The organism is Pseudomonas sp. FYR_5, from assembly GCF_043106315.1.
GTDB classification, from domain to species: Bacteria; Pseudomonadota; Gammaproteobacteria; order Pseudomonadales; family Pseudomonadaceae; genus Aquipseudomonas; species Aquipseudomonas putida_Y.
The window spans coordinates 275,256-327,657 of record NZ_JBICMK010000097.1 but is presented as its reverse complement, the minus strand read 5'-3'; the positions used below and the strand labels follow the sequence as shown (position 1 = coordinate 327,657).

67 protein-coding genes and 3 tRNA genes (2 of these 70 only partly in view) are annotated in these 52,402 nt (G+C 61.3%); 34 read left to right on the top strand and 36 right to left on the bottom strand.

Annotated elements, in window-relative coordinates:
- The 3 genes from ACF8RA_RS20245 to ACF8RA_RS20235 form a co-directional block, all read left to right on the top strand.
- Positions 1–581, top strand: the 3' portion of a protein-coding gene (locus ACF8RA_RS20245) for an oxygen-insensitive NAD(P)H-dependent nitroreductase NfsB (protein ID WP_021782797.1). It extends 73 nt beyond the left edge of the window; 581 of the gene's 654 nt are visible here — the last part of the coding sequence; the start codon falls outside the window, past its left edge; its stop codon occupies positions 579–581.
- Between the two features lie 142 nt (positions 582–723).
- A complete protein-coding gene (locus tag ACF8RA_RS20240) occupies positions 724–1,173 on the top strand; it encodes an antitoxin Xre/MbcA/ParS toxin-binding domain-containing protein (RefSeq protein WP_003250525.1) in 450 nt (149 codons plus the stop codon).
- Positions 1,170–1,607, top strand: coding sequence for an RES family NAD+ phosphorylase (locus ACF8RA_RS20235; protein ID WP_176683858.1), 438 nt, complete (start codon positions 1,170–1,172; stop codon positions 1,605–1,607). The genes ACF8RA_RS20240 and ACF8RA_RS20235 overlap by 4 nt, the downstream gene beginning before the upstream one ends.
- A 7-nt stretch (positions 1,608–1,614) precedes the next feature.
- On the opposite strand, the gene ACF8RA_RS20230 is transcribed toward ACF8RA_RS20235, so the two are convergent.
- Positions 1,615–2,769, bottom strand: coding sequence for a cysteine desulfurase family protein (locus ACF8RA_RS20230; RefSeq protein ID WP_392519518.1), 1,155 nt, complete (start codon positions 2,767–2,769; stop codon positions 1,615–1,617).
- A 192-nt stretch (positions 2,770–2,961) separates the two neighbouring features.
- Entirely contained in the window at positions 2,962–3,888 is a 927-nt protein-coding gene (locus ACF8RA_RS20225; RefSeq protein ID WP_176683856.1) for a LysR family transcriptional regulator, read from the bottom strand.
- 140 nt (positions 3,889–4,028) lie between these two features.
- Here ACF8RA_RS20225 and ACF8RA_RS20220 point away from each other — a divergent pair, with 140 nt between their 5' ends.
- A complete protein-coding gene (locus tag ACF8RA_RS20220) occupies positions 4,029–5,258 on the top strand; it encodes an acyl-CoA dehydrogenase (RefSeq protein WP_020192828.1) in 1,230 nt (409 codons plus the stop codon).
- Between the two features lie 92 nt (positions 5,259–5,350).
- Here the strand turns inward: ACF8RA_RS20220 and ACF8RA_RS20215 are convergent, their stop codons facing one another.
- Entirely contained in the window at positions 5,351–6,415 is a 1,065-nt protein-coding gene (locus tag ACF8RA_RS20215) for a TerC family protein (RefSeq protein WP_176683854.1), read from the bottom strand.
- 321 nt (positions 6,416–6,736) lie between these two features.
- Here ACF8RA_RS20215 and ahpC point away from each other — a divergent pair, with 321 nt between their 5' ends.
- From ahpC to ACF8RA_RS20200, 3 genes are all read left to right on the top strand, one after another.
- Complete coding sequence (ahpC, locus tag ACF8RA_RS20210; RefSeq protein ID WP_176683853.1) at positions 6,737–7,300, top strand: alkyl hydroperoxide reductase subunit C; 564 nt, start codon at positions 6,737–6,739, stop codon at positions 7,298–7,300.
- Between the two features lie 124 nt (positions 7,301–7,424).
- On the top strand, positions 7,425–8,987 hold the full coding sequence (gene ahpF, locus ACF8RA_RS20205) for an alkyl hydroperoxide reductase subunit F (protein WP_392519517.1): 1,563 nt from the start codon (positions 7,425–7,427) through the stop codon (positions 8,985–8,987).
- Between the two features lie 316 nt (positions 8,988–9,303).
- Positions 9,304–9,492, top strand: coding sequence for a hypothetical protein (locus ACF8RA_RS20200; RefSeq protein WP_021782791.1), 189 nt, complete (start codon positions 9,304–9,306; stop codon positions 9,490–9,492).
- Between the two features lie 4 nt (positions 9,493–9,496).
- Here ACF8RA_RS20200 and ACF8RA_RS20195 read toward each other — a convergent pair whose 3' ends face one another.
- The 3 genes from ACF8RA_RS20195 to nhaR all read right to left on the bottom strand — a co-directional run bounded on the left by ACF8RA_RS20195 (position 9,497) and on the right by nhaR (position 12,435).
- Positions 9,497–10,144, bottom strand: coding sequence for a YceH family protein (locus ACF8RA_RS20195; protein ID WP_021782790.1), 648 nt, complete (start codon positions 10,142–10,144; stop codon positions 9,497–9,499).
- Positions 10,145–10,232: 88 nt separating this feature from the next.
- Positions 10,233–11,444: a serine/threonine transporter SstT gene (sstT, locus tag ACF8RA_RS20190; RefSeq protein WP_176683851.1), complete on the bottom strand. Its 1,212-nt coding sequence runs from the start codon at positions 11,442–11,444 to the stop codon at positions 10,233–10,235.
- A gap of 97 nt (positions 11,445–11,541) precedes the next feature.
- Positions 11,542–12,435: a transcriptional activator NhaR gene (gene nhaR, locus ACF8RA_RS20185; RefSeq protein ID WP_176683850.1), complete on the bottom strand. Its 894-nt coding sequence runs from the start codon at positions 12,433–12,435 to the stop codon at positions 11,542–11,544.
- A 132-nt stretch (positions 12,436–12,567) separates the two neighbouring features.
- On the opposite strand from nhaR, the gene ACF8RA_RS20180 reads away from it, so the two are divergent.
- Both ACF8RA_RS20180 and ACF8RA_RS20175 read left to right on the top strand, forming a co-directional pair.
- Positions 12,568–12,807: a hypothetical protein gene (locus tag ACF8RA_RS20180; RefSeq protein WP_176683849.1), complete on the top strand. Its 240-nt coding sequence runs from the start codon at positions 12,568–12,570 to the stop codon at positions 12,805–12,807.
- A 28-nt stretch (positions 12,808–12,835) separates the two neighbouring features.
- Complete coding sequence (locus tag ACF8RA_RS20175; RefSeq protein ID WP_003250551.1) at positions 12,836–13,588, top strand: TerC family protein; 753 nt, start codon at positions 12,836–12,838, stop codon at positions 13,586–13,588.
- A 132-nt stretch (positions 13,589–13,720) separates the two neighbouring features.
- On the opposite strand, the gene ACF8RA_RS20170 is transcribed toward ACF8RA_RS20175, so the two are convergent.
- Entirely contained in the window at positions 13,721–13,900 is a 180-nt protein-coding gene (locus tag ACF8RA_RS20170; protein WP_176683848.1) for a hypothetical protein, read from the bottom strand.
- Positions 13,901–14,066: 166 nt separating this feature from the next.
- On the opposite strand from ACF8RA_RS20170, the gene ACF8RA_RS20165 reads away from it, so the two are divergent.
- Entirely contained in the window at positions 14,067–14,801 is a 735-nt protein-coding gene (locus ACF8RA_RS20165; protein WP_176683984.1) for a peptidase C39 family protein, read from the top strand.
- Between the two features lie 89 nt (positions 14,802–14,890).
- Here ACF8RA_RS20165 and ACF8RA_RS20160 read toward each other — a convergent pair whose 3' ends face one another.
- Positions 14,891–16,174: an FAD-binding oxidoreductase gene (locus ACF8RA_RS20160; RefSeq protein ID WP_003250557.1), complete on the bottom strand. Its 1,284-nt coding sequence runs from the start codon at positions 16,172–16,174 to the stop codon at positions 14,891–14,893.
- A gap of 203 nt (positions 16,175–16,377) precedes the next feature.
- Between ACF8RA_RS20160 and ACF8RA_RS20155 the strand changes: the two genes are divergently transcribed.
- From ACF8RA_RS20155 to ACF8RA_RS20140, 4 genes are all read left to right on the top strand, one after another.
- Positions 16,378–16,454: transfer RNA gene (locus tag ACF8RA_RS20155), tRNA-Val, on the top strand.
- A gap of 171 nt (positions 16,455–16,625) precedes the next feature.
- A tRNA-Val gene (locus ACF8RA_RS20150) sits at positions 16,626–16,702 on the top strand.
- A 131-nt stretch (positions 16,703–16,833) separates the two neighbouring features.
- Positions 16,834–17,403 carry an SPOR domain-containing protein gene (locus ACF8RA_RS20145; protein WP_392519516.1) on the top strand — a complete coding sequence of 190 codons (570 nt, stop codon included), beginning with the start codon at positions 16,834–16,836 and terminating at the stop codon, positions 17,401–17,403.
- Between the two features lie 152 nt (positions 17,404–17,555).
- Complete coding sequence (locus ACF8RA_RS20140; protein ID WP_209965023.1) at positions 17,556–17,981, top strand: GTP pyrophosphokinase; 426 nt, start codon at positions 17,556–17,558, stop codon at positions 17,979–17,981.
- A gap of 3 nt (positions 17,982–17,984) precedes the next feature.
- On the opposite strand, the gene ACF8RA_RS20135 is transcribed toward ACF8RA_RS20140, so the two are convergent.
- The 3 genes from ACF8RA_RS20135 to ACF8RA_RS20125 form a co-directional block, all read right to left on the bottom strand.
- Positions 17,985–18,677 carry an endonuclease gene (locus ACF8RA_RS20135; protein WP_392519515.1) on the bottom strand — a complete coding sequence of 231 codons (693 nt, stop codon included), beginning with the start codon at positions 18,675–18,677 and terminating at the stop codon, positions 17,985–17,987.
- A gap of 6 nt (positions 18,678–18,683) precedes the next feature.
- Positions 18,684–18,926, bottom strand: a complete 243-nt coding sequence (locus ACF8RA_RS20130; protein WP_004574330.1) for a DUF1654 domain-containing protein — start codon at positions 18,924–18,926, stop codon at positions 18,684–18,686.
- Between the two features lie 214 nt (positions 18,927–19,140).
- A complete protein-coding gene (locus ACF8RA_RS20125; RefSeq protein WP_339442857.1) occupies positions 19,141–20,229 on the bottom strand; it encodes an asparaginase in 1,089 nt (362 codons plus the stop codon).
- 401 nt (positions 20,230–20,630) lie between these two features.
- On the opposite strand from ACF8RA_RS20125, the gene ACF8RA_RS20120 reads away from it, so the two are divergent.
- The 7 genes from ACF8RA_RS20120 (at position 20,631) to ACF8RA_RS20090 (ending at position 27,568) form a co-directional block, all read left to right on the top strand.
- Entirely contained in the window at positions 20,631–21,590 is a 960-nt protein-coding gene (locus ACF8RA_RS20120) for a sugar ABC transporter substrate-binding protein (protein ID WP_176683843.1), read from the top strand.
- A gap of 20 nt (positions 21,591–21,610) precedes the next feature.
- Positions 21,611–23,164, top strand: coding sequence for a sugar ABC transporter ATP-binding protein (locus tag ACF8RA_RS20115; protein WP_209965029.1), 1,554 nt, complete (start codon positions 21,611–21,613; stop codon positions 23,162–23,164).
- Complete coding sequence (locus tag ACF8RA_RS20110) at positions 23,161–24,156, top strand: ABC transporter permease (RefSeq protein WP_176683841.1); 996 nt, start codon at positions 23,161–23,163, stop codon at positions 24,154–24,156. Before ACF8RA_RS20115 ends, ACF8RA_RS20110 begins: the two co-directional genes overlap by 4 nt.
- Positions 24,157–24,160: 4 nt before the next feature.
- Positions 24,161–25,183, top strand: a complete 1,023-nt coding sequence (locus ACF8RA_RS20105; RefSeq protein ID WP_104962064.1) for a LacI family DNA-binding transcriptional regulator — start codon at positions 24,161–24,163, stop codon at positions 25,181–25,183.
- A 15-nt stretch (positions 25,184–25,198) separates the two neighbouring features.
- Positions 25,199–26,107: a ribokinase gene (rbsK, locus tag ACF8RA_RS20100; protein ID WP_392488654.1), complete on the top strand. Its 909-nt coding sequence runs from the start codon at positions 25,199–25,201 to the stop codon at positions 26,105–26,107.
- A complete protein-coding gene (gene rbsD / locus ACF8RA_RS20095) occupies positions 26,104–26,502 on the top strand; it encodes a D-ribose pyranase (protein ID WP_176683839.1) in 399 nt (132 codons plus the stop codon). The genes rbsK and rbsD overlap by 4 nt, the downstream gene beginning before the upstream one ends.
- Positions 26,503–26,566: 64 nt before the next feature.
- Complete coding sequence (locus ACF8RA_RS20090; protein ID WP_392519514.1) at positions 26,567–27,568, top strand: nucleoside hydrolase; 1,002 nt, start codon at positions 26,567–26,569, stop codon at positions 27,566–27,568.
- Here the strand turns inward: ACF8RA_RS20090 and ACF8RA_RS20085 are convergent.
- Positions 27,540–27,752, bottom strand: coding sequence for a hypothetical protein (locus tag ACF8RA_RS20085; RefSeq protein WP_021782772.1), 213 nt, complete (start codon positions 27,750–27,752; stop codon positions 27,540–27,542). The genes ACF8RA_RS20090 and ACF8RA_RS20085 overlap by 29 nt on opposite strands.
- Before the next feature lie 274 nt (positions 27,753–28,026).
- Between ACF8RA_RS20085 and ACF8RA_RS20080 the strand changes: the two genes are divergently transcribed.
- Positions 28,027–28,347 (top strand): I78 family peptidase inhibitor, encoded by a 321-nt coding sequence (locus ACF8RA_RS20080; protein WP_176683837.1) that lies wholly within the window; start codon positions 28,027–28,029, stop codon positions 28,345–28,347.
- 201 nt (positions 28,348–28,548) lie between these two features.
- Here the strand turns inward: ACF8RA_RS20080 and ACF8RA_RS20075 are convergent, their stop codons facing one another.
- Positions 28,549–28,761, bottom strand: a complete 213-nt coding sequence (locus ACF8RA_RS20075; protein WP_003250656.1) for a cold-shock protein — start codon at positions 28,759–28,761, stop codon at positions 28,549–28,551.
- A 162-nt stretch (positions 28,762–28,923) separates the two neighbouring features.
- The gene (locus ACF8RA_RS20070; RefSeq protein ID WP_176683836.1) at positions 28,924–29,229 is read right to left on the bottom strand and encodes a hypothetical protein; all 306 of its coding nucleotides are present in this window, start codon (positions 29,227–29,229) and stop codon (positions 28,924–28,926) included.
- Between the two features lie 338 nt (positions 29,230–29,567).
- Here ACF8RA_RS20070 and thrS point away from each other — a divergent pair, with 338 nt between their 5' ends.
- From thrS to ACF8RA_RS20025, 9 genes are all read left to right on the top strand, one after another.
- Positions 29,568–31,490 (top strand): threonine--tRNA ligase, encoded by a 1,923-nt coding sequence (gene thrS / locus ACF8RA_RS20065; RefSeq protein ID WP_176683835.1) that lies wholly within the window; start codon positions 29,568–29,570, stop codon positions 31,488–31,490.
- A complete protein-coding gene (infC, locus tag ACF8RA_RS20060; protein WP_012052879.1) occupies positions 31,490–32,041 on the top strand; it encodes a translation initiation factor IF-3 in 552 nt (183 codons plus the stop codon). The genes thrS and infC overlap by 1 nt, the downstream gene beginning before the upstream one ends.
- Before the next feature lie 60 nt (positions 32,042–32,101).
- On the top strand, positions 32,102–32,296 hold the full coding sequence (rpmI, locus tag ACF8RA_RS20055) for a 50S ribosomal protein L35 (RefSeq protein WP_003250667.1): 195 nt from the start codon (positions 32,102–32,104) through the stop codon (positions 32,294–32,296).
- A 27-nt stretch (positions 32,297–32,323) separates the two neighbouring features.
- A complete protein-coding gene (gene rplT, locus ACF8RA_RS20050) occupies positions 32,324–32,680 on the top strand; it encodes a 50S ribosomal protein L20 (RefSeq protein ID WP_003250671.1) in 357 nt (118 codons plus the stop codon).
- A 109-nt stretch (positions 32,681–32,789) separates the two neighbouring features.
- Entirely contained in the window at positions 32,790–33,806 is a 1,017-nt protein-coding gene (pheS, locus tag ACF8RA_RS20045; protein WP_176683834.1) for a phenylalanine--tRNA ligase subunit alpha, read from the top strand.
- A 31-nt stretch (positions 33,807–33,837) separates the two neighbouring features.
- Entirely contained in the window at positions 33,838–36,219 is a 2,382-nt protein-coding gene (gene pheT / locus ACF8RA_RS20040; protein WP_392488652.1) for a phenylalanine--tRNA ligase subunit beta, read from the top strand.
- Positions 36,220–36,223: 4 nt separating this feature from the next.
- Positions 36,224–36,526 (top strand): integration host factor subunit alpha, encoded by a 303-nt coding sequence (gene ihfA / locus ACF8RA_RS20035; protein ID WP_003250679.1) that lies wholly within the window; start codon positions 36,224–36,226, stop codon positions 36,524–36,526.
- Complete coding sequence (locus tag ACF8RA_RS20030) at positions 36,507–36,863, top strand: MerR family transcriptional regulator (RefSeq protein WP_003250681.1); 357 nt, start codon at positions 36,507–36,509, stop codon at positions 36,861–36,863. Before ihfA ends, ACF8RA_RS20030 begins: the two co-directional genes overlap by 20 nt.
- 114 nt (positions 36,864–36,977) lie before the next feature.
- Positions 36,978–37,054: transfer RNA gene (locus tag ACF8RA_RS20025), tRNA-Pro, on the top strand.
- Between the two features lie 79 nt (positions 37,055–37,133).
- Here ACF8RA_RS20025 and ACF8RA_RS20020 read toward each other — a convergent pair.
- From ACF8RA_RS20020 to ACF8RA_RS19980, 9 genes are all read right to left on the bottom strand, one after another.
- Positions 37,134–38,297 carry a tyrosine-type recombinase/integrase gene (locus tag ACF8RA_RS20020; protein WP_392519533.1) on the bottom strand — a complete coding sequence of 388 codons (1,164 nt, stop codon included), beginning with the start codon at positions 38,295–38,297 and terminating at the stop codon, positions 37,134–37,136.
- The gene (locus ACF8RA_RS20015) at positions 38,183–38,587 is read right to left on the bottom strand and encodes a helix-turn-helix transcriptional regulator (RefSeq protein ID WP_392519513.1); all 405 of its coding nucleotides are present in this window, start codon (positions 38,585–38,587) and stop codon (positions 38,183–38,185) included. The genes ACF8RA_RS20020 and ACF8RA_RS20015 overlap by 115 nt, the downstream gene beginning before the upstream one ends.
- Positions 38,588–38,838: 251 nt before the next feature.
- Positions 38,839–39,198, bottom strand: coding sequence for a hypothetical protein (locus ACF8RA_RS20010; protein ID WP_392519512.1), 360 nt, complete (start codon positions 39,196–39,198; stop codon positions 38,839–38,841).
- A gap of 43 nt (positions 39,199–39,241) precedes the next feature.
- Complete coding sequence (locus ACF8RA_RS20005; RefSeq protein ID WP_392519511.1) at positions 39,242–39,799, bottom strand: hypothetical protein; 558 nt, start codon at positions 39,797–39,799, stop codon at positions 39,242–39,244.
- On the bottom strand, positions 39,796–40,065 hold the full coding sequence (locus ACF8RA_RS20000) for a hypothetical protein (protein ID WP_392519510.1): 270 nt from the start codon (positions 40,063–40,065) through the stop codon (positions 39,796–39,798). Before ACF8RA_RS20000 ends, ACF8RA_RS20005 begins: the two co-directional genes overlap by 4 nt.
- Positions 40,062–40,445: a hypothetical protein gene (locus ACF8RA_RS19995; RefSeq protein ID WP_274101706.1), complete on the bottom strand. Its 384-nt coding sequence runs from the start codon at positions 40,443–40,445 to the stop codon at positions 40,062–40,064. Before ACF8RA_RS19995 ends, ACF8RA_RS20000 begins: the two co-directional genes overlap by 4 nt.
- Before the next feature lie 65 nt (positions 40,446–40,510).
- Positions 40,511–41,158, bottom strand: coding sequence for a Lar family restriction alleviation protein (locus tag ACF8RA_RS19990; protein ID WP_392519509.1), 648 nt, complete (start codon positions 41,156–41,158; stop codon positions 40,511–40,513).
- 112 nt (positions 41,159–41,270) lie between these two features.
- Complete coding sequence (locus ACF8RA_RS19985) at positions 41,271–41,507, bottom strand: hypothetical protein (RefSeq protein WP_135198447.1); 237 nt, start codon at positions 41,505–41,507, stop codon at positions 41,271–41,273.
- A gap of 116 nt (positions 41,508–41,623) precedes the next feature.
- Complete coding sequence (locus ACF8RA_RS19980; protein ID WP_392519508.1) at positions 41,624–43,567, bottom strand: DNA cytosine methyltransferase; 1,944 nt, start codon at positions 43,565–43,567, stop codon at positions 41,624–41,626.
- A gap of 83 nt (positions 43,568–43,650) precedes the next feature.
- Here ACF8RA_RS19980 and ACF8RA_RS19975 point away from each other — a divergent pair, with 83 nt between their 5' ends.
- The gene (locus tag ACF8RA_RS19975) at positions 43,651–43,875 is read left to right on the top strand and encodes a hypothetical protein (RefSeq protein ID WP_110160040.1); all 225 of its coding nucleotides are present in this window, start codon (positions 43,651–43,653) and stop codon (positions 43,873–43,875) included.
- Positions 43,876–43,924: 49 nt separating this feature from the next.
- Here ACF8RA_RS19975 and ACF8RA_RS19970 read toward each other — a convergent pair whose 3' ends face one another.
- On the bottom strand, positions 43,925–44,650 hold the full coding sequence (locus tag ACF8RA_RS19970; protein ID WP_392519507.1) for a hypothetical protein: 726 nt from the start codon (positions 44,648–44,650) through the stop codon (positions 43,925–43,927).
- The gene (locus tag ACF8RA_RS19965) at positions 44,647–44,892 is read right to left on the bottom strand and encodes a hypothetical protein (protein ID WP_392519506.1); all 246 of its coding nucleotides are present in this window, start codon (positions 44,890–44,892) and stop codon (positions 44,647–44,649) included. Before ACF8RA_RS19965 ends, ACF8RA_RS19970 begins: the two co-directional genes overlap by 4 nt.
- 119 nt (positions 44,893–45,011) lie before the next feature.
- On the opposite strand from ACF8RA_RS19965, the gene ACF8RA_RS19960 reads away from it, so the two are divergent.
- Both ACF8RA_RS19960 and ACF8RA_RS19955 read left to right on the top strand, forming a co-directional pair.
- Entirely contained in the window at positions 45,012–45,503 is a 492-nt protein-coding gene (locus ACF8RA_RS19960) for a hypothetical protein (protein ID WP_392519505.1), read from the top strand.
- 347 nt (positions 45,504–45,850) lie between these two features.
- The gene (locus ACF8RA_RS19955) at positions 45,851–46,096 is read left to right on the top strand and encodes a hypothetical protein (protein ID WP_392519504.1); all 246 of its coding nucleotides are present in this window, start codon (positions 45,851–45,853) and stop codon (positions 46,094–46,096) included.
- Here the strand turns inward: ACF8RA_RS19955 and ACF8RA_RS19950 are convergent.
- The 11 genes from ACF8RA_RS19950 to ACF8RA_RS19900 form a co-directional block, all read right to left on the bottom strand.
- Positions 46,053–46,595 carry a hypothetical protein gene (locus ACF8RA_RS19950; RefSeq protein WP_392519503.1) on the bottom strand — a complete coding sequence of 181 codons (543 nt, stop codon included), beginning with the start codon at positions 46,593–46,595 and terminating at the stop codon, positions 46,053–46,055. The two genes, ACF8RA_RS19955 and ACF8RA_RS19950, sit on opposite strands and share 44 nt — an antisense overlap.
- Before the next feature lie 249 nt (positions 46,596–46,844).
- Positions 46,845–47,357 carry a hypothetical protein gene (locus ACF8RA_RS19945; RefSeq protein ID WP_392519502.1) on the bottom strand — a complete coding sequence of 171 codons (513 nt, stop codon included), beginning with the start codon at positions 47,355–47,357 and terminating at the stop codon, positions 46,845–46,847.
- A 7-nt stretch (positions 47,358–47,364) separates the two neighbouring features.
- Positions 47,365–47,982, bottom strand: a complete 618-nt coding sequence (locus tag ACF8RA_RS19940; protein ID WP_392519501.1) for a lambda exonuclease family protein — start codon at positions 47,980–47,982, stop codon at positions 47,365–47,367.
- A gap of 3 nt (positions 47,983–47,985) precedes the next feature.
- Positions 47,986–48,744, bottom strand: coding sequence for an ERF family protein (locus tag ACF8RA_RS19935; RefSeq protein ID WP_392519500.1), 759 nt, complete (start codon positions 48,742–48,744; stop codon positions 47,986–47,988).
- A 7-nt stretch (positions 48,745–48,751) separates the two neighbouring features.
- Positions 48,752–49,876, bottom strand: a complete 1,125-nt coding sequence (locus ACF8RA_RS19930; protein WP_392519499.1) for a hypothetical protein — start codon at positions 49,874–49,876, stop codon at positions 48,752–48,754.
- A 490-nt stretch (positions 49,877–50,366) separates the two neighbouring features.
- Entirely contained in the window at positions 50,367–50,537 is a 171-nt protein-coding gene (locus ACF8RA_RS19925; protein ID WP_392519498.1) for a hypothetical protein, read from the bottom strand.
- Complete coding sequence (locus tag ACF8RA_RS19920; protein WP_014859727.1) at positions 50,534–50,728, bottom strand: hypothetical protein; 195 nt, start codon at positions 50,726–50,728, stop codon at positions 50,534–50,536. Before ACF8RA_RS19920 ends, ACF8RA_RS19925 begins: the two co-directional genes overlap by 4 nt.
- Positions 50,725–51,141 (bottom strand): hypothetical protein, encoded by a 417-nt coding sequence (locus ACF8RA_RS19915; RefSeq protein ID WP_392519497.1) that lies wholly within the window; start codon positions 51,139–51,141, stop codon positions 50,725–50,727. The genes ACF8RA_RS19920 and ACF8RA_RS19915 overlap by 4 nt, the downstream gene beginning before the upstream one ends.
- A gap of 21 nt (positions 51,142–51,162) precedes the next feature.
- Positions 51,163–51,606, bottom strand: coding sequence for a hypothetical protein (locus tag ACF8RA_RS19910; protein ID WP_392519496.1), 444 nt, complete (start codon positions 51,604–51,606; stop codon positions 51,163–51,165).
- Complete coding sequence (locus ACF8RA_RS19905) at positions 51,603–51,899, bottom strand: hypothetical protein (RefSeq protein ID WP_392519495.1); 297 nt, start codon at positions 51,897–51,899, stop codon at positions 51,603–51,605. Before ACF8RA_RS19905 ends, ACF8RA_RS19910 begins: the two co-directional genes overlap by 4 nt.
- Positions 51,900–52,294: 395 nt before the next feature.
- A protein-coding gene (locus ACF8RA_RS19900) for a hypothetical protein (protein ID WP_392519494.1) crosses the window boundary here: on the bottom strand, positions 52,295–52,402 show its final stretch. It continues 114 nt past the right edge of the window; the window shows 108 of its 222 coding nt (coding positions 115–222); its start codon lies beyond the right edge, outside the window — the gene reads right to left on this strand; its stop codon occupies positions 52,295–52,297.

Here is a 52,402-nt window from a genome sequence, read left to right as displayed (position 1 = left end):
CCACTGTCGACGCCCTGCTCGAACAACTGCGCCACAGCCCGTCGTCGGTCAATTCCCAGCCCTGGCATTTCATCGTCGCCGACACGGCCGAAGGCAAGGCCCGCCTGGCCAAGAGCACGGCGGAGGGTTATGCCTACAACACGCAGAAGCTTCTCGATGCCTCGCATGTGATCGTGTTCTGCACCCGTACCGAAATGACTGAAGAACACCTGAACACCGTGCTCGATCAAGAGGCTGCCGATGGCCGTTTCCGTGATGAGCAAGCGCGCGCCGGGCAAAACCAGAGCCGCCGTCACTACGTCAACCTGCACCGCTTCGACCAGAAGGATGTGCAGCACTGGATGGAAAAGCAGACCTACCTGGCGTTGGGTACTGCCTTGCTGGGTGCGGCAGCGCATGGGCTGGATGCCACGCCGATCGAGGGCTTCGACAGCAAGGTCCTCGATGCCGAACTGGGCTTGCGTGAGCGTGGGTTCACCAGTGTGGTGATCCTGAGCCTGGGTTACCGCAGCGAGGCGGACTTCAATGCCGGGCTGAACAAGTCGCGGTTGCCGGCATCGCAAGTGTTCACCTTCCTGTGAGGTTTCCGGGGCCGCTTTGCGGTCCTGGCAATGCTGGCGGTCAATCTGGCAAAGCCCTGGCTTCGATTGCCCGCCCCGGCAAACTGGCAATGACCCGGCATATACCGCATACTTATCGGCAAATACCGAAAAGGAGCGTGCCATGCTTGCCGAAGTGCTTCGCGACAACGGTTACCACGAGTACCGGGCGCGCCTGCAGGCGCTGCTGGACATTCCCGAGCTTGCCAGCGACTTCGAAATTCACACCCGCATCACCGATGGTTTTGCCGCCACCTGGTTGGTGAAACTGACCGAACGCGGTGTGCTCACGCCGGTGGAGCGCGACCAGATCATCCCGCTGCGCACGCTCAAATCCCGTATCGAGCGTGACCAACCGCTGACCGTGGATGAGAGCGACCGGCTGTTCCGCTCGGCCCACATCACCGCCATGGCCGAGGCCGTGTTCGGTGAAGCGGGCAAGGCCAAGCGCTGGCTGTCCAAGCCCAAGGAACGCTTCTCGGGGCTGACGCCGATGCAGATGCTCACCACCCAGCAAGGCACCACTCAGGTCGAAGAAATGCTGCTGCAGATTGCCGAGGGCTATGGCCTGTGATTTTGTGGCGAATCAGCGCCTATGCAGACTTGAGCGGTACGGGGGGCTTGCGTGTGAGTGGCCGCTGGCACCAGGCGGGTCGACCGGTGGTGTATGCCGCCACCAGCCCTCCCGGGGCGATGCTGGAAGTGTTGGTGCATCTGGAGATCGACCCCGAGGATTTCCCTACCACCATGCGCTTGCTTCGCATCGAACTGCCCGACACGGTTTCCCAGGCGCAGTTGCCCGCTTTGCAGCCCGGCTGGTCTGCCCACCCTGAGTTGACCCGTACGCTGGGCAATCGCTTTCTGGATGACTGTTCGGCATTGCTGCTGCCGGTGCCAAGCGCGATCATGCCCAGCACCACCAATTACCTGTTCAACCCACGGCACCCGCAGGCGCAGAGCGCGAAAATCCTGGTTGAGGATTTCACGCCGGACAGCCGCCTGTTCTAGGGCGTGGTCACCACAGTGCTGCCGATGCTGACGCCAGCACCCGGCCAAACACCTCGAGCGCCTTGTCCACGTCAGCCTCGGTGCTGAAACGGCCGATGCTCAAGCGCACACTGTTGCGTGCCTGGCGTTCATCCAGCCCCAGTGCCAGCAGTACATGCGAGGCAGCGTTGCTCGCCGAGTTGCAGGCCGAGGTGGTCGACAACGCCAGTTCGCTGGCCAGCGCCGTGCTGTTGAAGCCTTTGCTGTCGATGCACAGGTTCAAGGTATGGGGAATGCGTTGCTTGGCGCAGCCGTTCAGGGTAACGCCGGGCATGGCCAGCAGGCCTGTGCGCAGACGTCTTGCCAGTTGCTCGAGGCGCTGGTACTCGCTGTCGCCAGGTTGGCCGGCCAAGGCAAAGGCGCTGCCCATGCCAGCGATCTGATGGGTCGCCAGGGTGCCGGAACGCAAGCCTTGCTCATGGCCGCCGCCGTGCATCTGGGCACGCATCAGCGCGCGGGCGCGTGGCCCTACATACAGCGCACCGATGCCTTTGGGCCCGTAGACCTTGTGCGCCGAAAAAGACATCAGGTCCACGGCCATCGTATGCAGGTCGATCACCAGCTTGCCTACGGCCTGCGCGGCATCCACGTGCAGCAGGGCACCGTGGGCACGCACCTGCTCGCCGATCGCGGCAAAGTCGGTGACCGTACCCAGTTCGTTGTTGACCGCCATCAGCGATACCAGGCGGGTGTCAGCGCGCAACGCTGCCTGTACGCTTGTAGGCTGGATCAGGCCGTCGGCATCCGCTGCCAGGCGCGTAACGGCCCAGCCCTGGCGTTCCAGTTCGGCCACGGTGTCAAGCACGGCCTTGTGTTCCAGCTGGCTGGTGATCAGGTGTCCGGGCTGGCCGATGCCTTGGGCAATACCCTTGAGCGCCAGGTTGTTGGACTCGGTTGCGCCCGAGGTCCACACCAGTTGCTCGGATTGCGCACCGACGCACTCGGCTACTTGCTGACGGGCCTGTTCCACGGTGTGACGTGCAGCTTGGCCGTAGGCGTGGCCGCTGGACGCCGGATTGCCGAAGTTGGCCTGGTTTCCCAGGCAGGCGAGCATGGTTTCGATGACCCGGTCGTCGACCGGGGTTGTGGCGGCGTAATCGAAGTAGAGTGGGGCGCTAGGCATTGGGGCGGGTCCGTGTCAGTGGCCGTGAAATCGTTAATCATTGACGTAAGCGTACCCGCCAGCAGCGAGATATTTTTCCCTTCCCTTGTTCGATTCTCGATTCTTGTAGAAAAAAAATCTCTACTGAATAAATTTATGGGAATTTTCTACTTTCTTTGGTGAGGAGCCATGAATGGCTCCGCACCAGCCTTTTCAGGCGGGCTCCAGCGCCTTCTCTTCCTCGGCCACCACGCGCTCGCACAATTCGGTGATCTGCTCGCGCATCCAGCGGTTGGCCGGGTCCTGGTCGGTGCTTTCATGCCAGTACAGGTGCGTTTCCAGTGCAGGCACCTCCACCGGCAGCGCCTGATAACGCAACTGATGGCGACGTGCGAAGCGCTCGGGAACCGTCATCGCCATGTCGGTCTGCTGCAACACCTGGGATGCCATGAGGTAGTGTTGCGAACGCAGAGCGACCTTGCGTTGAACCCCCATCTTGCCCAGCGCCAGGTCGACGTAACCCAGGCCGTTGCGCCGGCTGGAGATATGGATATGGGTCATGCCCAGGTAGCTGTCGAGGGTCAGCTTGCTGTCGGCCAGCGGGTGGCCCTGGCGCAGGGCGCAGACATAGCGGTCCTGCATCAGTTTGATGTGGCGCACCTGCGGATCGGTGTTCAGTGGCGCGTCGATGGCAAAGTCCAGGCGGCCGGCGGCGAGTTCCTTGGTGGTCTCGCGGCGCTTGCACAGGAAGCTCTCGATCATTACCGCCGGTGCCAGGCGGCGCAGGCGCTGGAACAGCGGCGGCAAGATGACCGCCTCGGTCAGGTCGGTCATGCTGATGCGGAAGGTCTTGTTGGCCTGCTGCGGGTTGAACGTGCGGCTTTCCTGCACCGAGGTCCGCAGCAGCGCCAGGGCGTTGCGCACCGGACCGATGATGTTCTGCGCCATGGGTGTGGGCACCATGCCTTGCGCGGTGCGCACGAACAGCGGGTCATTGAAGGTTTCGCGCAGGCGCGACAGGGCATTGGATACTGCCGGCTGGGTAATGCCGACGATCTGCCCGGCGCGGGTCAGGTTGGCTTCGGTGTAGATCGCATCGAACACGATGAACAGGTTGAGGTCGACCTTGGTGAGGTTCATGGGCGCCGCTCTTTGTTGGAATTATCGGTCGATCATATATCGGTTATGAATGTTTATACACGCGGAAAATAGACTAGGTGGATGGAGCAATGCTGCTCTAGGCTCTGCCCCAAGTACTCCGAACTGTGAAGGTAGCCCTGATGGATTTCGCCTATTCACCCAAGGTCCAGGCACTGCGTGAGCGTGTCACTGCGTTCATGGACGCCCATGTCTACCCTGCCGAAGCCGTGTTCGAGCGCCAGGTCGCCGAAGGTGACCGCTGGCAGCCCACTGCAATCATGGAGGAGCTCAAGGCCAAGGCCCGCGCCGAAGGGCTGTGGAACCTGTTCTTGCCAGAGTCGGAATACGGCGCCGGCCTGAGCAACCTGGAGTACGCACCGCTGGCAGAAATCATGGGCCGCTCGTTGCTCGGGCCGGAGCCGTTCAACTGCTCGGCGCCGGACACCGGCAACATGGAAGTGCTGGTGCGCTATGGCAGCGAGGCGCAGAAACGCCAGTGGCTGGAGCCGCTGCTGCGTGGCGAGATCCGCTCGGCGTTTGCCATGACCGAACCGGACGTGGCCTCCTCGGACGCCACCAACATGGCTGCTACCGCCATACGTGACGGTGACGAGTGGGTGATCAACGGCCGCAAGTGGTGGACTTCCGGCGCCTGCGACCCGCGCTGCAAGGTCATGATCTTCATGGGCCTGTCTGACCCTGAAGGGCCACGCCACCAGCAGCATTCCATGGTGCTGGTGCCGACCGACACGCCGGGCGTGAAGATCGTCCGCCCGCTGCCGGTGTTCGGTTATGACGATGCGCCCCATGGTCATGCCGAAGTCCTTTTCGAGAATGTGCGGGTGCCGTACGAAAACGTGATCCTTGGCGAAGGCCGCGGCTTCGAAATTGCCCAGGGCCGACTGGGCCCAGGCCGTATCCACCACTGCATGCGCTCGATCGGCATGGCCGAGCGCGCGCTGGAGCTGATGTGCAAGCGCTCGGTGGAGCGTACTGCCTTTGGTCGGCCACTGGCACGCTTGGGCGGCAACGTCGACAAGATCGCCGACTCGCGCATGGAAATCGACATGGCCCGGCTGCTGACGCTCAAAGCGGCCTACATGATGGACACCGTCGGCAACAAGGTGGCCCGTAGCGAGATCGCCCAGATCAAGGTGGTGGCGCCGAACGTGGCATTGAACGTGATCGACCGGGCTATCCAGATACATGGCGGGGCAGGGGTAAGCGGCGATTTCCCGCTGGCCTACATGTATGCCATGCAGCGCACCCTGCGCCTGGCTGACGGGCCGGATGAAGTGCACCGGGCGGCGATTGGCAAATACGAAATTGGCAAGTATGTGCCGGTGGAGATGTTGCGTAGCGGGCGGTGAACGCGTCAGCCTGCGCCGGCCCATTCGCGGGTGAACCCGCTCCTACACGGGCACCCAGCTTGCCCGCGACGTGGCCAGTGCAAGTGATTCACTCAGGCACCTAGTTGCGTGTCTTTTTCCCTCTTGGACGCGGGTTCTTGTCCAATGGCGTGGGGCTGGTGCCCATCCATACTGTCATCCTTTTTTTGCCCCCGCGTCTTGATCAACGAAATCACCACCCCACCCAGCAACAACCCGAATGTCACGCCCAACGACAGCAGCGCCGGCACCTTGCCCACCATGCCGTGATAGAAAATCTTGCAGCCAATGAAGATCAACACCAGCGCCAGGGCGTACTTGAGGTAAACGAACCGGTGCATCAGCGCCGCCAGCGCGAAATACAGCGAGCGCAGGCCGAGGATGGCGAAGATGTTGGAGGTGTAGACGATGAACGGGTCCTGGGTGATGGCGAAGATCGCCGGCACGCTGTCGACGGCAAACACCAGGTCGGCCAGTTCGATCAGTACCAGCGCCAGAAACAGCGGGGTGGCATAACGCAGCGCCTTGCTGTGCCCGGGCGGGGTCTGGCGTACGAAGAAGTGCGAGCCATGGATCTGGTCGGTAACCCGCATGTGCCGCCGCACGAACTTGAGGATCGGGTTGTTGGCCAGGTCCGGGCGGCTGTCTTCCTTCGACAGCGCCATTTTTACCCCGGTAAACAGCAAGAAGGCACCGAAGATGTACAGCACCCAGGCAAAGTTCTGTACCAGCGCCGCGCCCACGCCGATCATGATGGCCCGCAGGAACACCACGCCCAGGATGCCCCAGAACAGCACGCGGTGCTGGTAGCGACGGGGGATGGCGAAGTAGCTGAAGATCATCGCCATGACGAACACGTTGTCCATCGACAGCGACTGTTCGACCAGGAAGCCGGTGTAGAACTCCAGCGCAGACTGCGCACCCAACTGGTACCAGACCCCCGCGCCGAACAGCACACCGACACTGAAATAGCCCGAATACAGCAGCAGGCTCTCGCGCATTTCAATTTCCCGGTCGTGGCGGTGCAGCACGCCCAGGTCGAGCACCAGCAAACCGATGACGATGGCCATGAACACCAGCCACAACCAGGCGCTGGTACCGAGGACAGGTGTTGTGAGGAATGCTTGCAGAGCTGTCATGAGCCCCTCCTTGAATGTCGACGTTGCATGGCAACAGTGATCCGACATGGCGGCTTGGCAGCCGTCAGAGGGGCCCGGTATCACATGAGCTTGAGCCTAGACCCGTTTGCCAGTGGTGCCGAATGGGTAGCTGTTACATTTCTTTGCCAGTGCAGCGCTCAAGCCCGCAATCCTTTGCTCAGCCCTTTCCCTTCTATTAAATAACTCCGGTTATAGCCAAAACCAATCGAAAGCATGAGCTTTGCCAATGAGCCTTCAGCGGGATGATTAGTTAGGATTCTATCCATCAACTGATTCCAACCCCATGAAGGAGCGTCTCTCATGCCAATCATCAACAGCCAGGTCAAACCCTTCAACGCCACCGCCTACCACAAAGGCGAGTTCGTTCAGGTCAGCGAAGCCGATCTGAAAGGCAAGTGGTCTGTCGTGTTCTTCTACCCGGCCGACTTCACCTTCGTTTGCCCGACCGAGCTGGGTGACCTTGCTGACAACTACGCCGAGTTCCAGAAGCTGGGCGTGGAAATTTACGGTGTTTCCACCGATACCCACTTCACTCACAAAGCCTGGCACGACACTTCCGACACCATCGGCAAGATCCAATACCCGCTGATCGGTGACCCGACTCACGTCATTTCGCGCAACTTCGACGTGCTGATCGAAGAAGCCGGCCTGGCCGACCGCGGTACCTTCGTGATCAACCCGGACGGCCAGATCAAGATCGTCGAGCTGAACGACGGTGGCGTAGGCCGTGATGCTGCCGAACTGCTGCGCAAGGTCAAGGCTGCCCAGTACGTTGCCGCTCACCCAGGCGAAGTGTGCCCGGCCAAGTGGAAAGAAGGCGAAGCCACTCTGGCGCCGTCGCTGGACCTCGTAGGCAAGATCTAAGGTCATGCCCACAGCGCGGGCGGTAAGCAGCCGCCAAAGCTGAAATACCTACCGCCCCGTCAAACGCCCGGGCGACCTTGCCTGGGCGTTTTTGTATCCGAGTTTTGAAAAAGGAATCGCCCGTATGTTGGACGCCACGCTTAAATCGCAACTGAAAACCTACCTGGAGCGGGTCACCCAGCCGATCGAGATCGTTGCCTCCCTCGACGACGGCGCGAAGTCCCGCGAATTGCACGACCTGCTGGTGGAAATTGCCGGCCTGTCGAACCTCATTACCTTCAGCGCGGACGGTACCGATGCCCGTCGCCCTTCGTTCTCGCTGAACCGCCCGGGTGCCGATATCAGCCTGCGCTTCGCCGGCATACCCATGGGCCACGAGTTCACCTCGTTGGTGCTGGCGCTGCTGCAAGTCGGCGGCCATCCGTCAAAGGCCAGTGCCGAAGTGATCGAGCAGATCCAGGCCCTGGAAGGCGAATTCAGCTTCGAAACCTACTTCTCGCTGTCGTGCCAGAACTGCCCGGACGTGGTCCAGGCGTTGAACCTGATGGCGGTACTCAACCCCAACGTGCGTCATGTGGCTATCGACGGTGCGCTGTTCCAGGACGAAGTGGAATCGCGCAAGATCATGGCGGTACCGAGTATCTACCTGAACGGTGAAGTGTTTGGTCAGGGCCGTATGGGCCTGGAAGAAATCATTGGCAAGATCGACACCAACGCCGGCGCCCGCCAGGCCGAGAAGATCAACGCCAAGGATGCCTTTGACGTGCTGGTTGTCGGCGGTGGCCCCGCTGGCGCCGCTGCTGCCATCTACGCTGCCCGCAAGGGCATCCGTACCGGTGTTGCTGCCGAGCGCTTCGGCGGCCAGGTGCTCGATACACTGGCCATCGAGAACTTCATCTCGGTGCAGGAAACCGAAGGACCGAAGCTGGCCACGGCGCTGGAAGAGCACGTCAAGCAGTACGACGTCGACATCATGAACCTGCAGCGCGGTGAAGCGCTGATTCCCGCTGCCGAGGGCGGTCTGCACGAAGTGCGTCTGGCGGGGGGCGCTTCGCTGAAGGCCAAGACTGTAATCCTGGCCACCGGCGCCCGCTGGCGCGAAATGAACGTGCCAGGTGAGCAGGAGTACCGCGGCCGCGGCGTGGCCTACTGCCCGCACTGTGACGGCCCGCTGTTCAAGGGTAAACGCGTGGCGGTGATTGGCGGCGGCAACTCGGGTGTGGAGGCGGCTATCGACCTGGCCGGTATCGTCGCCCAGGTGACGCTGATCGAGTTCGACAGCCAGCTGCGTGCCGATGCGGTGTTGCAACGCAAGCTGCACAGTCTGCCGAACGTTAACGTGATCACCAGCGCGCTGACCACCGAGGTGCTGGGCAATGGCGAGAAGGTGACCGGCCTGCGCTACAAGGACCGTACCACGGATGAACAGCACGAAGTGGCACTGGAAGGCATCTTCGTACAGATTGGCTTGCTGCCCAATACTGACTGGCTGAAGGGCACCGTCGAGCTGTCGCCGCGTGGCGAAATCATTGTCGACGCCAAGGGCCAGACCAGCATCCCGGGAGTGTTTGCCGCAGGTGACGTGACTACCGTGTCGTACAAGCAGATCGTCATTGCGGTGGGTGAGGGGGCCAAGGCATCGCTGGCGGCCTTTGACCACCTGATTCGGACTTCGGCACCGGCGTAAGCCTGTACCGGCCGCTTCGCCGCTAAAGCCGCTCTTGCAGGACTGCGCAGTGGTTGAAACTGTGAAGATCCCCGTAGGAGCGGTTTACCCGCGAAGAGGCCGGCCCTGCTGGCCAATTTCCACCCGCCGTTCACCGTTGCCGCCGCGACCGTATTCGCGGGTAAACCCGCTCCTACACAGATTGGTGGTGGACACACATCGGGAGTTGGACACAGACCGCTGTAGGAGCGGGTTCACCCGCGAAAGGGCCGGTACAAGCAAAGCATCAACCTGAAGGTGTCTATGCTTACACGTAAACCCCTCAGGAATCCCCCGCATGACCCTGATCAGCCGCGAACCCTGGTGGCTAGTCCCCCCGAAGCCCGGGGAGCAAGAGCAGGACCTGCACTGGGGCTACCTGGAAATCTACGCCGACGGTCGCGCTGTGTTCGTCGACCAGCGCCCCACTGACCGGGAGCTGGCCGAGCGCAAGAGCTGCCGCAATTTCCCCGACCCCGAGCCGTGACGGCTCAGCCTTCCAGCTCGGCCAGGCGCGCTTCCAGCGCCGCAATGCGGGCTTCGAGGGCTTCGATGCGGTCTTCTGACACACTGCCGCCACTGTTGCGAGCGCCGCCTTCCTGTTGGCGTGCAGCGAGAATCGCCTCGATTTCCGCCGGGTCGCCCAAGGCATGGGTGTAGCGGTCTTCACGCTGGCCGGCCTGACGTGGCAGGTGCAAAGCCAGGTCCCGCGAGATCAGGCGCTCCAGCTGATGCTGGATCTGCTCGGTGTCGTCAAAGTCGTGCAGGCGGTTGCTACGGGTCAGCAGTTCGTTGAGGGTTTGCGGGCCCCGCAGGAACATCAGGCCCATCAGCACCAACTGTGCTGGCACCAACTCCAGTGCCTTGTCTACCCGATGTTCCCAGCGGTCGGCACGGCTGCCCATCTGCAGGCGGGTCATGCCCTGACCTTCGAGGGCGCGCAGCGCCTGGCCGACCTGGCCTTGGGTGAGGTTCATCACCGGCTCGCGGCTGGTCTTCTGGTTGCAGGCCAGGACCAGGGCATTGAGGGTCAGCGGGTAGCTTTCCGGGCTGGTGGCCTGCTTTTCGATCAGCGAGCCGAGAACGCGGATTTCGATGCTGTTGAAGCGGCCTTCACCTGCGGTTTCGTGTTCTGACATGGCCCTGTCTCGTGGCTGGGGAAAGGCCACTAGGGTAGGTAATGCCACCGCGTAAGGCAATTGGGGCCGCAATGCGGCCCCGGCGCGCTTAGCCGTTACGCTGCTCTTCAGCCTGACACGCCGCTGCAGTGAACAGCACATCGGTCGAAGAATTCAGCGCCGTTTCGGCCGAATCCTGTAACACGCCAATGATGAAGCCCACCGCCACTACTTGCATGGCTATTTCGCTTGGGATGCCAAACAGGCTGCACGCCAGCGGAATCAGCAGCAGCGACCCCCCGGCCACGCCCGAGGCGCCGCAGGCGCACACTGCCGCCACCACGCTGAGCAGCACGGCAGTGGGCAGGTCCACCTGGATACCCAGGGTATGCACTGCGGCCAGGGTCAGCACGGTAATGGTGGTTGCCGCACCGGCCATGTTGATGGTCGCGCCCAGCGGGATCGACACCGAGTAAGTGTCTTTATGCAGGCCAAGGCGTTCCGACAATGCCAGGTTGACCGGGATGTTGGCGGCCGAGCTGCGGGTGAAGAACGCAGTAATGCCGCTTTCACGCAGGCACAGCAGTGTCAGTGGGTAGGGGTTGCGGCGGATCTTCCAGAACACGATCAGCGGGTTCATCACCAGTGCCACGAACAGCATGCAGCCGATCAGTACCGCCAGCAGGTGCAGGTAGCCGAGCAGGGCGTCCAGGCCCGACTGTGCCAGGGTGGAGCTGACCAGGCCAAAGATACCCAGCGGGGCGAAGCGGATGACCATGCGCACGATCAGGGTGACGCCATTGGACAGGTCTGCGACCACGGTTCGGGTGGTTTCACCGGCATGGCGCAGGGCCACGCCCAAGCCGATGGCCCAGGTCAGCACGCCGATGAAGTTGGCATTGAGCAGGGCATTGACCGGGTTGTCTACCGCACTCAGCAACAGGTTCTGCATCACCTCGGCGATGCCGCCTGGCGCGCTCAGCGTGGCTTCGCTGGTGCTTAGCGCCAGGTGCGAGGGGAACAGCATGCTGGCAACCACGGCCACCACTGCAGCGGCAAAGGTGCCCAGCAGGTACAGCCAGAGGATCGGGCGAATGTGGACTTCCTGGCCGTGACGATGGTTGGCGACCGAAGCCATGACCAGAATGAACACCAGCACGGGCGCAACCGCCTTCAGGGCACTGACGAACACCTTGCCAAGAAAGGCCAGGTCACGGGCGATGGCAGGTGCCAGCAGGGCGAGGGCGATACCGGCGAGCAGGCCGATGACGATCTGGGTCACCAGGCTGGTGCGGTTGAGGAGGCGGAGAAAAGGGGTCATGTGCAGCGGTATCTCGGAATCTGGAAAGGGCGGACTTTACCATAGAGCACCTATAGCGCATGCCGGCCCGTGCTCGTAGTCAATCAGGCTTTTACGGCTACCAGTGAAACAATTCCCGCCGCGCCCCTTCGGTAATCGCCACGATCCCAGGGTGCTTGACCTTGCGCTCCACCGAAATGGCGTAGAACGACTCGTGCACGGCCTCGGTCTGCCCGATCAGTTGCACGCCGTACTGACGGCACACCTCCTCGGCGATTACGCTGGGAGCAACGAAAATGCCGCTGCCCGACTGCCCGAACGCTTGCATCAAGGCACTGTCATCGAATTCCCCCACGATCCGTGGCTGCACCTGCTGCTCGCCCAGCCACCGCAGCAGCCGGCTGCGTACCACGGTCTCCTGACCGGGAACAAGCAGTGGAGCATCCTGCAGACAAGCTGGAAAAGGACCGTCCAGCCGTTGTACCAGCGCCGGGGTGGCGAAGAAGCTCAGCCCGCACTCGCCCAGCTTCTGGCTGTAGCACTTGATGTCCAGGTGGTTAGGCATGGGGCTGTCGGAAATCACCAGGTCCAGGCGCTGGATGGCCAGGTCTGCCAGTAACCGCTCAAGTTTGTCTTCGCGGCAGTTGATGCGCAGCACCTCCTCCAGGTCCATGGTCGGTGCCAGCAGGCGGTAGACAATGGATTTTGGCACTACGTCAGCCACCCCCACACGGAACAGGATCTGCTCCTGCGGGCCGGCGCGCAGCATGGCCTCAAGCTCGCTGCCGATCTGAAACATCTGCTCTGCGTACACCAGGGTCTGGCGGCCGGTTTCGGTCAGTTCCAGCTGCCGGCCGGCGCGCTGGAACAGTTCCAGGCCGTAGGTTTGCTCGAACAAGGTGATCTGCCCGCTGATGGTTTGCGGTGTGAGGTTCAGCTGTTGGCTGGCGCGGGTGATGCTGCCCGTCTTGGCCACGGCCCAGAAGTAATGCAGCTGGCGATAGTTAAGCACCGTCGGTCGTTCCGATTCGTAAAAACCGAAGTATATGCCATGAAAATACGAATTTTCCTGAACTATTGCCGTCTCTAGAATGCACGGCTATCAGGCGCCATGCGCCGCCGGGTTATTTTAAGCGAGGACACCATGCTGCAATTCAAATCCATTGGCACCCCGTTGGTGCTGGCTTTGGCCCTGTTCACCCTGGCAGGCTGCGACCAGGCCGAGAAATCCGCACAGCAGATGCTCGATCAGGCGGCGCAGTCGGCCAAGCAGGCTATCGACGACACCAACAAGGCTGCCCAGCAGGCGCTGAGCGAAGCCATAGGCAGCGAAGGGCAGAAGCCCAAGGATGCCGAGAAGAAAGAAGAAACCCAGGAAATCTGACCCCAACCGCCGCTGCAGGATTTGAACAATGGAATATTTGCTGGAACTCGCCGCTAGCCCTACCGCCTGGGTTGCCCTGGCTACGCTGGTGGCCATGGAAGTTGTACTGGGCATCGACAACCTGATCTTCATCTCGATCCTGACCAACAAACTGCCGGTGGAGTACCGCTCCAAGGCGCGACGTATCGGGATCAGCATGGCCTTGGTCATGCGACTGGCCTTGCTCAGCACCGTGGCCTGGATCGTCCAGTTGACCGACCCAGTGTTCGAAGTGTTCGGCAATGCCTTCTCGTGGAAGGATGTGATCCTGATTGCCGGTGGTCTGTTCCTGCTGTGGAAGGCGACCAAGGAAATTCACGAAAACGTCGACCCGCATGGCGCCAAGGAGGAAGCCAAAGTCTCCTCCACGGTTACCCTGGGCTTTGCTGCGGCGATCTTCCAGATCCTGTTGCTGGACATCGTTTTCTCGGTAGACAGCATCATCACCGCCGTGGGCATGACCGAGCATCTGCCCATCATGATTATCGCCGTTATCACGGCTGTGATCGTGATGATGGTGGCAGCCGACCCGCTGGCCAATTTCATCAACGACAACCCGACCGTGGTGATGCTGGCGCTGGGCTTCCTCATCATGATCGGCATGACGCTGATCGCCGAGGGCTTTGGCGCCCATGTACCCAAGGGTTATGTGTATGCGGCCATGGCGTTCTCGACGGCTATCGAGGTCCTCAACATTCTGGCCCGCCGGGCGCGTCTGAAGCGTGAGGCGGCTGAAGGCTGATGCAAAAAAGGGGCGCTTTGCGCCCCCCATTCGTGAACAAGCCCGCTTTCACAGGTACTTCGAGCCGCGCTGGCATCGCGAAATACCTGTGCAGCGGGCTTGTCTGCGAGTGGGCTTCAGGAAATCCTGAGGTCAGTTCACCCCCGCATGCCGCCGCGCCCGTCTTACCGGCTGTGGCCTGGGCGGGGCCTGCGGTGGCAAGTGGTGATGGTGTGCGTGACGCCGCACGATACGCAGTACACCCCACAGCATGGCGGCTGCGACGCTCAGCCACATGCCTACCAGCATGAGAATTGCCATGGTCAGGCTCATCTGTGCCTCCATCTCTACGGCAAGCGCTTGATTGGCCCGCGTTTACCTTCCAGACACTGCTTTAGTCTAGTCCTTCGCCTGTGACGTTCCATCGAACAATGGTCAATCTCTAGTGCCGATTCGCTCCAAGGCGCTGTCGGACTATACCCGCGCCGCTGTCGGACCTATGATCGGTGGCCAGAGCCGGGCGCTGCCTGCCTGGCGTTGGAACAAGCGAGTGCCCATGGAGCAACATTCCTTCAAGGCTGCCCCCCGGCGGCTACTGGCTGCCTGTCTGCTGGCTGCCACCCTGGCCGGCTGTGCCAGCGCACCGCCCGGCAATCTCAAAGGCTTGCCGCAGCGAGTCGAGATCAGCAGCGTGCCGTTCTACCGTGGCAACGCCAACCACAGCGGGGCCATGGCGCTGGCGGCAGTGCTGTCGCAGCAGGGGGCGCCTATTACGCCAGGGTTGTTGGATAAACCGCTGAACCTGCCTCAGGGGGCCGAAACTCTGGATACCGCTATTCCCCGTGTGGCGCGGGACTACGGTAGGGTGGTGTACCCGCTGGACAAGCAGCTGGACGCGCTGCTGACCCAGGTGGCGGCGGGCAACCCGGTGCTGCTGCGTTACGAGGAAGGTTCGGCCTGGTGGAGCGGGCCCCGCTATGCAGTGTTGATGGGTTATGACCGTTACAAGCAGCGGGTGCTGCTGCGTTCGGGCATGCACCGGCGGCAGGTGCTGGCATTCGATGAGTTTGCATCGGCGTGGGAGAAGCAGGGGAGTTGGGCGGTGCTGGTGCAGCCACCTCGGCAACTGCCGGCCCAGGTTGATCGCCAGCGCTGGTTGCGTGCTGCGGATGAATTGGCCAAGGCGGGGCAAGAGAGTGCGGCGAAGCAGGCTGTGAATAGCCTGAACAAATAGCGTTGCCTGTGCCTGCCCTTCGCAGGTAAGCCCGCGCCCACACGGACTGTGCAAGCAGCACAAATCCTGTGGGCGCGGGCCTGCCTGAATCAGAAGCCCAGGCGATCGCGCAGGCTGTAGTACCAGGCACCGATGGCGCTGAAGGGGACGCGCAGCATCTGGCCACCCGGGAACGGGTAGTGCGGCAGGCCGGCAAAGGCGTCGAAACGCTCTGCCTGGCCGCGCAGGGCCTCGGCCAGTACCTTGCCTGCCAGGTGGGTATAGGTCACGCCGTGGCCCGAGCAACCCTGCGAGTAGTAGATGTTGTCGCCGATCCGTCCAACCTGTGGCAGGCGCGACAGGGTCAGCAGGAAGTTACCGGTCCAGGCGTAGTCGATCTTCACGTTCTTCAGCTGCGGGAAGGCCTTGAGCATTTTCGGGCGGATGATCGCCTCGATGTTGGCCGGGTCACGCGCGCCGTACACCACGCCGCCACCGAAAATCAGGCGCTTGTCGCTGGTCAGGCGATAGTAGTCGAGCAGGTAGTTGCAATCCTCGACGCAGTAGTCCTGCGGCAGCAGGGTGCGTGCCAGTTCTTCGCCCAGTGGCTCGGTGGTGATTACCTGCGTGCCGCATGGCATGGACTTGGCGGCCAGCTCGGGTACCAGGTTGCCCAGGTAGGCGTTGCCGGCAACGATGATGAACTTGGCGCGGACCTTGCCCTGCGGGGTATGCACCACTGGGTTGGCACCACGTTCGATGCGCACGGCCGGGGTTTGCTCATAGATGATGCCACCCAGCGACTCGACCGCAGCAGCTTCGCCCAGGGCCAGGTTCAGCGGGTGGATGTGGCCGCCGCTCATGTCGAGCATGCCGCCGATATAGCTGTCGCAGGCAACCACTTCGCGGATGCGCTTCTGGTCCATCAGCTCCAGCTGATTATGGCCAAAGCGTTCCCACAGGCGCTTTTGCGATTCCAGGTGGCCCATCTGTTTGCTGGTAAGGGCGGCGAATACGCCACCATCTTTCAGGTCGCACTGAATGTTGTACTTGGCCACGCGCTCACGAATGATGCGCCCGCCCTCGAAGGCCATGTGGCCCAGCAGTTGTGCCTGCTTGGGGCCAACGGTGCGTTCGATGACATCAATGTCGCGGCTGTAGCTGTTGACGATCTGGCCGCCGTTGCGGCCCGATGCGCCAAAGCCGACCTTGGCCGCTTCGACGATGCTTACCTTGAAACCGTTCTCCAGAAGGAACAGGGCGCTGGACAGGCCGGTGTAGCCGGCACCGATGATGCACACATCGGTTTCCACCTCACCCTGCAGCGCCGGACGTGGCGGCACCGGGTTGGCCGAGGCGGCGTAGTAGGACTGGGGGTAGGGGGTGTTAGCCATGCTGCAGGAACCTCGTGTTTTATATTTTTAACGAATGTACCGATGCTATCAATAATAATAAACACCCGCTAGTCGTCTGGTGAAAATCCTTTACGGGATACCCTCCAGCCCGCCTTTATATAAAGAGTTTAAGATTCAGTAGGTTAGCGCGAAAAAAAGTGTTGACAGGGTTTTTGTAATGCGTAGAATGCGCACCACACGACAGGCACATAGCTCAGTTGGTTAGAGCACCACCTTGACATGGTGGGGGTCGTTGGTTCGAGTCCAATTGTGCCTACCAAATCGAAAAAGGGGTGATCCGAAAGGGTCACCCCTTTTTTCATTGTCCATTGCCACGTGGGCCGAAAAGCGCGGTATGGGCACGAAGCGCTTGCATGCGAAAGTTTTTGATTTTTCTCAAAAAAAAGCTTTACAGGTGCGTATCGGATCACTAATATGCGCACCACACGACAGGCACATAGCTCAGTTGGTTAGAGCACCACCTTGACATGGTGGGGGTCGTTGGTTCGAGTCCAATTGTGCCTACCAAATCGAAAAAGGGCGATCAGAAATGATCGCCCTTTTTGCATTTGCGCCCGAAGCAGCGTGTAACGTTTGGTCGCGGTTCGGGCATACCCCGGCGTGCTAGAATCCGCCCCTTCGAATCTGGAGGTACACGCGTGCGCAAACTGGCTGTGGTAATGGCAGTGCTCGCCCTGGCGGGCTGTGAGAACGAGGTCGAAGGCGTGCACAAGCAGGTGGCCGAACACCTGAACAACCCCAAGACCGCCAAGTTCGGCAACGTGCGGATCGACACCCAGGGCACCATCTGCGGTCAGGTCCGCGGCAAGGACGATGCCGGGCAGTACGAAGCCTACCGCAGTTATGTGGCGATCAAGCGCGACGGCCAGTACGACATCATCGTTGACGATACCGGCAATAACCTGCGTATCCGCGAGCTTTGCGGCGGCGCCGACCTGCAGCGGCGTGCCGAGGCCCTGGCAGACCAGCCGGCGCCCCAGGGTTGGGATGTGGAAGTGGTGCAGGGCGCCAACATGGGTGCCCTCAGTGACATGACGGCGCGCCTGATCGAAAAGGGCATCCCGTCTTCGGTGGAGTACCGCGAAGGCAAGCCAGTGGTGCTGCTGGGGCCGTTCCCCACCCGCGAAGAGGCGCAAGCGCGCAGGGACGAAGTGATGGCCAAGCTGGGTACCGATTCGGTGGTCATCCAGCACGGCGCATCACGCTAGGGTCTGTTTTCAACGCAGCATGAACAAGTATCAAGGCTTTTCCTGCAGAGTCTAAGCCTGGGCGGAGGCGGCGCAGCAAAGGCTTGTGTCAGGCGCCGTTCACACAAGTTTGGCTATGCTTGGGTGGGTAGCGGCCAAACGGGGAGGGCCTCATGTCTACACTGGAGCGTGCCATTGCCGTGGCCGCCAGGGCGCATGAAGGGCAATACGATAAGGGTGGGGCGGCTTATATCCTCCACCCGTTACGCGTGATGATGCGGGTTACCACACCTGAACAGCGGATTGTGGCGGTGCTTCACGATGTGATCGAAGACACCCCGCTGACCCTGTCTGACCTGGCGCGCGAGGGCTTCGCGCTGAAAATCCTGGCCGCGTTGCTGGCGCTTAGCCGCCGCGAGGGCGAGCCTTACCAGGATTTCGTGGTGCGCCTGGGTGATGACCCGTTGGCGCGCACCGTCAAGCTGGCCGATCTGGCCGACAACAGTGACCTCTCGCGCATCCCCTGCCCGGGCCCCGCCGACCTGGCGCGGCTGGCCCGTTACCGGGAGGCCAGCGCCTATTTACAAGCGCTGGCTTAAGGGTCAACCGCACGTCTTGAGGTTGACCGGCCCCACGAATGCGTTTCCCCGCCCCATCACGCAGGCGACCTGTTGGTTGCGTTGCCGCTCCCAGGCTTGCGGCGGGTACGTCTTGTTCCAGGCTTCGAACAGCTGGCGGTCCTGTTTGGACAGGCGCAGGTTGTACTGCTTGCTCATGTAGAAGTAGGTGCGGGCGATCATGCCGCGGATCGATGGGCGCGGCATCACTTTCCTGGCCTTGAAATCGACCTGGGTCAGGCAGCGGCCATACTGGCCGCGTTGCTCCGGCAGCCAGCCGAAACTGAAGTTGCTGCGGTCGCCGTTGACCTCACCGATGCTTGGCACCAGGTTGTGCAGGTCGGCTTCGGCGCGCTGGTACACTTCGTCATGCTGCGAGCACTGCTTGCGCCCGCCACTCTGCCAGCATTGGCGCTGATGGCCGATCTGCCAGGCGGGTACGATGTGTTCCCATTCGATGCGCGAGGCGCGCCGGGCATTCTTGCGCGGGGTATAGCCGCAGGACGCCAAGTCGACCTTGTTGCCCTTGTATTTGCACCCGCAATAGAACTCGGTCGATTGCGGTGCATAGAGCTTCCAGGCGACCTTCTTGGCCTCCTGGAAGGTACGCGGGGCGTCGGCCTGGGCAAGTGGCGTGGTCAGTAACAGGCAAGCGGCTGCGAAAAGCGAAACTCTCATGCGCAGTCAGTCTTCCTTTGGTACGGTCCAGAAAATCTGCACGCCGCCATCGTCGCGGTGGGCGAGGGTGACGTTGTCGTTCTCGGCGATCTCCTGAAGCAGGGTTTCCCAGTCATCCGGGCTTTCCTGTTCCAGGCGGAAGATCAGCGCCGCGCGGCTGCGCTGGGCGGTTGGGCTGTTGATGATCTTCTGGATGCGTACACCCAGCTGTTCATAGCTGCTCGGGGTGGCGGAGGCGGTGCTGGACACAGGAATTCCCTTGTTTTGCTGTATGCACGTACAGTATTTCACTGTAAGTAATTTCGCAACTGCTTGTCAGGAGAAATCCAGGGTTGGCCTGTAAACCATGAGGCCGGTCAGAAAGGTAAGCGATGTCGCCGGTTTGTACCCTCAGTGTCTGTGCGGTTCAGGAGAGGGCAGTGAGGCCCTCAGAGCCGGAGAGCCGGCTCTGAGGGAGGAGCACTCAGTACTCCCAGAAGATGCGCTGCAGCTCCTTGCTGTCCTGGGTCTTGGTCATTGCCACCATCGCCAGGATCCGCGCCTTCTGCGGGTTCAGGTCGTGAGCCACGACCCAGTCGTTCTTGTCATCCGGCTGTTCGGCGTTACGCAGTACGAAACCACCCTGGTTGACATGCGACGAGCGGATGATCTGCACGCCGTTCTTGCGCAGTTCCTGCAGCGCCGGGACAACTCGCGACGATACCGAACCGTTGCCGGTACCGGCATGGATCAGCGCCTTGGCGCCGTTCTGTGCCAGGGCCTTGTAGGCGGTGTCGGTGACGTTGCCATAGCCATAGGCAATGTCCACCTGTGGCAGGCTGCTGATCTGCTTGATATCGAACTCGGAATTGACCGTATGGCGCTTGGCCGGCAGGCGGAACCAGTACGATTTGCCTTCCACTACCATGCCCATCGGGCCCCAGGTGCTCTTGAAGGCTTCAGTCTTGATGTTGACCGTCTTGCTCACGTCGCGGCCGGACTGGATCTCGTCGTTCATGGTCACCAGCACGCCCTTGCCGCGCGACTGCTTGTCGCTGGCTACGGCCACGGCGTTGTACAGGTTGAGCATGCCGTCGGCGGACATGGCGGTACCCGGGCGCATCGAGCCGACCACCACGATTGGCTTGTCGGTCTTCTCTACCAGGTTGAGGAAGTAGGCGGTTTCTTCGAGAGTGTCGGTGCCGTGGGTGATGACGATACCGTCGACGTCCTTGCTTTCGGCCAGCTCGGCGACGCGCTTGCCCAGTTTCAGCAGGTCGTCATTGCTGATGCTCTCGGAGGCGATCTGCATGACTTGTTCGCCGCGTACGTTGGCGATGTCGGCCAGTTCCGGCACGCCGGCGATGAGCTTGTCGACGCCCAGCTTGGCAGCCTGGTAAGTGGCGCTGTTGGCAGCGCTGGCGCCGGCGCCGGCAATGGTGCCGCCGGTGGCGAGGATGACCACGTTGGCCAGCTTCTGTTGGGTTTCGGCTTCTTTGGCCGAGGCACTGGTTGGCAGGATCAGCAGCAGGGCGAGTGCGCTGGGGGCGAAGGTTTTCAGTGCGGCATTCATCGTTATTGTTCTCGCTTCCTAGTGAGTTAGTTATTGAGTCGCGCGGGGCTACAGGCATTTTTCGTACCAAGGCGCCACGTGCGCCAGGGTCGGGACGGCCGTGCGTTGCAATGGGCTGTGTAGCAGCCCCGCCAATGCGCGGTGTTGCACCGGGTCGGGGGCGCCGCGCGACGCATTCGTGACGCGAGACCGCACCTGAAAAAAGGGGGGGCTGCATTCGCAATTCCGAACAAAAAAAGGTAAAGGTGTTCGGTTTTTCGGAAAATCTGCATAATCGGTCCCAGCAGCACTCTGGCCTCCGATAGCCAAACGGATTTGACAAACAACGGTCCTGTTACCATAGTTGGTCAACGCAAACGTTTGCGATCCGATAAAAAACACAAGATTCGGAGTCATCGTCCATGAAGCTGCCGTTCCCCGGTCGTCTGCTGGCCTTCGCTGTCATTTCCTCGCTTAGCCTCGTCTTGCCATTGTCTGCTGCTCACGCCGAAGACAAGCCCAAGGTCGCCCTTGTCATGAAGTCGCTGGCCAACGAGTTCTTCCGCACCATGGAAGACGGCGCCAAGGATTACCAGAAAACCCACGCCGACGAGTTCGACCTGATCGCCAACGGCATCAAGAACGAAACCGACACTGGCGAGCAGATCCGCATCGTCGAGCAGATGGTCAATGCCGGCGCCAAGGCCCTGGTCATTGCGCCGGCTGACTCGAAGGCACTTGTGTCGGCGGTGAAGAAGGCCATGGACCAGGGCGTGGTGGTGATCAATATCGACAATCGTCTTGACCCTGATCTGCTCAAGAGCAAAGGCATCAGCGTTCCCTTCGTCGGCCCCGACAACCGCAAGGGCGCGCGTCTGGTTGGCGATTACCTGGCCAGCCAGAAACTCAAGGCCGGCGACCAGGTGGGTATTATCGAAGGGGTGCCGACCACCACCAATGCCCAGCAGCGCACCGCCGGCTTCAAGGACGCCATGAATGCCGCGCAGATGAACATCGTCTCGGTACAAAGCGGCAATTGGGAGATCGACAAAGGCAACGCCGTCGCTGCCTCCATGCTCAACGAATACCCCGACCTGAAGGCCTTGCTGGCTGGCAACGACAGCATGGCGCTGGGCGCTGTGTCCGCCGTGCGTGCCGCTGGCAAGACAGGCCAGGTGCAAGTGGTGGGCTATGACAACATCAATGCCATCAAGCCAATGCTTGCAGACGGTCGCGTGCTTGCCACCCTCGACCAGGCCGCCAGCCAGCAGGCGGTGTACGGCATTCAGGCGGCGCTGAAAATGGTCAAGGGCGAAAAACCTGATGTGGATGCCGACAACGTCATCCAGACCCCGGTCGAACTCATCACCAAGAAGCCCTGATGCTGCCAGGAGAATCGGCCATGCCTGCATCGGCCAATGAAGTGGTGCTTGCCGCCAGCGGCCTGGGCAAGACCTATGCCCAGCCCGTGCTCGGCGAGGTCAGCCTGAACCTGCGCGCCGGTGAAGTGCTGGCCCTGACCGGCGAGAACGGCGCTGGCAAGAGCACGTTGTCCAAGCTCATCAGTGGCCTGGAGGTGCCCACCACCGGGCACATGACCTACCGCGGCCAGGCCTACGCGCCCGGCAGTCGCGGCGAGGCCGAACGCCTTGGGGTGCGCATGGTCATGCAGGAGTTGAACCTGCTGCCGACGCTGACCGTGGCGGAAAACCTGTTTCTCGACAACCTGCCCAGCCGTTTCGGCTGGATCAGCCACAAGCGCCTGCGCCAACTGGCAATGGCCGCCATGGCCCGGGTCGGGCTCGACGCCATCGACCCGGACACCCCTGTCGGCGAACTGGGCATCGGCCATCAGCAAATGGTCGAGATTGCCCGCAACCTGATCGGTGACTGCCATGTACTGATCCTGGACGAGCCCACAGCCATGCTCACTGCGCGCGAGGTGGAGTTGCTGTTCACCCAGATCGAGCGCCTGCGTGCGCGTGGCGTGGCCATTGTTTATATCTCGCATCGCCTGGAAGAGTTGCAGCGCGTGGCGCAACGCATCGTTGTGCTACGCGATGGCAAGCTGGTGTGCGACGAGCCGATCCAGCGCTACAGCAGCGCCGAACTGGTCAACCTGATGGTCGGCCGCGAGCTGGGCGAGCATATCGACCTGGGCCGGCGGCAGATGGGGGCACCGCTGCTCAAGGTCGACAAGTTGTGCCGCGGCGACAAAGTGCGCGAGGTGTCGTTCGAAGTCAGGGCAGGGGAGATTTTTGGCATCTCCGGCCTGATCGGCGCCGGTCGTACCGAGCTGCTTCGCCTGATCTACGGTGCCGATCGCGCGGACAGCGGCGGTATCGCGCTGGGCCAGCCGCCGCAGGCGGTAAACATCGACTCGCCCAAGGCTGCAGTGCGGGCCGGTATCGCGCTGATAACCGAAGACCGCAAGGGCGAGGGCCTGCTGTTGACGCAGTCGATCAGCGCCAACATTGCGTTGGGCAACCTGGGCGCGGTATCGCGCGCCGGTGTGCTCGATGGCGAGGCGGAAAAGGCCTTGGCCGAACGCCAGATCCAGGCCATGCGCATTCGCAGTGCTGGCGCGCAGCAAGTGGTGGGTGAGCTGTCTGGCGGTAACCAGCAGAAGGTGGTGATTGGCCGCTGGCTGGAGCGCGATTGCCAGGTGCTGCTGTTCGACGAACCCACGCGTGGCATCGATGTGGGCGCCAAGTTCGACATCTATGGCCTGTTGGCCGAGCTGGCGCGTCAAGGCAAGGCCTTGGTGGTGGTGTCCAGTGACCTGCGCGAACTGATGCTGATTTGCGATCGCATCGCCGTGCTGTCCGCCGGCCGCCTGATCGACACCTTCGCGCGTGATCATTGGAGCCAGGACCAGTTGCTTGCCGCCGCCTTCGCCGGTTATCAGAAACGTGACGCGCTGCTGCATGATGCAGCCCCCAGGATGGATGCATGAAAACCACCCCGCTAAACAACCCGGGCGCCGCCCCCGTGCGCCGCAGCGGTACGTACTTTGGCCTGGGCACCTACCTGGGCCTGGCTGGCGCCTTGCTGGCGATGATTGTGCTGTTCTCGTTCCTCAGCAGCCACTTCTGGTCGTATGGCACCTTCAGCACGCTGGCCAACCAGATCCCGGACCTGATGGTGCTGGCGGTGGGCATGACCTTCGTGCTGATCATCGGCGGCATCGACCTGTCGGTGGGTTCGGTGCTGGCGCTGGCCGCCTCGACGGTGAGCGTGGCGATACTCGGCTGGGGCTGGGGCGTGCTGCCCTCGGCGCTGCTGGGCATGGCCGTGGCCGCGCTGGCCGGCAGCATTACCGGTAGCGTCACCGTGGCCTGGCGCATCCCGTCGTTCATCGTTTCGCTTGGTGTGCTGGAGATGGCCCGTGGCCTGGCCTACCAGTTCACCGACTCGCGCACCGCCTATATCGGCGATGCCTATGCCTGGTTCTCCAACCCGGTCGCCTTTGGTGTTTCGCCAGCGTTCATCATCGCCTTGTTGGTGATCGTGCTCGCCCAGTTGGTCCTGACGCGCACGGTATTCGGTCGTTACCTGATCGGTATCGGCACCAATGAAGAGGCCGTGCGCCTGGCCGGTATCGATCCGCGCCCCTACAAAGTGCTGGTGTTCGCCCTGATGGGCCTGCTCGCCGGCCTGGCCGCGCTGTTCCAGATCTCGCGGCTGGAAGCGGCCGACCCCAATGCCGGCTCTGGCCTGGAGCTGCAGGTCATTGCCGCCGTCGTGATCGGCGGCACCAGCCTGATGGGTGGGCGTGGCTCGGTCATCAGCACCTTCTTTGGCGTACTGATCATTTCCGTATTGGCCGCCGGGCTGGCGCAGATCGGCGCCAGCGAGCCGACCAAACGTATCATCACCGGGGCGGTGATCGTCATCGCCGTGGTGCTCGACACTTACCGTAGCCGGCGCGCGGGCCGGCGGAACTGACAACATGGCAACCATCAAAGACGTCGCGGCACTGGCGGGTATTTCTTATACCACTGTGTCCCATGTACTCAACAAGACCCGTCCGGTCAGCGAGCAGGTGCGGCTGAAAGTGGAAGCCGCCATCATCGAACTGGATTACGTGCCCAGTGCGGTGGCGCGCTCGCTGAAGGCGCGCAGCACGGCCACCATCGGGCTGTTGGTGCCCAACAGCGTCAACCCGTACTTTGCCGAGCTGGCGCGGGGTATCGAAGACGCCTGCGAGCGCAACGGCTATTGCGTGATTCTGTGCAACTCCGACGACAACCCGCAGAAGCAGCGCAGCTACCTGCGCGTGCTGCTGGAAAAACGCATCGACGGGCTGGTAGTGGCCTCGGTGGGCCAGGACGACGACCTGCTGCAAAGCCTGGCCAGTGTGCGCACGCCAATGGTCATCGTCGACCGTGAGCTGGAAGGCGTCGATGCCGACCTGGTGCGTATTGACCACGAGCAGGGGGCGTACCTGGCCACCCGGCATTTGCTGGAACTTGGCCATCGCGACGTCGCCTATATCGGCGGTCCCGCCGAAACCGGGGTTACCCAGCTGCGCCTGAGCGGCTTCCGCCGTGCCATGGCCGAAGCGGGAGCGCCTGTGCCGGGCAGCCGTGTACTGCACTGCGACTTCACCAGCCCGGGTGGCCATGCGGCGGCGGCGCAGGTGCTGGAAGGCAAGCGGCCCTCGGCGATTTTTGCCGGCAACGACATGATCGGCTTTGGTGTGCTGCGGGCTGCAGCCGAACGCAATATCAGCGTACCCGGCGAGCTGTCGGTGATCGGCTTCGACGACATCGAGCTCAGCCGCTACGTGTACCCGCCACTGACCACGGTGGGCCAGTCGATCCGCGAGCTGGGCGAAAGCGCTGCCTCGTTGCTGCTGACGCGTATCGCTACGCCCCGGCAAGGCGCAGCGGAGCAGCGCATTGTCGCCCCGCGTATCGTCTTGCGTGAGTCCACCGGGCCGCGGCCGGACCTGTTCAATGATTACCGCTAACGCTAAGGAAACGTCATGAATGCCAAGGTTGTGGTGGTCGGCAGCCTCAATATGGACCTGGTGGCTCGCGCCCAGCGCCTGCCTCGGGCCGGCGAAACACTCCCCGGCGATAGCTTTTTCACGGTACCGGGCGGCAAGGGTGCCAACCAGGCCGTGGCGGCTGCGCGGCTGGGCGGCAGCGTGGCGATGATCGGCAATGTTGGGGATGATGATTACGGTCGGCAACTGCACCGGGCCTTGTATGTCGAGGGGATCGACTGTCAGGGCGTCAGCACCTGCCCAGGTGTGTCCAGCGGTGTGGCGCTGATCACGGTGGATGCTGCCAGCCAGAACTGTATTGTCATCATTCCCGGCGCCAACGGCCTGCTGACGCCGCAGTCGGTGCGGCGCTTCGATGCGTTACTGCAGGCTGCCGAGGTAATCATCTGCCAGTTGGAAGTGCCAGCCAGCACCGTGGCCTGGACACTGGCCAGAGGGCACGAACTGGGCAAGCAGGTGATCCTGAACCCAGCACCCGCTACCGGCCCCTTGCCAGCGGAGTGGTTTGCGCATATCGATTACCTTACCCCTAACGAAAGCGAGGCCGAAGCCTTGACCGGTGTGGCGGTGACCGACCAGGACAGTGCTCGGCGCGCAGGCGAGCGCTTGCTGCAGCTGGGGGCAGGCAAAGTGATCATCACCTTGGGTGCGCAAGGTGCCTTGCTGGTCGCTGGCCAAGGCCATCAGCACTATCCGGCGCCGCACGTGCAACCGCTGGACACCACCGCTGCCGGCGATACCTTCATTGGTGGCTTTGCTGCCGGCCTGGTACGTGGGCTGGGGGAGGGTGAGGCGATCATCTTTGGCCAGCGTGCCGCAGCATTGTCGGTTACCCGTGCCGGTGCCCAACCGTCCATTCCCTACCTGGCGGAGCTGACGCCATGAAGAAAACCCCACTGTTGAACGTTGCCCTGTCACGGGTCATTGCCGGCATGGGGCATGGCGATATCCTGGTGATCGGCGATGCCGGGCTGCCGGTGCCGCCGGGGGTGGAACTTATCGACCTGGCCATTACGCCTGGCCTGCCGGACTTCGCCAGCGTGCTGCGGGTGGTGCTGAGCGAATTGCAGGTTGAGCGGCACGTGCTGGCTGAAGAAATGCAGAAAGTGGTGCCACCCGCGCTGGTCGAAATCGAGCGACTGAAGGGCAAGCTGGGCAAGCGCGAATGGCTGGCCCATGAGGATTTCAAAGTGCTGTCGCGCAGTGCCCGTGCGGTGGTGCGTACAGGCGAGTGCCAGCCCTACAGCAACATTGCCCTCATCTCCGGCGTCACCTTCTAGCCGCTTCCACAGAGGACGCCGGGCTGTGTAACCGCATGATTCATAGGCAACAGGAGTGCCACCCATGCTCAAGTCCCTGCTACAAGGAGTCGTCTTCATGGCCACAGCCTCGACCCTCCAGGCCGCCCCCATCGACCTGATCATCGACACCGATCCCGGCGCCGACGATGTGGTGGGGCTGTTTCTGGCCATGGCTTCGCCCAACGAACTCAGTATCCGCGCCATCACTACCGTGGCCGGCAACGTGCGCCTGGACAAGACCTCGCGCAATGCCCGCCTGGCCCGCGAATGGGCGGGGCGCGAAGACATCCCGGTGTACGCCGGTGCCGGCCGCCCATTGGTGCGCACGCCGATCTATGCCGCCGATGTTCATGGTGAAGAAGGCCTCACCGGTGTCCAGGTACACGAGCCGAAAGCGCCCTTGGCCCAGGGCAATGCCGTGCAATACCTGGTCGATACCCTCGGCGCAGCCAAACCGCACAGCATCACCGTCGCCATGCTCGGCCCGCAGACCAACCTGGCCCTGGCGCTGATCCAGCGCCCGAGCATCGTCAAAGGCATCAAAGAGGTGGTGGTCATGGGGGGAGCGCATTTCAACGGCGGTAACATCACCCCGGTGGCGGAGTTCAACCTCTACGCCGACCCGCACGCCGCCGAAGTGGTGCTGGCCAGCGGCGTGCAGCTGACCTACCTGCCGCTGGACGTCACCCACAAGCTGCTGACCAGCAGCGCCCGCCTGACGCAACTGACAGCCGTGAACAACCAGGCCAGCAAGCGCGTGGTGGACATCCTCAATGCCTACATCACCCACGACATGGACCTGTACGGTATGCCCGGCGGCCCTGTGCATGACGCCAGTGTCATCGCCTACCTGTTAAAGCCCGAGCTGTTCAGTGGCCGGCGCATCCACATGAGCATCGACAGCCGCGAAGGGCCCACTTTCGGCCAGACAGTTGCGGACTGGTACGGCGTGCTCAAGCAGCCAGCGAATGTGCTGTGGGTGGAGCAGGGTGATGCCCAGGGGCTGTTCGACCTGCTCAGTGCCCGCCTGGCGCGATTGGAATAGCCGCGTGCGGCGCGTAGCGCTCGAACACCTGGTCGATGAAGCTGCGTGCCGCCTCGGCGCCGTTATCGCGCACCAACAGGTCGATGGCGATCAACAGCAACTCTTCCGGTGTGCCAGGGCTGTACGCGCTCTGGCCCTCGGCCCATTTGACCTTGATATCGGCATCGATGCTGTGGGTGCTCATGAAAAGCTCTCGCTGGGGGCCCGGAACGAAGGAGGAACACCTGACCCTGGTGTTCGATGGAGGCGGGATGCGCTCCACTTCTTGCAGCAAATCATGGCTTTGCGCCGGTGACCGTGCGAGCTAAGCATATGGCAAACACAGCACGTTGTGCAAAATCCGGTCACGATTGCTTTTCGCCTCCCTGCTACAGTTCAGGCAGACTTGACAGGTTTTGCAACAAATGATGAGCGGAGCTGTCGGATCAGGCAGTTCCCGGACCGATTTAGGAGGCTTCATGTTCCGTACCCGTGCTTACCTGGCAACTTTGGCTGTGGCTGCTGTCCTGGCGGGTTGCAGCACTGGTGGCAACGCTGATGGTGGGGCTGCGCCGGCCGCCCCAGCTGGCAACGATGGCCGCTGCCAGGCCAGCGGTGCCGACTTTGCCATTGGCAAACAGGCCAGTGCCGAACTGCTGGAGCAGGCACGCAAGGCCAGCGGCTCGCAGATGGCGCGCATTCTCAAGCCGCGCGATGTGGTCACCCTGGAGTACCGCTCAGAGCGCCTGAACCTGAACGTGGACGAGCAGGGCAGGGTAACCCGCGTCAACTGCGGTTGATGCACGCGGGGGCAACTGCCTTGCGCAAAATGTGAAAAGCCTGCGCAGTCGCCTGTAGGGGCGGGTTCACCCGCGAACACGAGCGAAGCCCGTGCCATTCACCCTAAAGTCTGTTTCGCAGGCAATCCCGCCCCACTCAGATGATGCAATCACCCATAAAAAAACCCGCCACAAGGGCGGGTTTTTTTACAGCTATCCGAATTACTCCGGACGAACCTGTGCAGCCTGCATGCCCTTCTGGCCGCGCTCGGCGACGAAGGAAACAGTCTGGCCTTCTTTCAGGCTCTTGAAGCCGTCAGATTCGATGGCTTTGAAGTGTACGAACAGGTCGTCGCCGCCGCCTGCTGGGGTGATGAAGCCGTAGCCTTTCTCATCATTGAACCATTTGACGGTGCCTTGTTGGCGATTGGACATGGGTGAATCTCCAGAACATTTAGTTTTTTCATTGGTGCAATGCGGCCGAGGCTACGGAGCACGGTATACATCATAGTCTAATTCTGCGCATCTAGCGCCTTTTACCTTCGCAGGATATTGATCCAGCTCAAAGAATGGCTGGTCGTCGCTGGCTTTAAGGTTTCAGCTCTTCGGTGCGCAGGCCTGTTTTACCACCATCTGCGCCCTCTGCATCAGCTTGGCGTCAACGCCGTCTTTGCTGTCGAGGTCGGCAATCTCGGCGTCGGTAAAGTTCTTTTTGATGGCTTGCGCGCCACAGTCGCAGTGCTTTTTCGCGGTGGCAGCGTCAACGCCCTGGCCGCTGGCCACTTGCGTGCACTGGGTCATGTAGCCGGCCTCCTTCCCGGGGGGGAAGTTGCCGGCGTTCGCAGCCACGGGCAGCAGCAGGGCGCCAGCGGCCGCCAGGGCCAGAAGAGACGGAACTCGCATCACCAGTTACTCCTTGGGTTAAGGTCTCATCAAGAGTAGGTTGCTTCCCAAAGTCTGAGCGGTATTTTTCCGCGTTAGTTCACCGCTGCGGTGCAATTTCCAAATATTTCTGCCTGGGGTGCAACCCCCGTGCTAGCATGCTCGGCTTGCGGTCGCGCTGTTGCCGGCTGCAGCTATCTTTTTTCTTTCCAGTCACTCTGGTTCGTCCCTGACAAGCCGAAAGGCTTCTGCCACTGTGGGGCAGGCTTCCTTTTACCGGAAGGCAGGTCGGATCTTGTACTGGCTCATCCCAACCCACGTGACCTTTGGTAGGGGTCACCACTAGGAGAGGAGGCGCCATGCCCGTTATTACTCTTCCCGATGGCAGTCAACGTTCGTTCGATCACGCCGTATCCGTAGCCGAAGTAGCCGCTTCCATCGGCGCTGGCCTGGCCAAGGCCACCGTTGCCGGCAAGGTCGACGGCAAGCTGGTCGATGCGTGTGACCTGATCAGCAACGACGCCACCCTGCAGATCATCACCCCTAAAGATGAAGAGGGACTGGAGATCATCCGTCACTCGTGCGCCCACTTGGTTGGCCACGCCGTGAAGCAGCTGTACCCGACCGCCAGGATGGTGATCGGCCCGGTCATTGACGAAGGCTTCTATTACGACATCGCCTACGAGCGCCCCTTCACCCCAGAAGACATGGCCGCCATCGAAAAGCGCATGATGGAGCTGATCGAAAAAGACTACGACGTGGTCAAGAAAATGACCCCGCGCGCCGAAGTCATCGATGTGTTCAAGGCCCGTGGTGAAGACTACAAACTGCGTCTGGTCGAAGATATGCCGGATGAACAGGCCATGGGTCTGTACTACCACGAAGAATACGTCGACATGTGCCGTGGCCCGCATGTTCCGAACACCCGCTTCCTCAAGGCATTCAAGCTGACCAAGCTGTCCGGCGCCTACTGGCGTGGCGATGCCAAGAACGAGCAACTGCAGCGCGTGTACGGCACGGCCTGGGCTGACAAAAAGCAGCTGGCTGCGTACATCCAGCGCATCGAAGAAGCCGAAAAACGCGATCACCGCAAGATCGGCAAGCAGCTCGACCTGTTCCACCTGCAGGAAGAAGCCCCGGGCATGGTGTTCTGGCACGCCAACGGCTGGACCGTCTACCAGGTACTCGAGCAGTACATGCGTGGCGTGCAGCGCGAAAACGGCTACCAGGAAATCAAGACCCCGCAGGTTGTCGACCGCATCCTGTGGGAGCGTTCCGGCCACTGGTCCAACTATGCCGAAAACATGTTCACCACTTCGTCGGAAAGCCGTGACTACGCGGTAAAGCCGATGAACTGCCCGTGCCACGTGCAGGTGTTCAACCAGGGCCTGAAAAGCTACCGCGACCTGCCGCTGCGTCTGGCCGAGTTCGGTGCCTGCCACCGTAACGAGCCGTCCGGCGCACTGCACGGCATCATGCGCGTGCGTGGCTTCGTACAGGACGATGCGCACATTTTCTGCACCGAAGATCAGGTGAAGAAAGAAGCCGCCGACTTCATCAAGCTGACCCTGGACGTGTACAAGGACTTCGGTTTCAGCGACATCGCCATGAAACTGTCCACTCGTCCGGCCAAGCGTGTCGGTTCCGAAGAGTTGTGGGACCGTGCTGAAACTGCGCTGGCCGACGCCCTGAACGAATCCGGCCTCGAGTGGGAGTACCAGCCAGGCGAGGGCGCCTTCTACGGCCCGAAAATCGAGTTCACCCTGCGCGACTGCCTCGGCCGTAACTGGCAGTGCGGTACCCTGCAGTACGACCCGAACCTGCCAGAGCGTCTGGATGCCAGCTATATTGCCGAAGATAACAGCCGAGTACGCCCGGTCATGCTGCACCGCGCTATCCTCGGTTCGTTCGAGCGCTTCATCGGCATGCTGATCGAGCACTACGCTGGCGTGTTCCCGGCGTGGCTGGCCCCAACCCAGGCGGTGATCATGAATATCACCGACAAACAGGCCGATTTTGCCCTCGAGGTTGAGAAATCTCTGAACGGAAGCGGTTTCCGTGCCAAGTCGGACTTGAGAAATGAGAAGATCGGCTTTAAAATCCGCGAGCATACTTTGCTCAAGGTCCCGTACCTTTTGGTTATAGGGGACCGCGAAGTCGAAACGCAAACCGTCGCTGTGCGTACTCGCGAAGGTGCAGACCTGGGCTCCATGCCCGTCGCCCAATTCGCTGAGCTGCTGACACAAGCGGTTTCCCGGCGTGGTCGCCAAGAATCGGAGTAATGACTATTAAGCGTGAAATGAGAAACGATAAGCGTGCTGTACCGAAGGCCCCGATCAACGAGAATATCTCGGCCCGCGAGGTTCGGTTAATTGGCGCAGACGGCGAGCAGGTTGGCATCGTCTCGATTGATGAAGCGCTGCGTATCGCTGATGAAGCGAAGCTGGACCTGGTAGAAATCTCTGCAGACGCGGTACCGCCCGTCTGCAAGGTCATGGACTACGGCAAGCACCTCTTCGAGAAGAAGAAGCAGGCTAACGAAGCCAAGAAAAACCAGAAGCAGATCCAGATCAAAGAAATCAAGTTTCGTCCAGGGACGGAGGATGGGGATTACCAGGTAAAACTACGCAACCTGGTACGTTTCCTTACCGATGGGGACAAGGCCAAGATCTCTCTGAGATTCCGTGGTCGTGAGATGGCCCACCAGGAGCTGGGCATGGAGCTGTTGAAGCGGGTCGAAGCCGACCTCGCCGAATACGGCACCGTTGAGCAGCATCCGAAGATGGAAGGACGCCAGCTTATGATGGTCATCGCCCCCAAGAAAAAGAAGTAATCTCCCGGGCACGGCAGGCCTGATGATTATGTGTAATTTTATCGAATGCGGAGTTCCAACATGCCAAAAATGAAAACCAAGAGCGGTGCTGCGAAGCGCTTCCTGAAGACAGCTTCGGGCTTCAAGCACAAGCACGCTTTCAAGAGCCACATCCTGACCAAAATGTCGACCAAGCGTAAGCGTCAACTGCGCGGTGCCAGCTTGCTGCACCCGTCCGACGTCGCAAAAGTCGAGCGCATGCTGCGCGTTCGTTAATTCTGGTTAAGATAGAGGAAGTTACTCATGGCTCGTGTTAAGCGCGGCGTTATCGCTCGTAAGCGTCACAAAAAAATTCTGAAACTGGCTAAAGGTTACTACGGTGCACGTTCGCGCGTATTCCGTGTAGCCAAGCAAGCGGTCATCAAGGCAGGCCAATACGCCTACCGCGACCGTCGCCAAAAGAAGCGTCAGTTCCGCGCACTGTGGATCGCTCGTATCAACGCCGGTGCCCGCACCAACGGTCTGTCCTACAGCCGTCTGATTGCTGGCCTGAAAAAGGCTTCGATCGAAATCGACCGTAAGGTTCTGGCTGATCTGGCAGTGAACGAAAAAGCGGCGTTTGCTGCGATTGTCGAGAAAGCTAAAGCCGTTCTGGCTTAAGTACCCGCGACAATCACCCGGCGGTGCTAGCGCTGCCGGGCATTGAACGTCATCGATAGGGGAAGAGCCTTCAAAGCTCTTCCCCTATTTTCGTATCTGGAGTCTGTACATGGAAAACCTGGATGCGCTGGTCTCCCAAGCCCTAGAGGCCGTGGAACGCGCTGAAGACATCAACGCCCTGGAACAGATCCGGGTTAATTATCTCGGCAAGAAGGGCGAGCTGACCCAGGTGATGAAGACCCTGGGCAACCTGCCAGCCGAAGAGCGGCCGAAAGTCGGCGCGCTGATCAATGACGCCAAAGAGCGCGTCACCGTTGTGCTCAATGCCCGCAAGGCAGCCTTTGAAGAAGCGGAGCTCAGCGCTCGCCTGGCTGCCGAATGCATTGACGTCACCCTGCCAGGCCGCGGCCAGGCCACCGGTGGCCTGCACCCGATCACCCGTACACTCGAGCGCATCGAGCAGTTCTTCACCCACATTGGCTACGGCATTGCCGAAGGCCCAGAGGTGGAAGACGACTACCACAACTTCGAAGCGCTCAACATCCCTGGCCACCACCCGGCGCGGGCGATGCACGACACCTTCTACTTCAATGCCAACATGCTGCTGCGTACCCACACCTCGCCGGTGCAGGTGCGGACCATGGAGTCCACCCAGCCGCCCATCCGCATTGTGTGCCCGGGCCGCGTATACCGCTGCGACTCGGATATCACCCACTCGCCGATGTTCCACCAGGTCGAAGGCCTGCTGGTCGATCGCGATATCAACTTCGCCGACCTCAAGGGCACCATCGAAGAATTCCTGCGCGTATTCTTCGAGAAAGAACTGGCGGTCCGTTTCCGCCCATCGTTCTTCCCCTTCACCGAGCCGTCTGCAGAAGTCGACATCCAGTGCGTGATGTGTTCCGGCAACGGCTGCCGCGTGTGCAAGCAAACCGGCTGGCTGGAAGTGATGGGCTGCGGCATGGTGCACCCGAACGTGTTGCGCATGTCCGGCATCGACCCAGAAGAGTTCCAGGGCTTCGCCTTCGGCATGGGTGCCGAGCGCCTGGCCATGCTGCGTTATGGCGTCAACGATTTGCGTCTGTTCTTCGACAACGACCTGCGGTTCCTAGCCCAATTCCGCTAGGCCCAATCGACGCAACTTTCAGGAGAACAGCATGAAATTCAGTGAACAGTGGCTGCGCGGTTGGGTCAACCCGCAAGTCTCCCGTGACGAACTGGTCGCCCGCCTGTCCATGGCCGGCCTCGAAGTTGACAGCGTTACCCCCGCTGCCGGCCAGTTCAGCGGCATCGTCGTGGGCGAAATTCTCGCCACCGAGCAACACCCGGACGCCGACAAGCTGCGCGTGTGCCAGGTAAGCAGCGGCCAGGAAACCTTCCAGGTTGTGTGCGGCGCCCCTAACGCCCGCCCAGGCATCAAGATCCCGTTCGCCATGATCGGTGCCGAACTGCCAGGCGACTTCAAGATCAAGAAGGCCAAGCTGCGCGGTGTCGAGTCCTTCGGTATGCTGTGCTCGGCTGCCGAACTGCAGATCAGCGAAGAAAACGACGGCCTGCTGGAACTGGCTGCCGACGCTCCGGTTGGCGAAGACATTCGCACGTACCTGAGCCTGGATGATGCCAGCATCGAAATCGGCCTGACCCCGAACCGCGGCGACTGCCTGTCCATCGCCGGCCTGGCCCGCGACGTCAGCGCCCTGTACGACACCCCGGTCACCCGCCCGGTGGTGCCAGCCGTAGCGGCCGCCCATGACGAAGTGCGCCCGGTCGAAGTCAGCGCCCCGGCTGCCTGCCCGCGCTACCTGGGCCGCGTTATCCGTAACGTCGACCTGAGCAAGCCAACCCCACTGTGGATGGTGGAGCGCCTGCGCCGCAGCGACGTTCGCAGCATCGACGCCGCCGTCGACATCACCAACTACGTGATGCTCGAACTCGGCCAGCCGATGCACGCCTTCGACCTGGCAGAAATCAACGGCGGCATCCGCGTGCGTATGGCCGAAGAGGGCGAAAAGCTCGTCCTGCTCGACGGCCAGGAAGTTGCCCTGCGGGCCGACACCCTGGTCATCGCCGACCACACCCGCGCCTTGGCCATCGCCGGTGTCATGGGTGGCGAGCATAGCGGTGTGAATACCGAAAAAACCCGCGACCTGTTCCTGGAAAGCGCCTTCTTCGAGCCGATTTCCGTCGCCGGTAAAGCCCGTTCCTACGGCCTGCACACCGATGCCTCGCACCGCTACGAGCGCGGCGTCGACTCGCAATTGGCCCGCGAAGCCATGGAACGCGCCACGCAGTTGCTGCTGGACATCGTTGGCGGCGAAGCCGGCCCTGTGGTCGAAGCGGTCAGCGAACAGCACCTGCCACAAGTAGCCCCGGTTACCCTGCGCGCCGAACGCATCACCCAGATGCTTGGCATGGAAATGGACCCAGCCCAGGTCGAGCAGTTGCTCAACGCCCTCGAGCTGACCACGACCAAGAGCGGGGAAGGGCAGTGGACCGTCAGCGTACCAAGCCACCGCTTCGACATCAGCCTGGAAGTGGACCTGATCGAAGAGCTGGCCCGCCTGTACGGCTACAACAACCTGCCGGTTCGTTACCCGCAAGCCCGCCTGGCCCCACAGGGCAAGCCGGAAACCCGCGGTGACCTGCCGACCCTGCGCCGCCTGCTGGTTGCCCGCGGCTACCAGGAAGCCATCACCTACAGCTTCATCGACCCGAAACTGTTCGAACTGTTCAGCCCGGGCGTAGAGCCGCTGCTGCTGGCCAACCCCATCTCCAGCGACATGGCCGCCATGCGCGCCTCGCTGTGGCCGGGCCTGGTCAAGGCACTGCAGCACAACCTGAACCGCCAGCAAGACCGCGTGCGCCTGTTCGAGAGCGGCCTGCGCTTCGTCGGCCAGCTGGGTGACCTGCAGCAGCAGCCAATGATTGCCGGCGTCGTCACCGGCAGCCGCCTGCCAGAAGGCTGGGCCAACGGCCGCGACGGCGTCGACTTCTTCGACGTGAAAGCCGACGTGGAAGCCCTGCTGGGTTACTCCGGCGCCCTGAGCGACTTCACCTTCAGCGCCGGCAAACACCCAGCCTTGCACCCGGGCCAGACCGCGGTCATCGAGCGCGACGGCAAGCTGGTCGGCTACCTCGGCGCCATCCACCCAGAGCTGGCCAAAGCCCTGGGCCTTGACCGCCCGGTGTTCCTGTTCGAGCTGGTGCTGGGCGACGTGGTCGAAGGCCGCCTGCCGAAATTCAGCGAACTGTCCAAGTTCCCGGAAACCCGTCGTGACCTGGCTTTGATCGCAGGACGTGATGTAGCTTCTAGCGCGGTGCTTGAATTAATTCGTGACAATGCAGGCGAATGGCTCACAGACCTCAGGCTGTTTGATGTGTACCAAGGTAAAGGCATTGATCCTGATAGAAAAAGCCTTGCCGTCGGCTTGACCTGGCAGCATCCATCGCGCACTCTTAACGACGATGAGGTGAACACTACCCTGCAAAACATCCTCACCTCGCTCGAACAAAGGTTGAACACCACGTTAAGGAAATAACGGCATGGGTGCTCTGACGAAAGCTGAGATGGCCGAAAGGCTGTACGAGGAGCTGGGGCTTAACAAGCGTGAGGCCAAGGAGCTGGTCGAGCTGTTTTTCGAAGAAATTCGGCACGCACTTGAAGAGAACGAGCAGGTCAAGCTGTCCGGTTTCGGCAACTTCGACCTTCGCGACAAACGCCAGCGGCCGGGCCGTAACCCCAAGACTGGGGAAGAGATCCCGATCACCGCACGGCGCGTCGTCACCTTTCGTCCAGGGCAGAAGTTGAAGGCCCGGGTTGAGGCCTATGCTGGAACCAAGCCATAACGACGAACTGCCCCCCATACCGGGCAAACGCTACTTCACCATTGGTGAAGTGAGCGAGTTGTGTGCCGTAAAGCCACACGTGCTGCGGTATTGGGAGCAGGAGTTCGACCAGCTGAACCCTGTGAAGCGGCGGGGGAACCGGCGGTATTACCAGCGCCAGGATGTGCTGATGATCCGCCAGATTCGTGCGCTGCTGTATGACCAGGGGTTCACCATTGGCGGGGCTCGGTTGAGGCTCTCCAGTGATGAGGCTAAGGATGAATCCAGCCAGTACAAGCAACTGATTCGGCAGATGATTGTTGAGTTGGAGGATGTGTTGGTGGTGTTGAAGAAGTAAGCCGGGTTTCTGATGAATTGAAAATTTTTTGAGAAAAAGCTTTCATTTATCAGAGGGTTAGGGTACATTCTTCAACGTTCTCGGCAAGATTGAGAACATGCTTCAAAGCCCAGTCGGGGCGTAGCGCAGCCCGGTAGCGCACTTGCATGGGGTGCAAGGGGTCGAGTGTTCGAATCACTCCGTCCCGACCATATATTTCAATGACTTAGGCCATTTCCGAAAGGGATGGCCTTTTTCATATGCGTGACTTTTGCGTGACTTCTCAGGTTGTTACGCCTGCCTCCTCTTCAAAATTGTCAGCACCGGCCCACGCGAGTCCGTCGCTGAAACTTTGTTTGCCGCCTCTATCAACTGTCCCAGCTCCGCGCCAGAATAGTGACTGGTCACGCTTCCGTTCTTGTGGCCAAGTAGCGACTTCCGATCTTCCTCTGTTACACCTGCTGCTTTCAGGCGCCTGCCGAAAGTGTGCTTCAAGTCGTGAACCCTGATAGAGGCGAACCCGGGGTGTGCCGGTCGCAAGTGTTGCTCCTGCCAGAGCTTTGCCGCGCGCACCCTCGCTTTTTTCCAGGCCGAGTCGTTCATCCTGTGCATCCCGATGCCGTTGTAGGGGAACACCCATTCCCGGCTGATTCCGCGCTGCCCGTCGATGATCGATTTGGCCACAGTGTTCAGCACCACCAGGCGCTCGTCCCGATTCTTCACGCCTGAGTTCTCGTGCCGGCCGCCGAAATCGGCAGGTATCAGGAACACGCTGGTGCCCAGCTCGGGTACCGAAATTTCCCAATCCCACCTAAGTTTGCAGACCTCCTGCTCGCGGCAGCCTGTGTTCACCTTGAACAGGGCCATCTTGTGCAGGTGCTCCGGCAACTCCCCGAAGAGAATCGATTGCTCATCCCAGGACATGGGGTAGGGCTTTCGACTGGCTCTCTTCTCTTCCAGCTTGGCCAGCAGCGGAATGCTGTCGAGCCAGGGCCTGCGCTCTTCATCCCGCCACTTCCGGCAAGCCAGCGACAGCACGCGAATCACCCGCTCGATTGCGATGTTCACCGTCCGGTTGCTGACTGCCTTACGCACTTTCCCATTTGGTAAGTCTTCATCCGTCTGCCGGTCCCGAATGAACGGGGCCAGCGCCTGGTCGTCGATGTGCGTCAGTGGTAGGTCGCCCAGGTACGGGTCGAGCTGTTGCAAGCACAGTGCGGTCAGCTTGATAGACGGCTGATCTTTGTGCTCGAGCAAATACCTGGTGGCCGCCTCGCGGAACGTCCTAACTTGCCGAACGCCATATACCTTGCGCTGGCGGATCTGCTCCAGGCGGTGAATCAGGTACTTTTCTGCTTCCGCCCGGTCACTAACTCCAGTGCTTTCGTAAAGTCTCTCTCCGTTGATCTTCTTGTCGATGTGCCAGATGCCGTTCCTTTGGGAAAGGCCTGTGATTGTCTTTCGCGCCATCCCTTATCTCCTGATGGGCGCTCGCTGCCGGGTGATTGTCGTCCCTGAGCGCCTTCTTTCGCAATTGCCATGGCCTGGATGTAGTCGTTTACCCAGGCGTCCAGTTCTTCCCGGTCAAATCCGATGCCGCGCTCCCCGATGGGGAATTCGCTCACATGCGGCCTGACGGTCTTGTTGAATTCTGATCGGCACATGCCGAGGTATTGCGGTGCTTCGCCGGCGCGGATGATGCGCGGCAGAATGCGTGCGGCCGGTGCCGCGCTGGCGTATGCCATAGGATGGTCTCCACGCCGCCGCTGGCGGCAGGTTGGTGGTCAGGCTGTGGGCGCAGGGCTGACGATGTAGTAGCTGGTGCACTTGCAACGCGGGCACACCATGGTGCTTGCGCCTTTGAGCCACTTGCAGGGCGCAAGCACGCGCTCGCTCTCCTTGTGCTGGTTTCGGCACCGGGAGCACTTCACTGTGATATCGAACACGGTTCATCCTCGCCCGCGCATGTCGGCGGGCTTCAGTTGTAGGGGAGGGGTTAGCAGTTGAAGGCGAATTGGAAATAGCGGCCGTCAGGTAGGGGGAGGGCTACGGTGCCGGAGAAGTCATCGCCGGACATGCCGCACTCCTGATCGACGTACACGTCACCGAGGGCAAACCCGTTGTCCTGAGGTGCGCCGGCCGGCTCATCGACGATCTCGTAGTCGTAGGTGTTCTCGGCCGCTTCAATCTCTTCCTCTATCTGGGTGAACACCTCCTCACCAACCAGCGCCTTTACCATTTCCAGCACAGGGGCGTTGCGCGCCTGCTGATCCAGCTGGTACTGGATCAGCGCCTCGTCGGCCGCCCGCATGATCTCGAAGCACTCCTCATCGGTGATTCCGAAGATGTTGCTCATCGCGGCCCCCTGTAGATCAGGTAGGCCATGTAGGCGAGGGCGATCATGGCGCCACCTGCTTGCGGTAGCCGGCATCGTGCAGAGCAGCGATCGCGCACTCTACATACTCGCGGGCAGTGAGAAGCTCACCTGCACTGAAATCCAGCTGGGCATCCTCTGCCATTTTGGTGATTGCTGTCTTTCGCTCTTCCGCCGCGATCTGCTCGGGCGTCCGGATGGGGCGGAAGGTTGAGGCCCATAGCAATGTACCCCAGCATTCCGGCGTCCCGGAAACGAACACATGATCGCTATTTCCGTGCATCAGCACCTGCCCAGGCCACCACAGGTCTCGCTCGGCGTCGTATGCCTCACATGCCGATCCAACTGGCGGAACGCCGTGCCCGCTCCAGCGCTCTGGGCGAGGCGTGATGTACTGGATCTGGCCCTGCGTGAAGTTATGCCGGTGATCGCCGGTGCCGCCGCCGTAGGGATAAGCGCGATCCTCGGCGCCGACCACGGCGTACTGGTCCATGTTGATCCACACCTCGGTTATGCCGTGGTGGGCGACCAGGCCGTGACCGTCTGCCCACTCAGGCGCCTTGCTCCAGTCGATCTTGCTCACAGCTGATACCTCTCATCAATCCAGCGCCCAGGCGCCAGTGCGGGTGTAGGTTCGGGTTGTGTTTCGTGCGGGGAGAGCTGGCGCTGGTTGCCGGCCTGCAGCTGGCTGTCGGGGATGCAGCTCAGGCCGCCCGAGTAGGACCAGCACGTCACTGCACGCTGGTCGTCGTGAAACACCTGGAACACGTAGGGCATGCCTCGTGTTTCGCGTGGGTCTGCGCTGACGCCGGTGGCCAGCAGCAGGAGGCAGAGGGCGAGGCGGGTCATGCGCGACGGCCCTCAATGTCCGCTTCGGTTATTGTGTACTCCACGACGTTTTCCACGCGGTAGAACGGGGTAGGGCTCAGGTGCTTGGCCGCCCAGGCCTTGAGCAGGGTTTGCAGCTCGTGCTCGGCCAGCGATGGCACGGCCGGCCAGTCCTCCGCGGCCTCACCGCAGTCATCCCAGGCACGCTCTCCGATCATCTCGATGATGTGCTTGGTGTCGATGTAGGCCGCAGGGTCTGGGCGCACAGCGTTGCCGCGGTAGACGGTGGAGCCGGCCACGAGTTCTTCGTGGTCATCGAGCAAATCGCCCAGGCTCTCACAGCGGAACGTTTCGTCGTCGACAGACCAGGTCTCGCCGGTCAGCAGGCGTGATTCAGACATGGGGAATCCTTGGCCGCCATATCGCGGCAGTGAATAGAGGGGAGAGGGGTTACAGCGGGGTGGGGCTAGGACTGACGCTTGAGCATGGTCTGAGCATTTGCGTAGTTCGGATTGTCCGCCAGCATCTTCTCGACGCTGTCGCAGTCGCCACCGAGGAATGTAATGCGCTCATGGCCGTTCACGATGGCTGTTCGGTAGTCTCCAGTCATCAGCCGAAGCTGCTCGCGCAGGGTGTCGAGCTCAGCGCGCTGGTCACAGACTACTTTCCAGTGCTTGGTGATACCTTCGCGTAGCCGCTCAGCCTCGCCAGGATCGGCGTGGGTGTAGAGCGGGATGGTGTAGCCATTGACCGCCGAGGCTGGCGCCCCGCCGAACTTCAGGTTGTGCTGTTTGACCTCATTCGAGATCGTGGCGTGCATATGAGGTGAGCGCGGGTCCATCCATGCCACTGGCTCTCCCTGGTGCTGCTCGGCTCTCGCATTCCACAACTCGACCGCCTTGTCGCGGCCTGGCTGCTCCTCACCTTCATTCTGCGCCACGCCCACTGGGCCACGGGCCAGACACGCCTCATGCGGTCCGGTCAGGCCTTGGCAGATAACCACTGAGGCATCGCTGTCTAGGCGCTCGATGAGGAAGTCCTGCTGGCCGCAAAAGGGGCACGGCAGTGGTTCGCTGACCATCTCGGTGTAGCTGGATCGGTTTTCTGTGGGCATGGGGATACCTCGCTAGTTTTGTGCGATGCAGGGAAAAAAGAGGTAAATAAAAAAGCGGGCTTACCTCAGGGGGTGAGCCCGCTTGCTGCTTGCCATTGCGGCCTACAGGTTTTCAGTTGCCCGGCGCGAAGTTGTAGTCCTTGCCGACCAAAACAACCGCGTTGCCGTAATTGATCAACAGCGAGCGCTTCTTCAGTTCGCTAGCCAGCGATTGCTGAAAGGCTTCCTTGATGCGATCCCGGTCCGCTACGGCATAGAAGCGATCCCAAGGCATGGTGATCACATCTTTACCGCTCTGTTGCAGGGTTGTCTGAATGTCTGCTGCGATTGCGCTGGCTGCTTTTGGCATGTCCTATCCCCCGATGCAGAGCGACCCCCATGGCGCTCTGCGGTGAGATTTATAGCGCCTCCTAAGCTCATTGTAAATATATCCTAAGGTTTTTATTTCTCTTTTGTATGTTATCGCTAAGCAGCGCGTAAGGCCTGTTTAGCGCTGTTCCATGGGTCGTTTGCCTTGGCCAGCGCGGCCATAGCCGGCGGACTGACACTGTTCCCACACATGTGCACCTGCTCGGTCTTGGTGAAGGGCTTGCCGTCGGCGCCCTTGTCGATGATGTAGCTGGCCGGGAAGCCTTGGGCGCGGTAGAGCTCGTGCGGCTGCAGCATGCGCAGGCAGATGTCGACGATGACGTACGGGGTGCCCTTCACGAAGACGGTGACCAGCCCCAGGCGGTCCTTGGTGGTAACCGTCGGCGCTGGGGCGTCACAGGCGCTTATGTTCTCTGTGCCGTAGTAGCTGATGAGGAATGCGGCGACGCGTAGGGCGCCTTCTTCGTGCTCCGGCGATAGCTTGTACTCGACCAAGGCGTGATGCTCGGCGCCGGCGGTCATTGTCGGCACAAGGTCATCTACGGGACGGCCTACGCAGTTGCGCCGGAGCGTGGCCAGGCTGGCTGTCACGAGACGCTGCTGGCTGCCGGTGTTGGTGACCGTGGTCAGCGGCTCGTCCGCGCCCTTCGCTGGCGTGGTGTTGAATCCGCCGTTGGCCTGCTCGATGAAGGCTGTGCACACGCCCATGGCATGGGCCGCACCCGCAGGCCTCTTGTAGTTGCCGCCGCTCGTGATGGTCGGCACCGGATCGGTGATGGCTGCTCCTTCACTGTTGAACCTGAATTTGACCAGATGCGCCGATGCCAGCGCCCGGTGGCTTTGTGTCATCAGCGTTCCCATGGGCTGATCAGCTGCTACTGGCTTACCGGCATACATCGGGCCGCCGGCCCCGACCATCACGGGGCTGGCCATCATCAGCTCGCCACGGTTGGCCGCAGTAACTGTTGGTAGTGGATCGCCCGGGTTGTTCACTCGGTCGGCGCCCTGGTGTGTTGCTGGAAGAATCACCGGGCTTGCCATGGCGAAGGATCCACCGCGCGGCCAGGAGGTCACCGTGCGAAGTGGCTCATGCGCCGACTGGGCCAATTCGCCCGACCGGTTCGCAATCGGCACGATGAAGGGCTGCGGGTTGTCCAGCACGAACTTCTTCATGCCCTTGGCGACCCGGCGCAACGTTGCGTCGGCCAGCGGCTTCTTCCGGTCGAAGATGCTCTTGCTCTGCACGGTCCAGTCAATGCAGTCGGCGGCGGTGCGCCATTTCTGCTGGCCCTTGGCTGGGCTCTTGGCGTGTGTAGGCTCCGGCCACACGATTGGCTGTCCATCGCACCGGGCGATCATGAACAGGCGCTCGCGGCTGGTGGGCGCGCCGAAGTCGCATGCCTTGATGATCCGCCACTCCACCTGGTAGCCCATGCCTTCGAGCAGGTGCACGAAGCGGCGCCAGGTGATGCCGCGGCGCTTCGGGTCTGGCACCAGGAACTGCTGCTGCACCGGCACGCGCTCGCCGATGGCAGCCACGGTCCCGTCCAGCTTCATCACCCGCCCGGTAGCCTTGTCGCGCTTGGCGATCAGCGGACCCCACTGCAGGATCTGCTTCACGTTCTCCAGGCTGATGACCCGCGGCCGCTTCTTGCCGGCCCACTTCAGTCCAATCCAAGACAGGTTGCGGATCTCGCGCTTTCGCGGCTGGCCGCCGGCGGCCTGGCTGTGGTGGGTGCAGTCTGGGCTCATGTGGAACCAGCCAACTGGTCGGCCCTGGCATTCCTCATCCGGGTCACCCTCGAAAACGTCGGTGGTGAAGTGGCGCGCTGCAGGGTGGTTGGCGGTGTGCATGCTGATGGCCGCCGGGCTGTGGTTCTTTGCCACTGTCACCGGCCGGCCCAGGCCCATCTCCAGCCCGGTACCGGCGCCGCCGCCACCGCAGAAGAAGTCCACCACGATTTCATCGTCTTGCGGATCGAAGCCGAGGCCGTACTGGGTTTTGAAGTCGAGCGGGTTCTTTTTCTGAAATGCAGACATGGGCGGTCCTCGCCGGGGTGGCGTGATTCGTTGAATTGGGTTATTCGTGTGGCGCGGCATGGAGCCGGATTAAGGAGAAGCTGGTGCGTTACAACTTGAGTGACAGCATGATCAAGGTCGGTATGACTCTTGATGAGGTTACGGAAATCGTTGGCGAAGAAGCGCTTGGAGGTTGGGGGAAGCGCGGACTCATGGGTAGGCCCGAAAGACAAAAGAGCTTCTACTTCATGGACCAAACGAAGTGGTGCGTTGTCTGGTTCGACGATTCAGACGTGGTAGTTGCAAAGACCACGATGGATATCCGTTGAGTGCTTAACGACGCTCTGCGGGAATGACCAAGTCCCGCGAGGCGTTGGCTTATAGCGCCATTTCCGCCTGAGGATTTCGCTGCCAGATCGGCGCGCTATTGTGAGCCTCGATTCGGTCTGCGATCACGCTGGCGCGCTGCCCAGCCGATGGCGGGGTGTAAATGCCGAACCGGCTGATGCTGCCGCCGTTCACCGCGGCGTTCGTGCTGTCAGCCGATGCCAGCGGCAGACCTTGGAAGATTGCTGGATCAAGCATTCGCAGCCCGTGCAGGCGACAGAGTGGCCGGCCTTGGTCATCGCAAATGGCGTCCATTGCGGCGCCCATGCGCTTCCACCACGCGGCTGTGCCCGGTGAGCGCCATTGTCCGGAACTGCCTAGGGCAACCATGCGCCAGGCCTTGGCCAAGCGCTGCAGGCGCTCTATCGACTCATGCATATGCCAGACCGGCACCCCGGGCAGCTGGCCAGGCCATTGCTCGAGCAGCCTATCGTTGGCGTCTTCGTCCCCATCGATAACATCAGGGATCAATGCCCAGTCGAAGCCGGGGTGCCGGTGCCAGTCATCCACCCAGCGGGTATAGCCTTCCACGTCGACCTGACCGCCTTTCTTCCACACGGTGAATGCGCCGTTGTCGAAGACGAAGGACTGGCAGGCCTCGGCGACGATGCCCATGTCGTCCTGCCTCGGGAATGGTACCAAGGCGTGCCGGCCGGCCAGCAGCCGGGCCGCGTCTTGCCGTGAGCCGCCGATAGGCGTGCCGTGGTAGTGGATCATCCGCTAAGCCTCACCGTTTCGATCTCGACGCCCTGGTGCACCGCCTTGATCACCTGGTCGCCACCGAAGCGCTCAGCCAGATTGTCGGCGATCTGCTCGTGCCAGCCTTGCTTGATCAGCGCAGTAGCGGTCTTGATGCGCTCCACCCGGATCATCTGCAGGCTGCGGATCTCCAAGCTGTAGACGATCACCTCGGCATCGCTTGGGCAGACCGCGGTGAATGTGTGGAGATAGATGTTCATTGGCGTTCCTCGCCGGGGAGGCGTTCATCGTTTGAGAGGGGAAGGCGCTGGCGAATTAATGTCTATTTGCTAGCTTTAAATACATCGCCCGTGGAACAAACTGCCGGAGGTGTGAATTGGTGAGCTCAAATAAATTTTTTGGAATAATCCTCTCGGTTTTCTTCTGTGGGCTGGCGTTGCAATCTGCAGTCGCAGAAACACAGCCCAATCCGATCGGGACCTATGTGATAGAGAATCCTGATGGTCAGACGGCTGTTTACTTGGGGGACGTGAAGGTGGGTGAAGGACAGTCTTTCAAGTTGTCACCCAAGTACGAATGGTTGATTACAGGGAAGGGCCCTACACCTACTCCAGACCCTAGCCCGTCACCCAAGCCACCTAAGGGAAAATGTGGGGATATAGAGTGCCCCCCCAAAGACCCTCCGAAGCCACCAGAACCAAAATGTCATGGACCTTTCTGTCCAGGCGGGACGCCATTTTTTGAATCGAACAAAAATATATTGATTTATAAAAACCGCACTAATATAAACTTTCCAGAAAAGTTGGACTTTCAGCAAGTGCCTGAGCCTGTGAGAATGGAAATGAACAAAATCCCGGGATTTGCAAAATGATGTAGTGGCCTCTAAATTGCCGCCGATAGTCTCCGACGCTTCATGAAACCGGTATCGGCGGCACTCTTAGAAGGTTTAGTGTCAGTCCGAGACCGCGAAGGCATGATGCGAGAACCTATCTCTTCGGCGCTCTGGAATTTTAGGCTGCGTACGTACTTCTTCTATGGGCTCTTAGTTCCGATCATTTAGGTCAGCACCTTGCTAGACCCAAGGTTGGCTTTGGGCTTCTTACTCACGGCTTTCTCCATGCATGCGCCGCCCTCCATGCTGGTGGCGGCATGGTGGCAATTTGGTTTGGAATGGGGTATTACGGGTTACCGGCATGGGGCCGGATCAAGGAGCTGAAGATGCAGAAGTACCCAATTGGAGAGCATGGCATCGGCGGTCGAAATGAGTCCTGGTATTACGCCAAGTACGACAAGGCCACTGGTAAGGCATTCTGGGTTCACGAATGGAGCAACATGTCTGGGCTTAAAGTCATCGAAGGCGAAAAAGAACTCCCCCTGGAAGAGGCGAAGAGCCAGAGCTACTACGACGAGGCTGTTGCCGTCATCCAGGAAAACCACCCGGAGTGGCAGCCACTCCAGGATTGATCACCTCATCACCCGGATCTTGCTGAATCATCAGCATGCTCTTCCGGTCGAAGGCCAGCGCCAGGCGTGGCGATATGCTGATCTCATGGCGCGGCGGGGTGAGAAACTTCGCCGCGTGCAGCCGGCCCAGAGCGTGGATGCCGTGAATCAGGGCCTCAATCATCTGGCTGTAGGTGGCGTCAGCCCAGCCGCAGATGGCCCGCAGGTGCTGGCCCGTTCGCTTCCTGGCCGACAGCCTCAGCGGCTCGGTCCGCGCCACAGATCTGTGAGCTTCGATTTTGTGGCGCGCGATCCTGAACAGTGCGTGATGCCCGAGCGCTTCGATGTGATGAATCATCAGCGTCATTGCCTCGCCCTGTTCCTCGATCCCGGCCCATTCCATCAGTTCCAGCAGGGCCTGTTTAGTCCCTGGTCGAACCTTCAAACGCAGGTCTTCTTCCTGCAGCCGGGCGGCTTTGGCGCGTCGTTTCTCGTCGCGCTCCTTGGGTGACATCGCCATACGGCACCTCCATGATTCCGCTGGGCGGCATGTGTATGTGCAGCTGGCGGCGACGCTGCTGCGTGAGCTTCTGGATGCGTCTCATGGGTGGCACACCTCAATGGGCGTTTTCTTCGTCGAGCCAGATGGCATAACCACCAGTAGACGCTTGTTTCCTCGGTATACGCCCCAAGGCTGACCAGTGGACCTGGCCATGGCCGCCGCGTACTTCACGGCTGGCACAGGCTGAGACAAGGTGGCGATCATGGCCTACCCCCGATTCCGCTGGAGCGGGAAGTCAATGTCGAACTCGGCAATGATGCGCGCGAACCTGCAGTTACCGATGCCCAGCTCCAAAGTCACGCCCCACCGGGACTTGCCGGTATCACGCAGGGCAATGATCTTGTCAGCGAGATCACGATCCTCCTGGCTCGGTTCGGCTTTTGCCTTCGCCGGTGTGGCCGGCTTCGGCGGGCTGAAGAACCTGAATCCTCCCCGCGCCGCTACGCCCCAGAGAGCGGTCTTGGTTTCGCCCAGGAGCTTTGCAACCTCGCCACAGGTCATGGTCTTGGCGAGCTCTTCTACCTGAGCTGTGCGTGCCTTGGCGCGGCTTTTACGCTCGCCTCCGCGCTCCTGCTTGACTGGGGTGACCCGCTTTGGCGTCGGCTCAGGGTGATGGCGCTGCCGGAAGGGCACGTACTGGAACCCCTCAAGCACAATGATCTGCCCGCCAGACGCGAAGAAGGCCGCTTTTGCGGCCTCCAGGTCGATTGATTGGTTCATGGTCACCTCATGCAGCGATTCCGAGCACGCGATTCATGCGCTCGTCGAGGATTTCGTAGAAGGTCTTCACGCGCTCGGACAGCTTGCGGATCATCGCCTCGTCCCGGTAGGCGCGCTTCACGAACAGTGGCATGCCCGGCCAGTAGCAGATGAAATCGATCCACTCGCGCTCCGATACCCACAGGCCGCCCTGGCACTGGGCGATGTGCTCTTTCGGGATCTCGCCGCCCAGAATCACGTCGACCTGTAGCTTCGGCAGCTTGGTCTTGATCTCGGTGAGGCCCTTGTCGCCTACCAGGGCGTCTGGCGAGAAGCCGATACCGTGATTGAGGATGATCCCGACCTCGGTCGTTTCGACCTCTTCGCTGTCGCGGTAGAGGTTGCGAGCAACGCCTTCCAGCTCATGGCCGCGCTCTGTATGCCGGTTGCCGCTGAATGGATCGGCCGCTTCGCCGGTGATGCGTTCGCCGATCAGCGTGTTCATGTAGGTGAAAGCGCCGACTCCGAAGCCGGCTTCACCCTTGCCGTTCACGAGAAGGCAGTCCAGTTCGCTGCAGGTGATGATGCCCAGGCGCAGGTCTAGCCAGGCCTGAGTTCCTTGTTCGACATCTGAGATGATCTGCATGGTTTACTCCTGCGGCCGGCTGGCCGACTTGGTGAGGCGAGCGAGCACAACGTCGAACTCGGATTTGTAGACGTTGGCAGCGCAGCCGTACTTGGCGGTGAAGTTGTCGACAAGGACCTGGCTGCATTTTTTCAGCAGCCCATCGAGCTGGGCGGCTTGGCGCGGTGTGATGACCGGCTCGCCAGGCGCTTGCATCGGTACGGCTCCTTGGCCGTCATCGTCTTCGCCAGTAGTGGTGAAGTTCAGAAGAGCGCCGGCCGTGTAGCGCTTTCCGTAGCTGACAGAACTGGCAACGGCCTGGACGGCATTCTTGCTGCCGGTAGCATCGGCTGGCAGGAGGATTGATGTGATTTCCCTGTGGCCGTCTCGATGACTAAGCACGCCCTCAACCTCGATGCCTTTGTCGGTGCGTGGAATTCGGAAGGTGAGTGCAAAGCCGTGCTTCGCCAGGATGGGCTTCAACTCTTCGTTGATGTCCTCCCACAGGGCGTAGGTAGATTGGACGTTCTTGTACTTGTCCTTGATTGCGCCGCGCTCACGGATAACCGGAAGCTCTTCCTGCATGGCGGCTAGCGCGGCATCGAACGCTTGCTGCGCTTGTTGCGCTTGGTGCTGGCGGTGCATCGCCATCAATCGCTCCATCTTGTCGATGTCTGCATTGGGCGACATTGCGACTTGCTGGATGATCTGCAGAATGGTTACCGACTCGGCAGCGATGGCCGGCGGCTGGGATTGGGTTTCGACCCTGGCTACTTGGCTCATGGCGACCTCAGAAGTTGATGGTGATGTTCGGGACTTCGCGGCGGGCGATCTTGAGAACGATGGCCCTGGCCAGTTCCTCGGTGATGTTCAGTGACATCAACGCGGTTTTGGCCTCGCCCATGACCTTTGCCTTGTGGGCTTGGTCGCGCTCGCGGACCTCTTGCTGCCTGAGGATTTCGGCTGCTGCTGCATCGGCGCGGCGACGTTCTTCCTGGCGCGCCTGCTCGGCTGCCTCCTCTTGCCGGCGGGCAGCGTCCTGGCGCTCCTGCTCCATCCGCTGCTCGGCCGCAACGCGGTCGGCCTCGGCCTGAATCCGGGCGCGCTCGGCTTGTTCGGCTTGCAGCTTGAGTTGCAGGCGCTGGTTCTCGGCTTCGCGCTCTTGTGCGGCAGCCTGGTCAAGCAGCTCCTGCTCGCGTCGGGCGGCGGCTTCGCGTGCTGCTTGCTGCTCCTGGGCCACACGCTGGCGCTCAGCCTCGACTGCGGCTTCCTGTGCTGCGCGGATTCGGTCTTGCTCGGCGCGCTCGTCTGCCTTGCGGCGCAGGCGGGCCAGTTCGGCCTGTTCGGCGTCGTACTTCTGGCGGGCGACCAAGGCGGCCTGCACTGCATTCAGCGAAGCCTCTTTGGTCCGAGCTGCCTCAGCCTCGAATTCCTCCCACGCTTCGCCCAACTGGAACGCGGATAGCTCGCCGAGGCGCGCCTGCAGCTGCTCGGCATCCAAGGTGCCCAGCTCGGTGGCCAGGTCCTTCATACGGTTGATTGCGTCGTTGTGGCGGTCGATCCGAGCATCCTCGGCAGCTTCCCACTCGGTGAGCGGCCGGCGCGTCTCGTCCCGTAGCGCGTCCATTTTGGTCACGAACTCGCGCAGCTCGGCCTCGACCACCTTCGGCATTTCCTTGAGCCGGCGCAGGTAGTCGCGGCCCGGCTTCTCGACCGCGGTCTTCGACTTGCTGACCTTGGCGGCCAGGCTGGCGATGCGCTCGCGCCCCTTGCGGGTTTTCAGGTCAGGCACTTCGCCCAGTACCTCACCCTTCACCAGGTCGATGAATTGCTGCAGGCCGCCGGCCACGTAGATGGCCGGGGCGTTCGCTTCGCTGATCTCTTCGATCTTGATCAGTTTCTGTTCTGCGGACATTAGAAAACCTCGCGCCAGGCCGGCGCCGTCAGTTGGGATAGGGAAATGCCAGGTCACCCAGGCACGGAGGTACGCTCCAGGCCCTGGCTGCGGTGGATGGTTGCGCGCTCTCGCCGCTTACGCTCCGGGTAGGTCCGGTTATCCCCTAAGGGCCCGCCGGGCTCGGGTGCGTGTGATTCAGGAAGTGATGCTGCCGGCTAGGGCGCTGGCAAGCATGAAGAAGGTGCAGGCGAAGAGCATGGAGAAGGAGCCGCGCCAAGTGGCGATGCGGCGGGCCCGCTGGGAACTGGTCATCCAGAGCACCCCATCATGTCGTCCCCGGAACACTCGCCATTGCAGTTGATATCCCCACACTCCGAACAGGCGTCTTCGGAACGCTCTTCACGCTGGCAGTTCTGGCCGCCGCAGTGAGGGTATTTAGTGCCTGTCAGATTTCCGTAGGGGCCAACCCAATGGATACCGATACGGTTGCAGTTTCCGCAGATCATGGTCATGACGCTGGCCTCACTGCGATCTGTCCCGCCTTGATGGCCGCGACCACCTCAGGCCTAAGGCTTTGAACTGGCCATTCACGTGGCACGCCTGCACCAATGATGGCCAGGCTGCGTTCGATCTGCTCAAGCTGCTCGTCAATCAGGGATTTAACCGGTGCCGTGCTCATGCAACCTCCTTGCGCCCATCAACGATCTTGTTGAGGCGCCCGCAGTAGTGGTTGAACTCTTCGATGGTGATGCGCTGGTCGGCCAGCATTTCAGTGAGGAGCTTGAGGACCATGGCCTGCCAGGACAGTGGCGTCTCCGGGTGAGCCATGGCCTCAAGCTCTTCGTCGATCAGGACGTGAGGGCTTTTCATAGCCGCGCCTCGTCTGCCTCGTACCGCAGACCCTGCTCGGCATACTGGTCGAGCATCGACTCAGCGATCTCGTACAGCTTGCCGCGGCAGTGATCGCTCTGGCCTACAACATCCTCGACCATGCTTTTCACTGGGCCACCGGCCTGTGCCTGGAGGAGGAGGAGAGCCAAGGCGTTGAGGTCGTCCTTCTCAGCCTCTTGCAGGGCGCGAAGGTGCTCGGCCACCTTGGCCACGAACTGGTCTTGGCGGACGCCCACCGGCCCACCGAATCGCTGCGGGATCAGCACGTCGCAGCCGCCGACCAACTCTTCGGCCTTGCTCTCGATCCAGGTCTGAGCCGCTTCCTGATGGGCCGAGTCGTCGTCCGGCTCAGCATGGTCATAACGCCATTGTGCTGCTCGAAGTGCGCCCATGGTCGCCTCCAGGTGGTGGGTTCAGTCGGTGTATGCGATGTACTTGAAGCGGCCGTTGCCGAATCGCTCGAAGCGGCCGCCGAAGGTGCCGCGAACCTCGCGCTCAACTTCTTCACGACTCATGTGTTCTGGGTACACGCCTTCCTTGATCATTGAGGCGTTGGTGTGCGGGGCATGGCGCCAGCTGACCTTTGTGTTATCCAGCGGCGCATTCCTGGCTCGCTCCCACTCTTCGGCCTGGGCTTTCCAGAAGTCCTTTTCCTTCTGACCCATCGGCTCCGGATCAGGAGCTGGATCTTCCGACTCTTCCCAGCCACAAGCCTCGCAGTAGCCGCGTGGCGCGGTGCAGGCGCCACAAGGAGGGGATATGTGGCAGCTGCAGTTCACTACCTTGTGGGATTCGATGACGCCGTCGCAGCCGTCACGGCCACAGGTATCGCTCTCGCAATAGCCTAATTCGCTCATGGCTTCACCCGGGCGGCGAGCATGGCGTCAGCCAGCTTGTAGGCCGTGCTGGCGGTTTCGTTCTCGCAACCACCCACGCCCAGCAGGCAGGGAGCGCCTGCGGTTGATATGAGCCCCTGCAGCGCTTTGGCCGCGAAGTAATCGCGAATAGTCAAGCCGAAACAGGTACCGTGGCCGCCGTATTCGCTTGCAGCTACAGGGAAGGCCGGCTGTTCGCCCTCCTTAAGAGCGTCGTCGTATCGGTGGTGGGCGCCTTCGATCTGGCGATCCATTTGAGCTGCCATGTAGTCCATTTGGTGATCCTCGGTGGCCAACCGCATTGATCAGGTGCCGGGCACCAGGGACCAAGCTGGGCGTGAAAAGCCAAGCCCGGCACCTGTCGATGCGGTCGAAGTGAAGGGAAGGGGATGCAGAGGCCGGGCGCCACCCCGGCAGCTGGCTTGGCGTGGACCCATCCAGCGGCGCAATTCGTTTACCCCCAGTGCGAGGGAAGGGACGTCCACAGGTGCTTCGGTAACCGCGCCCTGAGCTGGGCGCTACTCTGCATCGGGGTGCGATCTGTATGACGTTTGCCGTCCATTGCTCTCGCGCTGGGTGACGGTACTCAGATCGCACTCCGATGCATCCTGCGATGGGGAGCAGGGCATCGGGCCGTCCTTCCGGCTGTCAGGCAATCAAATAACTGCCGTCAGCGTGCGGGTGCCATACTGAAGCGCTCATCGAAAGCGCCTTCACCATCAGGCAGATGGGAGGTGCAGGTAAGGCGTGAGCAGTCTTCGCCGTTTGGGCCTTCACC

Bases quoted from the DNA above. Each gene is read 5' to 3' on its own strand.
- ACF8RA_RS20240 (WP_003250525.1), top strand. From the start codon at position 724: ATGCTTGCCGAAGTGCTTCGCGACAACGGTTACCACGAGTACCGGGCG.
- ACF8RA_RS20230 (WP_392519518.1), bottom strand. From the start codon at position 2,769: ATGCCTAGCGCCCCACTCTACTTCGATTACGCCGCCACAACCCCGGTC.
- ACF8RA_RS20225 (WP_176683856.1), bottom strand. From the start codon at position 3,888: ATGAACCTCACCAAGGTCGACCTCAACCTGTTCATCGTGTTCGATGCG.
- ACF8RA_RS20220 (WP_020192828.1), top strand. From the start codon at position 4,029: ATGGATTTCGCCTATTCACCCAAGGTCCAGGCACTGCGTGAGCGTGTC.
- ACF8RA_RS20215 (WP_176683854.1), bottom strand. From the start codon at position 6,415: ATGACAGCTCTGCAAGCATTCCTCACAACACCTGTCCTCGGTACCAGC.
- ahpC (WP_176683853.1), top strand. From the start codon at position 6,737: ATGCCAATCATCAACAGCCAGGTCAAACCCTTCAACGCCACCGCCTAC.
- ahpF (WP_392519517.1), top strand. From the start codon at position 7,425: ATGTTGGACGCCACGCTTAAATCGCAACTGAAAACCTACCTGGAGCGG.
- ACF8RA_RS20200 (WP_021782791.1), top strand. From the start codon at position 9,304: ATGACCCTGATCAGCCGCGAACCCTGGTGGCTAGTCCCCCCGAAGCCC.
- ACF8RA_RS20195 (WP_021782790.1), bottom strand. From the start codon at position 10,144: ATGTCAGAACACGAAACCGCAGGTGAAGGCCGCTTCAACAGCATCGAA.
- sstT (WP_176683851.1), bottom strand. From the start codon at position 11,444: ATGACCCCTTTTCTCCGCCTCCTCAACCGCACCAGCCTGGTGACCCAG.
- ACF8RA_RS20180 (WP_176683849.1), top strand. From the start codon at position 12,568: ATGCTGCAATTCAAATCCATTGGCACCCCGTTGGTGCTGGCTTTGGCC.
- ACF8RA_RS20175 (WP_003250551.1), top strand. From the start codon at position 12,836: ATGGAATATTTGCTGGAACTCGCCGCTAGCCCTACCGCCTGGGTTGCC.
- ACF8RA_RS20170 (WP_176683848.1), bottom strand. From the start codon at position 13,900: ATGAGCCTGACCATGGCAATTCTCATGCTGGTAGGCATGTGGCTGAGC.
- ACF8RA_RS20165 (WP_176683984.1), top strand. From the start codon at position 14,067: ATGATCGGTGGCCAGAGCCGGGCGCTGCCTGCCTGGCGTTGGAACAAG.
- ACF8RA_RS20160 (WP_003250557.1), bottom strand. From the start codon at position 16,174: ATGGCTAACACCCCCTACCCCCAGTCCTACTACGCCGCCTCGGCCAAC.
- ACF8RA_RS20140 (WP_209965023.1), top strand. From the start codon at position 17,556: ATGTCTACACTGGAGCGTGCCATTGCCGTGGCCGCCAGGGCGCATGAA.
- ACF8RA_RS20135 (WP_392519515.1), bottom strand. From the start codon at position 18,677: ATGAGAGTTTCGCTTTTCGCAGCCGCTTGCCTGTTACTGACCACGCCA.
- ACF8RA_RS20125 (WP_339442857.1), bottom strand. From the start codon at position 20,229: ATGAATGCCGCACTGAAAACCTTCGCCCCCAGCGCACTCGCCCTGCTG.
- ACF8RA_RS20120 (WP_176683843.1), top strand. From the start codon at position 20,631: ATGAAGCTGCCGTTCCCCGGTCGTCTGCTGGCCTTCGCTGTCATTTCC.
- ACF8RA_RS20115 (WP_209965029.1), top strand. From the start codon at position 21,611: ATGCCTGCATCGGCCAATGAAGTGGTGCTTGCCGCCAGCGGCCTGGGC.
- ACF8RA_RS20110 (WP_176683841.1), top strand. From the start codon at position 23,161: ATGAAAACCACCCCGCTAAACAACCCGGGCGCCGCCCCCGTGCGCCGC.
- ACF8RA_RS20105 (WP_104962064.1), top strand. From the start codon at position 24,161: ATGGCAACCATCAAAGACGTCGCGGCACTGGCGGGTATTTCTTATACC.
- rbsK (WP_392488654.1), top strand. From the start codon at position 25,199: ATGAATGCCAAGGTTGTGGTGGTCGGCAGCCTCAATATGGACCTGGTG.
- rbsD (WP_176683839.1), top strand. From the start codon at position 26,104: ATGAAGAAAACCCCACTGTTGAACGTTGCCCTGTCACGGGTCATTGCC.
- ACF8RA_RS20090 (WP_392519514.1), top strand. From the start codon at position 26,567: ATGCTCAAGTCCCTGCTACAAGGAGTCGTCTTCATGGCCACAGCCTCG.
- ACF8RA_RS20085 (WP_021782772.1), bottom strand. From the start codon at position 27,752: ATGAGCACCCACAGCATCGATGCCGATATCAAGGTCAAATGGGCCGAG.
- ACF8RA_RS20080 (WP_176683837.1), top strand. From the start codon at position 28,027: ATGTTCCGTACCCGTGCTTACCTGGCAACTTTGGCTGTGGCTGCTGTC.
- ACF8RA_RS20075 (WP_003250656.1), bottom strand. From the start codon at position 28,761: ATGTCCAATCGCCAACAAGGCACCGTCAAATGGTTCAATGATGAGAAA.
- ACF8RA_RS20070 (WP_176683836.1), bottom strand. From the start codon at position 29,229: ATGCGAGTTCCGTCTCTTCTGGCCCTGGCGGCCGCTGGCGCCCTGCTG.
- thrS (WP_176683835.1), top strand. From the start codon at position 29,568: ATGCCCGTTATTACTCTTCCCGATGGCAGTCAACGTTCGTTCGATCAC.
- infC (WP_012052879.1), top strand. From the start codon at position 31,490: ATGACTATTAAGCGTGAAATGAGAAACGATAAGCGTGCTGTACCGAAG.
- rpmI (WP_003250667.1), top strand. From the start codon at position 32,102: ATGCCAAAAATGAAAACCAAGAGCGGTGCTGCGAAGCGCTTCCTGAAG.
- rplT (WP_003250671.1), top strand. From the start codon at position 32,324: ATGGCTCGTGTTAAGCGCGGCGTTATCGCTCGTAAGCGTCACAAAAAA.
- pheS (WP_176683834.1), top strand. From the start codon at position 32,790: ATGGAAAACCTGGATGCGCTGGTCTCCCAAGCCCTAGAGGCCGTGGAA.
- pheT (WP_392488652.1), top strand. From the start codon at position 33,838: ATGAAATTCAGTGAACAGTGGCTGCGCGGTTGGGTCAACCCGCAAGTC.
- ihfA (WP_003250679.1), top strand. From the start codon at position 36,224: ATGGGTGCTCTGACGAAAGCTGAGATGGCCGAAAGGCTGTACGAGGAG.
- ACF8RA_RS20030 (WP_003250681.1), top strand. From the start codon at position 36,507: ATGCTGGAACCAAGCCATAACGACGAACTGCCCCCCATACCGGGCAAA.
- ACF8RA_RS20015 (WP_392519513.1), bottom strand. From the start codon at position 38,587: ATGGCATACGCCAGCGCGGCACCGGCCGCACGCATTCTGCCGCGCATC.
- ACF8RA_RS20010 (WP_392519512.1), bottom strand. From the start codon at position 39,198: ATGAGCAACATCTTCGGAATCACCGATGAGGAGTGCTTCGAGATCATG.
- ACF8RA_RS20000 (WP_392519510.1), bottom strand. From the start codon at position 40,065: ATGACCCGCCTCGCCCTCTGCCTCCTGCTGCTGGCCACCGGCGTCAGC.
- ACF8RA_RS19995 (WP_274101706.1), bottom strand. From the start codon at position 40,445: ATGTCTGAATCACGCCTGCTGACCGGCGAGACCTGGTCTGTCGACGAC.
- ACF8RA_RS19990 (WP_392519509.1), bottom strand. From the start codon at position 41,158: ATGCCCACAGAAAACCGATCCAGCTACACCGAGATGGTCAGCGAACCA.
- ACF8RA_RS19985 (WP_135198447.1), bottom strand. From the start codon at position 41,507: ATGCCAAAAGCAGCCAGCGCAATCGCAGCAGACATTCAGACAACCCTG.
- ACF8RA_RS19980 (WP_392519508.1), bottom strand. From the start codon at position 43,567: ATGTCTGCATTTCAGAAAAAGAACCCGCTCGACTTCAAAACCCAGTAC.
- ACF8RA_RS19970 (WP_392519507.1), bottom strand. From the start codon at position 44,650: ATGATCCACTACCACGGCACGCCTATCGGCGGCTCACGGCAAGACGCG.
- ACF8RA_RS19965 (WP_392519506.1), bottom strand. From the start codon at position 44,892: ATGAACATCTATCTCCACACATTCACCGCGGTCTGCCCAAGCGATGCC.
- ACF8RA_RS19955 (WP_392519504.1), top strand. From the start codon at position 45,851: ATGCAGAAGTACCCAATTGGAGAGCATGGCATCGGCGGTCGAAATGAG.
- ACF8RA_RS19950 (WP_392519503.1), bottom strand. From the start codon at position 46,595: ATGGCGATGTCACCCAAGGAGCGCGACGAGAAACGACGCGCCAAAGCC.
- ACF8RA_RS19945 (WP_392519502.1), bottom strand. From the start codon at position 47,357: ATGAACCAATCAATCGACCTGGAGGCCGCAAAAGCGGCCTTCTTCGCG.
- ACF8RA_RS19940 (WP_392519501.1), bottom strand. From the start codon at position 47,982: ATGCAGATCATCTCAGATGTCGAACAAGGAACTCAGGCCTGGCTAGAC.
- ACF8RA_RS19935 (WP_392519500.1), bottom strand. From the start codon at position 48,744: ATGAGCCAAGTAGCCAGGGTCGAAACCCAATCCCAGCCGCCGGCCATC.
- ACF8RA_RS19930 (WP_392519499.1), bottom strand. From the start codon at position 49,876: ATGTCCGCAGAACAGAAACTGATCAAGATCGAAGAGATCAGCGAAGCG.
- ACF8RA_RS19925 (WP_392519498.1), bottom strand. From the start codon at position 50,537: ATGAGCACGGCACCGGTTAAATCCCTGATTGACGAGCAGCTTGAGCAG.
- ACF8RA_RS19920 (WP_014859727.1), bottom strand. From the start codon at position 50,728: ATGAAAAGCCCTCACGTCCTGATCGACGAAGAGCTTGAGGCCATGGCT.
- ACF8RA_RS19915 (WP_392519497.1), bottom strand. From the start codon at position 51,141: ATGGGCGCACTTCGAGCAGCACAATGGCGTTATGACCATGCTGAGCCG.
- ACF8RA_RS19910 (WP_392519496.1), bottom strand. From the start codon at position 51,606: ATGAGCGAATTAGGCTATTGCGAGAGCGATACCTGTGGCCGTGACGGC.
- ACF8RA_RS19905 (WP_392519495.1), bottom strand. From the start codon at position 51,899: ATGGACTACATGGCAGCTCAAATGGATCGCCAGATCGAAGGCGCCCAC.